This is a genomic window from Streptomyces sp. AV19 (genome assembly GCF_015999245.1).
Taxonomy (GTDB): Bacteria; Actinomycetota; Actinomycetes; order Streptomycetales; family Streptomycetaceae; genus Streptomyces.
The window spans coordinates 364,675-420,612 of the sequence record NZ_JAEAMR010000003.1; the positions used below are offsets into that span (position 1 = coordinate 364,675).

The window sequence follows — 55,938 nt, forward strand, 5'->3', positions numbered from 1 at the left end:
TCTATGTCGCCCAGAGTTTCCTGCCGTCCAACGCCGTCACCCTGCCCGGCCAGGACAGTGTGAAGAAGCCCGCGTCCGCCGTGGTGCCACAGGGCTGGGCCTTCTTCACCAAGTCCGCCAAGGACCCGACGTACGCCCCCTACCGGGAGGTCGACGGGCACTGGAAGAGCATCGCGCTGACCCCGCATTCCCGCCCCTCCAACCTCTTCGGATTCGACCGGGCGTCCCGCACCCAGGGCGTCGAAGTCGCCCTGATGCTGCGGCAGAAGGAAACCCGCTGGACGGACTGCGACAGCGCGGACTCTCCCACCGAATGTCTGGAACGAGTGAAAAGCCGGATGAAGACCACCAACCCCTCGCCCTCGCCCTCGCTCTGCGGACGCGCGGCGGTGGTCGAGATGAAGCCGATTCCGTGGGCCTGGCGTGACCTGTCCGAGGAGAAGGCGACCCCGACGCGGGTGGCGTCCTGGGAGGTGGAGTGCCGATGAGCGCCGCGCGAACGCACCGCTTCCCCTTCCCGTGGACCAACGTCTACGGCCTCGCCCGTACGCTCGTCGCGCTCGGGACGATCGGCACCCTGGCCGCGTCCTCCACGGACACCCTGTTCCGCCCGGTGGCCACCCTCGGCGACTACCCGCCCTGCAGGTCGACCGCCGCGGCCAGCGTCTTCTGCCTCGCCGATTCGTCGCACGCCGGCCTCACCTGGATCCGGTGGATCTGCGTCGCCGTCCTCCTGGTCGTCGCCTCCGGCTGGCGCCCGCGCCTGACCGCGCTGCCCCACCTCTACATCAACTACAGCGTGTTCGACGGCATTTCGATCGTCGACGGCGGTGACCAGATCGGCCTGGTGCTCTCCGTCCTGTTCGTCCTCCCGGCACTGGGCGACCCGCGCCGCTGGCACTGGCAGCCGCCCGTCCAGCTGGCGGAGGCCGGACGTGTCCGCAAGGTCTTCGCCCTCCTGGGACTGAGCAGCCTGGTGGTGCTGAAGGCGCAGATGTGCGTCCTGTACTTCCAGGCCGCGGTGGCCAAGCTGCCGCACTCGGAGTGGGCCGACGGAACGGCCATGTGGTACTGGGGCACCAACCCCGACTTCGGCCCCGCGTCGTGGCTGAGCCACCTGGTGACCCCGGTCCTCTCCACGTCCTGGGGCGTGGCCGGGATGACCTGGATCCCGCTGGCGATCGAACTCTCCCTCGCCGTCAGCCCGTTGGTGCGCGGCCGGGCGCGGTGGTACGTGATGGCGGCGGGCCTGCTCTTCCACCTGTCCATCGCGGTGATGATGGGCCTGTGGAGCTTCGCGCTGGGCATGGCGGGCGGAATCCTGGTCCTGTGCGCCCCGCTGGGCGCGGGGCTGACCCTCACGCGGACGTCCGAGGAACCCGCCGCGCCGCCGGTGGACGTGGAGAAAGCGTCTAGGACTCCAGTTCGCGCTTGAGCTTGCGGCGCTCCCAGGCGTTGGGGTGGCGTACGACGACGCCCCCCATGCCGGCGCTGCCGGTGACCCGGATCAGCGGCGTCCCGGGAGCCGGTTCACCGGCCGTGGTCCGGTTCCTGACGCCGCCCATGGAGGGATCCACCCGGTCCGTGTCCACGGCCCAGCCCTCCGGCACGATCATCTTGACCCCGCCCGTCTTGGCCTTCACCCGGATCTCGACCTCGGGCAGCCGGGTGGAGACCCGGGTGAAGTCGAGGACGGCCCCGCCCATGCCCGCGTTCACGGTGATGAGGGCCGGCACCTTCCACGCCCCGGTGCGGACGACGCCGTGCATCCCGCCCTTGAGGTCGAGCGGTTCGCCCGGACCGGCCCCGGCGGCCGGCGGGAGATCGGCGACGAGCAGGGACAACTCCCCCTGGTCCTTGGCGTTCAGCGCCTTCTCCAGCCGGACGTCCAGCTCGGCGAAGTCGAGCCGCCCCTCGGCGGCGGCGTCCTGGAGGCGCTCCACGACGGCCTCCCGTTCGGCGTGGGAGGCGCGGAACACGGGGGAGCCGGGGGCGGCGGGTTCGGGAAGCTCGGCGGTCATACCGTCATGGTAAGGAAGGCGGGCGGCCGTTCGGGTCACACGGCGGAACCCAGCAGCCTGCCCACCGCGTAGGTCACCGCCATCGCGAGCGCCCCGCCGGCCACGTTGCGCACCACCGCCGGGCGGACCGTGGCACCGCCGAGCCGGGCCCCGCTCCAGCCGGTGAGGACCAGCGCGACGAGCACGGAGGCGACGGTGACCGGCAGCCGCCAGCCGGCCGGCGGCAGCACCATCAGCAGCAGCGGCAGCAGGGCGCCCGCCGTGAAGGAGAGGAAGCTCGCCACGGCCGCGGCCCAGGGGTTGGTGAGCGCCTCGGGGTCGATGCCGAGCTCCACCCGGGCATGGGCCTTCAGGGCGTCCTTCCTGCTGAGCTGCCGGGCCGCCGCACGGGCCACACCACGGCTCAGCCCGCGCTGCCGCAGCTCCGCCGCCAGCGCGTTCAGCCCCTCCTCGGGGTGCTCGCGCAGCTCCCGCCGCTCCGTCTCCAGCGCGGCCCGCTGCGCGTCGCGCTGGGCGCAGACGGATACGTACTCCCCGGCCGCCATCGAGATCGAGCCGGCCAGCAGCCCCGCCAGGCCGGCCGTCAGCAGGGTGCCGCGGTGCTGCGTGGCACCGGCGACGCCGACGACGAGGCCGGCGGTGGACACCACTCCGTCGTTGGCGCCCAGGACCGAGGCGCGCAGCCAGTTCAGCCGTCCTTCGACGGCCCGGACGCGGCCTTCGTGGTGCGGGGGCCGCGGGGGCAGGTCGTCGCTCACCGGGCAAGAATCCCCTCGGCCCGGCCGGGGAGCGGGCAGGGCACGCCGACCGGCCGGTCACCTCACCCCGCCGCCGACCGGCCGGTCACCTCACCCGCGCCGCCCGCCCCCGCCCTTCACCGACGCCCGCAGGTACTCCCGGTTCAGCCGGCCTATCGCCGACAGCGGGATCCCCTTCGGGCAGGCCGTCGCGCACTCGCCGGTGTTGGTGCAGCCGCCGAAGCCCTGGTCGTCCATGGTCGTGACCATGTCCAGCACCCGCGACTCCCGCTCCGGCCCGCCCTGCGGCAGCACGTTCAGGTGGACGACCTTCGCCGAAGTGAAGAGCATCGCCGACCCGTTGGGGCAGGCCGCCACGCACGCGCCGCAGCCGATGCACTCCGCGTGCTCGAAGGCCAGGTCGGCGGCCTCCTTGGGTACGGGGGTGGCGTGCGCCTCGGGCGCGGCCCCGGTCGGGACGGAGACGTAGCCGCCCGCGCCGATGATCCGGTCGAAGGCGGACCGGTCCACGACCAGGTCCTTCACCACCGGGAAGGCCGCCGCCCGCCAGGGCTCGACGTCGATCGTGTCGCCGTCGCGGAAGTGCCGCATGTGGAGCTGGCAGGTCGTGGTCCGCTCCGGGCCGTGCGCCTGACCGTTGATGACCATGCCGCAGGCGCCGCAGATGCCCTCGCGGCAGTCGTGGTCGAAGGCCACCGGCTCGTCGCCGGCGAGGATCAGCTCCTCGTTGAGGTGGTCGAGCATCTCCAGGAACGACATGTCCTCGCTGATGCCGTCCACCTCGTAGGTGGTCATGGCGCCGGCCGTGTCCGCGTCGCGCTGGCGCCAGATGCGCAGGGTGAGCTTCACGCGTAACTCCGCTGTGTGGGGTGGACGTACTCGAAGTGCAGGTCTTCCTTGTGGAGCACGGGCGCCGCGCCCGTCCCCGCGAACTCCCAGGCCGCCGCGTACGCGAACTCCTCGTCCTTGCGCGCGGCCTCGCCCTCCGGCGTCCGGCTCTCCTCGCGGAAGTGCCCGCCGCAGGACTCGGTCCGGTGCAGCGCGTCGAGGCACATCAGCTCGGCGAGTTCGAGGTAGTCGACGATCCGGTTGGCCTTCTCCAGGGACTGGTTGAGCTCCTCGCCCGTGCCCGGCACCTTGATCCGGCGCCAGAACTCCTCGCGCAGCTCCGGGATCCGCCCCAGCGCCTTGCGCAGCCCGGCGTCCGTACGGGCCATCCCGCACTCGTCCCACAGGAGTTCGCCGAGCTCGCGGTGGAAGGAGTCGGGCGTGCGGTCGCCGTCCACGGCGAGCAGCCGCGCCAGCCGGTCCGTCACCTCGGCGACGGCGGACGTCACCGCCGGGTGGTCGGCCGGGACCTCGTCGTGCGGGTGCCGGGCCAGGTAGTCGTTGATGGTGGACGGGAGGACGAAGTAGCCGTCCGCCAGGCCCTGCATCAGCGCCGAGGCGCCGAGCCGGTTCGCCCCGTGGTCGGAGAAGTTGGCCTCGCCGATGGCGAACAGGCCCGGGACGGTGGTCTGGAGGTCGTAGTCGACCCACAGCCCGCCCATCGTGTAGTGGATCGCCGGATAGATCCGCATCGGCACCTCGTACGGGTCCTCGGCGGTGATCCGCTCGTACATCTCGAAGAGGTTGCCGTACTTGGCCTCGACGGCCTTGCGGCCCATCCGCCGGATCGCGTCGGCGAAGTCCAGGTAGACGCCCTGCCCGCCGGGGCCGACGCCGCGCCCCTCGTCGCAGACGTTCTTCGCCGCGCGCGAGGCGATGTCGCGGGGGACGAGGTTGCCGAAGGACGGGTAGATCCGCTCCAGGTAGTAGTCGCGCTCGTCCTCGGGGATCCGGGCCGCCGGGCGCGTGTCGCCCTTCGCCTTCGGCACCCAGATGCGGCCGTCGTTGCGCAGCGACTCGCTCATCAGCGTCAGCTTCGACTGGTGGTCGCCGGAGCGCGGGATGCAGGTGGGGTGGATCTGGGTGAAGCACGGGTTGGCGAAGTACGCGCCGCGCCGGTGGGCCCGCCAGACGGCCGTGGCGTTGGAGTTCTTGGCGTTGGTGGAGAGGTAGAAGACGTTGCCGTAGCCGCCGCTCGCGAGGACGACCGCGTCCGCGAAGTACGTGCCGATCTCGCCCGTGATCAGGTCGCGGGCGACGATCCCGCGCGCCCGCCCGTCGATGACGATCAGGTCGAGCATCTCGGTGCGCGGGTGCATCTCGACCGTGCCGGCCGCGATCTGCCGGGACAGCGCCTGGTACGCGCCGAGCAGCAGCTGCTGTCCCGTCTGGCCGCGGGCGTAGAACGTCCGCGAGACCTGCACGCCGCCGAACGACCGGGTGTCCAGCAGGCCGCCGTACTCCCGGGCGAACGGCACGCCCTGCGCCACGCACTGGTCGATGATCTCGACGGAGACCTGGGCGAGGCGGTGCACGTTGGACTCGCGGGCGCGGAAGTCGCCGCCCTTGACGGTGTCGTAGAAGAGCCGGTGGATGGAGTCGCCGTCGTTGCGGTAGTTCTTGGCGGCGTTGATGCCGCCCTGCGCGGCGATGGAGTGCGCGCGGCGCGGCGAGTCCTGGTAGCAGAACTGGACGACGTGGTAGCCCTGTTCGGCGAGCGTGGCCCCCGCCGAGCCGCCGGCCAGGCCCGTGCCGACCACGATGACCGTGTGCTTGCGGCGGTTGGCGGGGTTGACGAGCTTCGCCTCGAAGCGGCGGCGGTCCCAGCGTTCGGCTATCGGGCCGTCGGGCGCCTTGGTGTCGGCGACGGGCTCGCCGGTCCGGTAGTGGACGTAGTCGGACATGGGTCAGCTCACGATTCCTGTCATGACGCCGATCGGGACGGCGACGAAGCCGAGGGTCAGCAGTGCGGCGAGGCCGTTCGCCGTGGCCTTGAACACCCGGTCGCGGCGGGGGGAGTTGGCGCCCAGCGTCTGGGCGGCGCTCCAGAAGCCGTGCCGGATGTGCAGGCCCAGGGCGAGCATCGCGGCGATGTAGAGGGCGTTCACGTACCAGCGGTCGAACGAGGCCACGAGGTTCTCGTAGGGGTGGCCGTGCTCCGCGCGGGGGTTCACGGTGAGCGTGGTGAGGTCGAGGATGTGCCAGACGATGAACAGGCCGAGGATGATCCCGCCCCAGCGCATGGTGCGCGTGGCGTAGCTCGTACGGGCCCGCCGGCGCTCGTACTTCGCGGGGCGCGCGGCGAGGTCGCGGCGGCTGAGCTGGTACGCGGCGACGCCGTGCAGCACGACGGACACGACGAGCGCGACGCGCAGGATCCACAGGAACCACTCGTAGTGCAGGATCGGCTCGCCGATCGTGCGCAGCCAGTGCGCGTAGTGGTTGAACTCCCCGGCGCCGAAGAAGATCTTCAGGTTGCCCACCATGTGGGCGACCAGGTACGCCAGCATGATCAGACCGGTGGCCGCCATGACCGCCTTCTTGCCGACGGTCGAGTGCCACACGAAGCCGATGAGGGACCGGGGGCGGTCCGCCCGGGTCGTCGCCAGTGCCATGTCACCGACGCTAGGTCGGTAACCTTCGATGCGTCCAAGACATGGCGGAGCTGGTTTCCATAGGCTCTGCCTATCTACCCTTGTGGGAATGCAACTCCAGCAGCTCCGCTACTTCGCGACCGTCGCCGAGCTCCGGCACTTCACCCGCGCCGCCGAGGCGCTGCACGTCGCGCAGCCGTCGCTGTCCCAGCAGATCCGCGCCCTGGAACGGGAGCTGGGCGCGGACCTCTTCCACCGGGCGCGCGGCAACATCACGCTGACCGACGCGGGGGAGTCGCTGCTGCCGCTGGCGCGGCGGATCCTCGCCGACACGGACACCGCGCGGCGCGAGGTGCAGGAGGTGGCCCAGCTGCGGCGGGGACGGGTGCGGCTGGGGGCGCCGCCGAGTCTGTGCGCGAGCCTGGTGCCGGACGTGCTGCGCGCCTACCACGCCCGCTTCCCCGGGATCGAGCTCTTCATCGACGAGGGCGGGTCGCAGGACCTGGTGCGCAGCCTGGCGGCCGGGGGCCTGGACCTGGCCCTGATCATCACGCCGCTGGGCGTCGGCGGGCCCGCCCTGACGACGACGGAACTGCTCCGCGAGGACCTGGTCGTCGTCTCCTCCCCGTCCCTCCCCCCGCCCGTCCGCCGGGCCCGCATGCGCGTCGAGGACCTCCGCCGCCTGCCGATGGTGATGTTCCGCCGCGGCTACGACCTGCGCGAGATGACGATCGCCGCCTGCCGCTCGGCGGGCTTCGAGCCGTCGTTCACGGTGGAGGGCGGCGAGATGGACGCGGTGCTGGGCTTCGTCCGGGCGGGCCTGGGGGTGGCGGTGGTGCCGGGGATGGTGGCGGGGCGGTCGGGCCTGCGCGTGACTCCCTTCGCCGGCGACCGCATGCGCCGGACGGTAGCGGTGGCCCACCGCAAGGACGCGCCTCCGCCGCGGGCGGCGCGGGAGTTGTGGGGGGTGTTGCTGGAACACCTCGGGGGTGGTGCGGGGTAGGGGGTGCCCCCGGCCCGCCCTTTCACCGTTTCTCCCGGGGCTCCGCCCCTCGGCCCGGCACCGCGCTCCGCGCGGTGAGGCGGGGGCTGCGCCCCCTGCACCCCTGCCGGGGCTGCGCCCCGGACCCCATGTCGCGGCTTCGCCGCTCGTCCTCAAACGCCGGACGGGCTGAATCAGCCCGTCCGGCGTTTGAGGACAGCGCCCGAAGGGCGCTTCAGAAACGGTGAAAGGGCGGGCCGGGGCTAGAACAACACGCCGCCCAGCCACCCACCCCCGAACGCCGCCCCCACCCCCGCCCCCACACTCCCCACCACATTCAGCACCGCGAACCCCCGCCCCCCCTCCCGCACCAGCCGCAACGTCTCGTACGAAAACGTCGAATACGTCGTCAACGCCCCACAGAACCCCGTCCCCAGCAACAGCCGGACAGACCCGGGCACGGCCCCCGTCAGCACGCCGAGAACGAAACACCCCACCACATTCACCGTGAACGTCCCCCACGGGAACACCGAGTCGTGCCGCGCCTGCACCGCCCGGTCGGTCAGGTAACGCAGCGGCGCGCCGGCCATCGCGCCGGCGACGACGAGGAGCCAGTTCACCCGCGGTGGACCTCGGTCGCGTCGAGGGTCACCAGACCCCGGCCGTCGAGGAGTTCGTCCAGGACGGGCAGAAACCCCCGCACCCGCTCCTCCGCGTCCACGATCACCACCGCCACCGGCAACTCCTCGCTCAGCGACAGCAGCCGCGCCGTGTGCACCCGCGACGACGCCCCGAAGCCCTCGATCCCGCGGAAGACGCTCGCCCCCGCGAGCCCGGCCCGGTGCGCCCGGTGCACGATCTCGGAATAGAGCGGCCGGCCATGCGACGCCCCGGCCGTGTCGGACTCGCCGACGCAAACCGTCAGACGCAGCGCGGACGCGCTCACCGCACCCTCCCCACGAGAACCCGGCGCGTCGCACCCGCCGCCGCCCACACCGCCACCAGCGCGGCGAGCGGCGTCGCGACCAGGTACGCCAGCCCCGTCCCGGCCCGCCCGTCCGCGACGAAGCGCTGGAAGTCGACCGCGTAGGCGGAGAAGGTGGTGTAGCCGCCCAGCACGCCCGTGCCGAGGAACGGCCGGAGCAGCCGGTGCGGCGCGCCGAGGCCGTCGATCGCCGCCATCAGGACGCCGATCAGCGCACAGCCGGTCGCGTTGACGAGGAACGTGGTCCACGGGAAGGCCCCGGCCGCCGTCGGCCACAGCAGTCCCGCCCCGTAGCGGGCCGCCGCGCCGAGCCCGCCGCCGAGGGACACGGCGCAGACCACGGGCCCCTGCCCGTCACCGCGCCTCGTCCTCGTGGTCCTCGTGCCGCTCACCCGGCCACGCTATCCCAGGGCAGCGAGGTAGGCCTCCGCGCGGTCCGCGTCCAGCAGCCAGTCCCGGTACCCGGCCGGGTCGGGGAAGCCGTTGACGTAGCGGTGGGCGATGGCGGGGCGGTCGGCCGCGGCGGTCAGCACGGCCCGGACGTGCGGCGGCAGCGGCCGCAGCATGGTGTTGGTGAAGGCCACGGTGTGCCGGGCCCGCTCCCACCAGGGAGCGAACGCCTCGTGCATCCACGCCCGGTCGAACGGCCGGTCGCCGCGGGCGAGGACGGCCCGCAGATACTGGTCGGCGCAGTGCGCCGCGTTGTTGGAGCCCTGCCCCGTGAGCGGGTCGTTGAGGACGACCGCGTCCGCCATGCCCAGCACGTACGACTCCGGGGCCACCTCGGCGACCGGATGGCGCACGACGGGGACGAAGGCCCCGGTCAGCACGGCCCCGGCGTCCGTCGGCACGGCAGCCGCGCACCGTTCGTACTCCCAGGGCGCCCAGGCGCGCATCAGCTCCAGCGAGCGCTCCAGGGCCTCCGCCGGGCCCGGCCGGTCGCGCCAGCGGTCGAACGGGCCGTCCGGGACGGCCTCCCACAGCAGCATCGAGCACGGCCCGGACAGCGTCAGCCCGGGCAGGACCATCAGCTCGCCCACCCCCGGACAGCCGGTCATCCGCATGTGCGAAGGCCACCGCGGATGCGGCGCGACGCCGTGCACATAGAGGACGGCGAGGGCACGCTGCGGGGCGGTGAAGGGGCTGTGGCGCCCGTCGCGGCCGAAGATCCCGCCCAGGTCGCCGCGTCCGGAGGCCACCAGCGTCAGGTCGTGGGCCGCGGCCAGCGCCGGCAGGTCGTCCGCGGTCACCGAGCGGTACTCGGCCCGGCCGCCCTCCTCCTCGAACAGCTCCAGCCAGCGGGCCGTCTTCAGCCGCAGGTCCACCGACTGGGCCGGCGCCTCCAGGTCGGCGGCGATCGTCCGGGCGGCCACCCCCGGCGGGTCGGCGGTGGTCAGCCGCATGCCCTCGATCCAGGGGGTCTCCATGTCCCACAGGTTCAGCCCGGCCGCCCGCTCCAGGGCGCGGGCCGGGGCGAACATCTGCTGCGTGGACTGCACCCGGCCCGCGCGGATCTCCTCCGGCCCGCGGTCGGAGACCAGCAGCACGTCGTAGTCCCCGGGCGCGGCCCGGAGGAGTCCCAGAGCCAGGTGCAGTCCCGCCTGCCCCGCACCGACGATCGCGATCCTGCGCATCGTTGCCTCCCGCACCGATCGGTCCCACGTCCCTTGTAGCGGTGCGGCGCGGCGACTGTACAGACGACACCCGGGTGCCACCGGATCCGCGGTGACCGTGCTCCGTCACCCGTCCGCCTCATGCAATGAAACCTTTGCGGTCAACGGACGTTGATCCGGACTCCGGCCTTTTACGGCCGTGAGTTCGACCCTGTCAGACCGAACAAAGGTGTCACCCCCCATGTCACGAATCGCCAAGGCAGCCGTCCTCACCGCCACCGTGGGCGCCACTCTGGCCGGCGTCACTGGCACCGCTCTCGCCGACGCCGACGCGAAGGGGGCCGCCGTCGGCTCCCCGGGTGTCGTCTCCGGGAACGTGATCCAGATCCCGATCCACCTCCCGATCAACCTCTGCGGCAACACCATCGACATCGTCGGCCTGCTGAACGCGGCGAGCGGGAACGTCTGCGTCAGCAAGTGACCCGTTCGCTTCCACGGCCGGAAGCAACTGCGGGGCCGTCCCACCCGGGACGGCCCCGCAGTGCTGTCCGGGTCAGTGCGCGGGGCCGCCCGTGCCGCTCTTCAGCAGGCCCAGCTCCATCGCCCGCACCCCGGCCTGGAAGCGCGAGGTGACGCCCAGGACCCGGAGGATCTCGGCCGCGTGCCGGCGGTAGGTCCGTACGGAGATGGACAGTTCGCGGGCCGCGGCGGTGTCCGTGTCGCCCGTGCACATCTGCCGCAGGACGCGGTAGGCGCCCTCGGAGAGCTCGAAGGCCGGGCCCTGCCGGGGACCCTCCACGGGGACGGCCGTCCGCCACACCCCGGAGAACAGCGCCTGGAGCGTCCGGACCACGTCGGGGGCGTGCACCAGCGAGGCCCGCCGGGCCCCGGCCACGCCGCAACGCACCAGCGCCGCCCGGCCGTTGACGATGATGACCTCGGGGATCGGGGTGTCGGTCACCCGGATCCGCGCGGCGCAGTCGGGGTCGGGCACCAGGTCCCGCGCCGCCCCGCCCGCCGGTGGGGCGGTGGTGCGCAGCAGCCTCAACTCGGCGATCCGGTCCGTGCGCAGGAGCCGCAGCAGCGCCCCGCACATCTGCCGTGCCTCGGCCGGCCGTCCCGGCAGGACCGCGTCCACCGCCGCCCCCGATCCGGCGACGAGGCCGCCGAGCGAGGCGAGGAAGGCCGGGCCGTCCGGATCGATGCCGGTGAAACCGGCGTTGACCGCGGCCGCGGTCACGGCGGCCCCCTGTGCGGCGAAACCTTTCGCGCAGGATTCCGGCGCGCTCGTCAGGCTCGTCGTGTCCGTTACGCCCGTCCCGGCGGGACCTCGTGGGAAAGGCCGGGCCAATAACTCGTCACGTGTCCGAAGGTGAGACACGCAGCACCCCCCGTGCTTGTGAACTGCTCGAACCACAGTGCGGTTGCCCAGCTTAGGAGGGGGTGGCCGGATGACGGAACCGTTCGCGCCGATCGCGGCGAATCGTTCCGGCTCCGGGGTCGCCCCCGCCGTCGCCCCCGGCTCAGGCCCCTGACGGGCTGTGGGCGTACGCCTCCTCGCCCCGCTCCTCCTCCGGCGCGGGCCCGAGCGGCAGCGCTATCGCCGTCACCACCAGGCCGTTCCCCGCGGTCCAGCGGCCCGCGAAGCCGTCCTGCCGACGGCCCCCGACCACCGGGCCGGGTACCAGCAGCCGGGCCGCGAACGTCCCCGCGACCGGGTCCACGGTCAGCTCCGCCTCGTCGAAGTCCAGCTCCAGACCGGTCAGCGGGTACCACGTCTTGAAGACGCTCTCCTTGGCGCTGAACAGCAGCCGGTCCCAGTGCACGGCGGGGTGCGCGGCCGAGAGGGCGGCGATCCACTCCTTCTCGGAGGCCAGGGCGATGGTGTCCAGCACCCCGTCCGGCAGCGGCCCGTTGGGCTCGGCGTCTATGCCGACGGACGCGAGGTCGTCCGCGCGCGCCACGACGGCCGCCCGGTACCCCTGACAGTGCGTCATGGAGCCGACCACGCCGTCCGGCCACTGCGGCGCCCCGCGGCGGCTGGACAGCAGCGGGGCGGGCGCGTACCCGAGCCGGCCCAGTGCCCTGCGCGCGCACACCCGCACGGTGGCGTACTCGCGCTGCCGGCGCGGCACGGCGCGGGCGATGCGCTCCGCCTCCTCGGGGAAGAGGACGCTCGCGGGGTCGTCGGTGGCGTCGGTGAAGGTGTGCTCGGCGAAGGCCCCGGGGGGCAGCAGTTCCTCGATCATTCCTCGGTCATTTCCTTGATCACCACACGTCCCCGGGGCGGTCGACCGGCTGCGGGAGGATCTGGCGCAGCGGCTCGCGCGGCGGGCGCTTGCTCCACTCGCGCGGGTAGCCGACGGAGACCTCCTCGAAGCGGACCCCGTCGTGCCAGGAGACGCGGGGGATGTGCAGGTGGCCGTAGACCGCGGCCGCGGCCCGGAAGCGCACGTGCCAGTCGGCGGTGAGCGTGGTGCCGCACCACTGCGCGAAGTCCGGGTAGCGCAGGATCCGGGTGGGCTCGCGGAGCAGCGGCCAGTGGTTGATCAGCACGGGGCGCAGCGCCGGGTCGAGTCCGGCGAGGCGGCGCTCGGTGTACTCGACGCGGGCCCGGCACCAGTCCTCGCGGGTCGGGTACGGGTCGGGGTGCAGGAAGTGCTCGTCGGTGCAGACCACCCCGGACTCGTAGGCCCGGCGCAGGGACTCCTCCTTGGTGTCCGCCCCCGGCACCCGGAACGAGTAGTCGTAGAGGACGAACAGCGGGGCGACGGCCACCGGGCCGCCCTCGCCCTCCCAGACGGGGTAGGGGTCCTCGGGCGTCGCGACGCCCAGCTCCCGGCACAGCTCCACCAGGCGCAGGTAGCGCTTCTCGCCCCGCAGGTCGCAGGGGTCCTTGGGCGGGGTCCACAACTCGTGGTTCCCGGGCGCCCAGACGACCTTCGCGAACCGGTCCGCGAGCAGCCGCAGGGCCCACTCGACGTCGGCGTACTGCTCGGCGACGTCGCCGGCGACGATCAGCCAGTCGTCGTCCGAGCCGGGGCGCAGCTGCTCGGTGATGGTGCGGTTCTCGGCGTAGGCGATGTGCAGGTCGCTGACGGCGAGCAGTCGTCCCTGGGGCACTGGCGCAGGTCCTTTTCGGTCTCTCGTCCTTCTTCGCGCTTCTCGCGGAATCCAACCCGTACCGGTACGAGCCGAATTCAGGCCCGTGTGCCGCGCCCGGTTTCCCACGCTAATACGGCGATACGCTCCTGCGGAACCCCTGACCGGCCCTGGTGGCGCGTCAGGCGATGATTGGGGCATGACGAATGATGGGGGACGGGCCGGGGAGCCCACGAGCTACGGTCTGCGGCCGCCGGGTCCGGCGTGGCCGAATCCTTACGCCGGACCTGACGTGGGAACACTGAACGGGGCATCGGTCGGCGACGCCGAACCGCACCTCGTCGGCGGCCGCTACCGCCTCGTCTCCCGGCTGGGCCACGGCGGGATGGGCACGGTCTGGAAGGCGCACGACGAGGTCGTCGACCGCGAGGTCGCGGTCAAGGAGCCGCGCGTCCCCGACCACCTGCCGGAGTCCGCGCGGCTCAACGTGCACCAGCGCATGCGGCAGGAGGCCCGCGCGGCGGCCCGCGTCGCCCACCCGTCCGTCGTCGCCGTCCACGACGTGGTGATCGAGGACGGACGTCCGTGGATCGTCATGGAGCTGGTCCGCGGCGAGTCGCTGGCCGGCCGCCTCGACGGCGGGACCCTGGACGTCCGCGAGGCGGCCCGGATCGGCCTGGCCGTCCTGGGCGCGCTCACCGCGGCACACGCGGCGGGCGTGCTGCACCGGGACGTCAAACCGGACAACATCCTGCTCGGCGCGGAGGACCGCGTCGTCCTCACCGACTTCGGCATCGCCCGCATCGAGGGCGAGCAGGGCCTGACGGAGACGGGCGGCTTCGTCGGCTCCCCGGAATATGTGGCTCCGGAACGGGCGCTGGGCCAGCTCCCCGGGCCCGCCTCCGACCTGTGGTCGCTGGGCGTCGTGCTGTACGCGGCGGTGGAGGGCATGTCGCCGTTCCGCCGCACCAACGCCCAGGCGACGATGCAGGCGATCCTCTCCGCGGAACCGCCGCGCCCGACGCACGGCCCGGAGGCGTTCACCGGCCTGCTGACCCGCCTCCTGAGCAAGGACCCCGCGGCCCGCCCGGCCGCCGACGGGATCCGCGAGGTCCTGGAGTCCCTGACGCGCCCGGCCCCGCTGCCCGTCCCGTCCGCGCCCGGCAACCGCTGGGTCCCCCCGGTCCTCCACCGCAACCGCAAGCTCCAATGGAGCCTGGGTGCCGGCCTGTTCGTCGTCGGTGCGGCCGTCGCGCTGGTGGCGATCAATCCCTTCGGCTACGGTCCCGCGACCCCGCTGCACTGGAAGGTCCGCGACGAGCCGGAGATCGTACGGGCGTCGATCACCGTCCCCGAGGACTACGTCAAGAGCATCGACACCGACAAGCGGATCGTCTCCTTCAAGGACCCCGGCGGCGTCTACACCATCTCCCTGACCCGCAGGGAGGAGGACCCGAAGGACAAGGAGCAGCGGGTCGGCTCGGCCCGCGAGGAGGCGTCGAAGCTCAAGTCCCGCTTCGAGAAGGGAGAGGTGTCGTCGGTCAACGACGCCCGCTCGACGGTGTCGTCCGCCAAGCCCGTCCAGGGCCACGAGGCCGCCGACGTCACCACCGTCTACCGCAAGTCCTACGCCGACGCCGAGGACCCCAAGGGCTTCCGCCACACCCGCGTCATCGTCAACAAGGCGCGGAACGGCGCCTGGTCGGTGGAGGTGGCCATGCCGGAGAAGGGCAAGGCGCGGACGCAGGGGGAGAAGCTGTTCGACGAGGTGCTGCGGTATCTGAAGCTGCAGGGCTGAGGCCTGCCCGGCGGCTCCTGGACCGCCGCCGGGCAGGCCACCCCTGTCATGTGACACGACGGGGAGCACCCGCACCTGCGAGGCGGCGGCCTCAAGAGCTGTCGGACACGGCCCGGCGCTCAACTGCCCCGGAACACCTGCCGCGTGTGCCACACGATGTGCTCCCCGGCCACGGGAGCGCCGCCGGCCCGGGGCCCGAGGAGCGCCCGTCCGCCCAGTTCCAGCACCTGGACCCGCGCGGCCTCGCTCCGGCCGGTGAACCGTCGCGACACCGTGATCCGCCGCTCCTCGGTCAGCCCCAGCACTCCCCGGTCGAACAGCCGGTGGTGCAGGGAGCACAGGCACAGCCCGTTGCTCACCACGTCCGGCCCCGCGAACGCCCACCAGCGCACGTGCGCCGCCTCCAGCCCGACCGGAACGCTCCCGCCGAGCGCCCCGTCGAAGCCGCAGAAGGCGCACCGGTTCTCGTACGCGTCGAGCACCAGCGCCCGCATCTCCGCGTCGCGGCGCCGCACTTCGGCCCGCCCGTGCGGGACCGGGCCGCCCGCCTCCAGGACGAGCCCGACGCCGTCGGCCAGGTCGGCGTGCAGCGAGGGCGCGAAGTGCCGGTCCAGCAGGACCCGTGCCAACTGCCCGAGCAGCCCGGGCTCGTGCCGCAGGGCCTCCCGCAGCCCGGGCGCGAGCCGCCCGGCCGCCCGGCCGGCGCGCAGCGCCCCGACGAGCGCCCCCGGACTGCCCGGCCCCGCGTCGGTCCGCACCTCCCACACCCCGTCGCCGACGAGGTGGTGGAACGGATAGGCGGGCGAGGTCCGCCGGTTCGGCCCGAAGTCCGCCAACAACCGCTTGAGATCCGCCTCGACCTCGGAGTACCGCAGCTCCAGGCCCCCGTCCCGCTGGAACCGCCCCAGCGCGTACAGCAACAACAACGGCTTGTGCGGCGCCCGTTCCCCACCCTGCGCCCACTGCCGCAGCGCCCCCACCCGCGCCGGCCAGTCCGTCCGCTGCTGCGGAAGGGCGGACGCGGATATCCGGGGGCCGTCGGGCATGGCCGAGATCCTAACGGGCCCCACCAGTAAAAACGCCCCTCCTGAACAGGAGATGCGCAGAACGTTGGGGCGAGCACCCCCGGCAACGTGTCCTTGGGGGCCGGCCGGCGCCGAGTGGTTCCGGCGGGCGAGGTGCGACGTCTCCTTTCGGGGCTCGCCCGGGCGGCTATTCCGTAGTGCCGCGGCAGAGGCCCTCGACGCGGAACCACAGGCCGGGGGCGTAGACCGCATGGATGACGGCTTCCTCCCCCTTTATGACCCGCAGGATTCTCAGGGTCCCGCCGGGAAGTACGTCGTATTGGTAAGTGATCTCGGAATTGTCCTCGACGGTGTCGTCGTAGGAGATATCCGCCGTGCGATCGTTCGCGTATTCCTTCGGCGGACGATTCTCGACCAGCTTGATGAAGACGCTCATGGGCGTACGGTCCTTTCGTGAGCTTCGCCCTCCGGGGCGAGGGGAGGCCGCGGCGTCCGCCGGGGGGCTCTGCTCCTGTTCACGGCAGCCCGGCCGGAGCTTCCTCCACACGGAGTCGACGCCGGTCAAGCCGAGGCGGCCTCGTCGTCCTGCGGGCGGTCGGCCGCCGAATCCCGGCTGGTCACCAGCCAGGACCGCGCGGGCTCGGCGGGATGCGTGGTGTCGACGGTGAGGTGGAGCCGGGTACCGCCTTCGCGGCCGGCCGGGTAGCTGCGTTGCTCGGTGGAATCGAAGCAGTGCCGGAGGACTTCCGCGACACGGCGGGCGGTCTCGGGGGACGCGGTGACGATGCGGATGTCGGCGCGCCCCGCCGGCGGCACCGGCTCCGCCGGCGCGGGGGAGGGCGTGGCGCGTGCGGACGTCATGTTCACCGCTCCCGGCGGGAGAAGAACGGGAGCCGCTTGCGGTCCCCGTGCGGCTGCTCGCGGCGGTTACGGGCGAGGAGGGGGCCGGCCGGGTCGATGGCCGACCGTGGGCGGTTCCGGCTCCTGCTGTCGCGCCACGGCAGGACACCGCTGTAGTGGAAGCCGGCGATCCTTTCGTCGTGCTGGGCGTTGCCCCGGTGGATCAGGAGGGCTCCCACAGCGATCATGATGAGGATCACGGCCAGGGTGACGGCGGTCTCCACGGTTCTCACATCCCTTGGGCGGAGCGGGAAGGCCCGGCAGGGTTCCCGGCCGGTGGCGGCGCGGTCCCGCCCTCGGTCTCCCATTCCTCTTCGCGGTTCCGTGAATCCGCCGCGTCGTCGGCCGTTCGCTCGTCCTCCATCAGCCTGCTCGCGGTGAGGAGGCTTCCGGGGGTGGTCGCGGCGGACATCAGCCGGGCGGCCGCGGCCGGGTCGGTCTCCGGCGGGATGATCAGCAGGTCCAGGCGGTCCGCGGTGCGGGAGAACAGGAGGAGCTTGTGCGGGTCCTGCTCATCGGTGAACCACCCCACGTGCACCGTGTGTCCGGTGACGGAGACCTTGCGGGGGATCACGGGCCAGAAGGCGGGATTCACCGTGACGCGGGTGACCCGTCCCCAGGAGTGGTCCAGCCTCTCCGCCAGTGCGGGGAGCTCGCGGGAGAGGTCGCGCGAGCGGGGCCACCAGGCGCCGTCCAGGAGCCCCGGCGCCGTCCCCGGCGTGAGGGACAGGCGAGCGGGCGGCGAAGGGGCATGCTCATCGGTGGTCGTACGGTCGGTGGTGACAGCCATGACGCGAACCTGCCCCCGGGCTCGTCGTCGACTGCCCGGCATTGTGACTCGCCGGAAACGACACCCGCATGGAGGCCGGTGTACGAAGTGTTCCCGGTCTCTCCACCCTACTCCGGCGGACGGTCCGCAGACCCTGCGCGACCAGGCAATCTCCGGGAGCACGGGCGTGCGACGGTCCTGGCGGGCCCGCCGCCGGCCCGCGGAGTTACGGTGGGGTTACCGCGAGCGCCTCGCCCGGGGTGTCTTCGACGCACCCCTGACGACGAGCGGAGGCGCCGAGTTCCCGGAGACTGGGCGAACAAGCCATGGCCGATTCCGACACCCCACGCCTTCCCGGGCTTCTGCCGGACGCGATCCACCACGCCGTGAGACCCGGGACGGCCCTTCTGCGGCTGGAGACGACGCAGGAGCGCGGGGGAGTCCTGGACGGCGCCTGGTGGCCCCGCTCCCGCGACATCGGCGCCGAGCTTCCTGGGCTGATCATGGCCCTGACCGGGCACCTCGGCCCCATCACGCGTGTGGGCCTGGACGCGAGCGCCTGGGAAGAGCTCCCGACCCGGCTGATCGTCGACGACCGGGTGGTCCACCTCGACTCCTTCCCGGTCGGTGACGACACGGTCCTCATCACCCGGGGCGAGAACGACCACTTCGCTCTGCTGGTGGTCCCGCCCGACGCGACGCCCGACGCGGCACGCGCCGCGATGGCCAGAGCCGTACGGGCCGACAACGTCACCCGGGCCGAACAGATCCTCATCGACACCGGCAGCGCCCCGCAGACCTGAGACGTCCGGGCAGCGCGGCCTCCGGTCAGCCGAGGAAGGACATCCGGACCCGGCGGTCGGGGACGTCCCGGCCGGTGGTCACCAGCACGACGGACTGCGAGGCCCCCAGCTCCAGCCCGCCGCCGACCACGGGCAGCGTGGCGTGCGGCGGGACCAGGGCCGGGAGCATGTGATCGCGGCCGGGGCCCGCACCGCCGTGGCGGTCCCGCCAGCGGTCGTCCACGGGAAGAACCTCACGGAGGGCCGCCAACAGGTCGTCGTCACTGCCCGCGCCGGTCTCGATGACAGCCAGACCGGACGCCGCGTGCGGGGTGAAGACGTTCAGCAGCCCGTCCCGCCCGTGGGCGACCTCCCGGAGGAACACGGAACATGCGTTCGTCAGATCGTGCATGGTTTCGGCGGGGCCGGTTGTAACGTCGACAGTACGGGTGCTGAAGGTGCCGGTCATGGTCCACCGGTACCCGCCGCACGGGAGAAGCGCTGACGGCTGGACGGGTTGTTCCGCCGGGACTCCGGCCGCCACAACTGCCCCCGTCTCCCGAACGCACCTCAAGTGCCGTTCTGTTCAGCCCTGTTCACGGCGTACGGGCAAGGCTAGGCTGCGCGGTGAGGCCCCAGTCCTCGGCAGCATCGAGGTGTGATCCGCTCCGAGGAGGCACGTGGTGCCCGTAGAGCGCACAACCGTCCCCGTCCCCGCGGGAACTCCCCGAAGGGGAGGCCGGCGAGTGTCCGCGTCGCGCTGTCACTCCCCGCCCTCCGGCGGCCCACGGGACCACGTACTCGTGGTCCGCGGAAGGCTGGACCTCTTCGGGGTTCCAAGACTGCGCGAGCGCCTTCTGCGCGTATCCCACAGCCCTGAAAGCCGGCTGATCCTCGACCTGTCCGCAGTCACCTCCTGCGATGCCCTGGGCCTCGGGCTGCTCGTCGCCGCCGCCCGCCGCGCCCGGTACTCCGGCGGCGACCTCTGCCTCCTCGCACCGTGTCCCGCTGTCGCCCAGGCACTGAAAGCCAGCGGGCTGAGCAGGATCCTCCCGGTCTTTCCCGGCTTTGACGAGCAGTCCGGTGCCGGGACGGGCGGCAGCCCTGACCCGCGCCCGGGCGATCACGGACAGGAGGACGGCCGCATCGGCGGCCGCGTCAAATCCCCCGGAAGCGTCCGGGAAGAACACCCCCCGGAAGCCGCCTGAGACCGGCCCTGGCCGGACTCCAGCACTCCGGAACCGGCCCGGGCGCCGGCGCGCACACCACAGCAAAAACGCCTCTCCCCGACGGGGAGAGGCGTGCGGCATAAACGGAGCGCCCCCGGCAGGACTCGAACCTGCGGCCAAGCGCTTAGAAGGCGCCTGCTCTATCCACTGAGCTACGGGGGCCGGATGGTGCGGCGGTCGCGGACGGCTGAAGCCCCGGGCTCGGTGGTGCCGTGACCTTGCCGGGGACAAGGATAGGGCTCCGCGTACCTCGTCCCGGTTGCTTCACCTCCGTGACACGATGTGGAGGTTCGGTGAAGCGGTCCTGATAATCGCAGGCGAGTGCGAATCGTGCACCGTTTTTGACGCCTCACGCGACGGGTGTTGTGTACTCGTTATGCCGGGGCCTCCCTAGGCCTCATTCGCCACGCCTCGCGCGCCAAGGGTTATACGCTTCAAAAACACATCAGAATTGGGCATTCTGCACACGTGGCGACCTTGGACGTACGGCCCCGACTGCTCGACGCGTTGTCCGCACTGCGTGATCGCGTCGACGCCGCACGATTCCCTCTCCCCCTTCCCGGCGCCGCCCGCGCCCGTCGCAACCGGGTCGAACTGCTGGCGCAGCTCGACGACTACTTGGTGCCCCGGCTGTGCGCCCCCGAAGCGCCGTTGCTGGCGGTGGTCGGGGGGTCCACCGGGGCGGGCAAGTCCACTCTGGTGAACTCGCTGGTGGGGCGGCGGGTCACCGAGGCGGGGGTGCTGCGGCCCACCACGCACACCCCTGTCCTCGTCTGTCACCCCGATGATCACCACTGGTTCGCCGGGCCCCGGGTGCTGCCGGCGCTGCGGAGGGTCTGGGTGCCCTCGCAGGACGGGGCGCCCGCGGAGCCGCCCGTGCCCGAGGGGGCCGAGGACGACGAGCGGCCCGGGCTGCGGATCGAGACCGACCGCAGGCTGCCGCGCGGGCTGGCGCTGCTCGACGCCCCCGACATCGACTCGCTCGTGGCCCGCAACCGCGAGCTCGCCGCCGAGCTGATCTGCGCAGCCGACATCTGGGTCCTGGTCACCACCGCCACCCGCTACGCCGACGCCGTCCCCTGGCACCTGCTGCGCGCCGCCAAGGAGTACGACGTCACGCTCGTCACGGTGGTGGACCGGGTGCCGCACCAAGTCACCGGGGAGGTGGCCCGGCAGTTCGGGGCGCTGCTGGAGGCCGCCGGGCTGGGGGACGTCCCCCGGTTCACCATCCCCGAACTGCCCGAGTCCGTCGCCGGCGGCAGCGGGCTGCTGCCCGTGACGGCCGTCGCGGGGCTGCGGTCCTGGCTGATCCAGCGGGCCCAGGACCCCGCCTCGCGGACCGTGGCCCGGGCCCGTACCGCCAACGGCGTCCTCGCCTCGCTCGGCACCCGGCTGCCGGGGCTCGCCGGGGCCGCGGCCATCCAGCACTCCACCGCCGTCCGGCTGCTCCAGCGGGCCGAGGACGCCTACGGCCGGGCCGCCGAGCGGGTGCGGCGCGACGCCGCGGCGGGCGAGGCGCTCGCCGGGGACGCGCTGACGCACTGGCGCGGCTATCCGCGCGACAGCACACCCGAGGAACTGCTGACCGCGCTGACCAACGCCTTCACCGCCCTTCTGGGCTGCGCCGTCGACGCCGCGGACGAGGAGATCGCCGTCCCCGGCGACCCCGCCGCGGGCGCGGTGCTCGCCCCGCGCGACGCGGAGGGCGCCGCGGCCCGGATCGGGGTGGCCGTGCGGCACTGGCGGCGCTGCCTGGAGGAGATCGCGGAGGAGGAGGTGCGGGCTGTCGAGCGCGGCGCCCCCGCCGACGCGGACCGGGTGACCGCCCTGCTCGCCGCGGCGCTGCTGGGCGGCCGGCGGGCCCACGCCGCCGGGGAGGGCCTGGCCGAGGTCCTGGGCGCGCAGCGCGCCCAGCGGCTGCGCGACCGCGGCGGCGTCCTGCTCGACGAGTGCATGGAGCGGGTCCTGGACGCGGAGCGGGACCGCCGGACCGCCCCCCTCGACGCCCTCGATGTGACGCCGGATCATCAGGTCGAGCTCATCGCGGCGTTGTCCGTACTGCAGAAGGAAAGGTGACCGCGGTGCACTCCGCCGACAGCCGCTGCGGGCAACAACCGCCGCCCGCCCCCGACACCGACGGACGCTCCTGGGACGACGGGGTGATCGCGCGCCGCGCGTGCCCCGAGCGGCCGGAGCACGAGAGGGCCGACCCGGAGGAGCCCGCCGCGCGGCCCGCGCCCCGGGCCACGACCGCGCTCGGGGGCACGCTCCTGTCCCGGCTCGACGCCCTGCGCGAGCTGGTGGGCCTGTCCCGGGCGCGGCTGGACGGCGCCATGCTCGCCGAGGCGGGCCGGGTGCTGGAGGAGGCCGCCGTGCGGCAGCGGCACTCGCTCGACCTCACCGTGGTGGCGATCGCCGGATCGACGGGCAGCGGCAAGTCCACGCTGTTCAACGCCCTCGCCCGGGCCCAGCTCTCCGAGGCCGGGGTGCGCCGGCCCACCACCGCCGCGCCTGTGGCCTGCGCCTTCGCCGATCGCGCCGACGGAATGCTGGACCGCCTCGGGGTCCCGGCCCGCTCGCGCCGGCAGCCGCCGCGCCCCTACGACCCGCAGCTCGCCGGCGTCGTCCTGCTCGACCTGCCCGACCACGACTCCGCCGCGGCCGGCCACCGGGAGCAGGTCGACCGGCTGCTCGGGCTGGTGGACGCGGTGATCTGGGTGGTGGACCCGGAGAAGTACGCGGACGCGGTGCTCCACGAGCAGTACCTGCGGCCGCTGGCCGGGTACGCGGAGGTGACCTTCGTCGTCCTCAACCAGCTGGACCGGCTCTCGGTGGACGCCGTGGACCAGGTGCTGGACGACCTGCGCCGGCTGCTGGACGAGGACGGGCTCGCGCTCGGCGAGCACGGCGAGCCGGGGGCGACGGTGCTGGCCCTGTCGGCGCTCACCGGTGAGGGGGTCGGCGAACTGCGCGAGGCGCTCGGCCAGTTCGCGGCCCGCCGGTGCGCGGCCGAGCTGCGGCTGACCGCCGACGTGGACGGCGCCTCGCGGCGGCTGCGCCCGGCCTACGTGGCCGACGGGCGGCCGGGGCTGACCGACGGGATGCGGCTGGACTTCGAGGACCGGCTCGCGGAGGCGGTCGGAGCCCGCGCCTCCGGGCTGCGCGCCGAGCGGACCTGGCTGCGGGGCGCCGAGCGGGCGTGCGGGACAGTGTGGGGCCGGGCGTGGCGGTTGTGGCTGAGGTGGTGCGACCGGACGGGCGTGCCGGGGGCGGAGGGCGAGGACGAGGCGCCGCAGCAGCGCCGCACGGCGTCGCGGCCGCTGGTGGAACAGGCGGTGCGGACGCTGGTGCACGAGGCGTCCGCCGGGCTGCCGGGACCCTGGGCCCTGGCCGTGCGCGAGGCGGCGGTGCGCGGCGCGGTGGGGCTGGCGGAGGCCCTGGACGAGGCGGGCGCCGCGGCCCCCGTGCCGGCGGCGCGCCGCGAGGGCGACACGGGCGGGTGGAACGCGGGCGGCCGGTGGGGCTGGGCGGCGCGCAGCGGGGGGTGGCGGACCGCGGGATGGCCCACGGGGGCGTGGCGTACGGGCGGTTGGCGTACGGGTGGATGGCGGACCGCGGGGCGGCGCACGGGGGCCGGGCGGACGCGGGGTGCGGAGGCGCCGAGGCTGGTGCGGCCCCGCTGGTGGGCGGTGGCCCTGGGGACGCAGGCGACGTTCGTGCTGCTGCAACTGCTCGGGGTGGCGGGGCTGGTGGCCGAGGTGTGCGGCGCGCTGGATCTGGAGTGGTGGATTCCGGGGGTCGTGGCGGCGGGGAGCGGGGCGGGTGCGCCGGCCCTGGCGTGGGGCTGCCGGATGGCGGCGCGGGGACCGGCCCGGGGGTACGGGCTGGAGACGGAGCGCAGGCTGCGCGGTGCGGCCGCGTCGTTGGGGCGGGAGCGGGTGCTGGAGCCGGTGGCGGCCGAGCTGCTGCGGTACCGGGAGGTCCGGGCCCAGTTCGTGGTGGCCGCCGGGGAGCTGTGACGGGGGATCAGTGAGCGTGTGGGGATTGGGGATCCGGGGGCGGTCGCGGCTCCTGTGGGTGATGCGGTTGTCCACAATCCGCGCCTTGTCCACAGGGGTCAGCGGGCTTGCGTGAGCCCGTGCACCATGGGGCCAGGACCCGGTCGCGGGGAGCGAACGGGCCGGTCGACGGGGGAGGCATGGGATGAACGAGACGCTGGTGACGGTCGTGGGCAATGTGGCGACCCAGCCGGACTTCCGGCAGACGGCGAACGGGTCGGCGGTCGCACACTTCCGGCTGGCGGCGACGGTGCGCCGCTGGGACCGGGGGCGCGAGGAGTGGGCGGATGCCCATACGAGCTTCTACTCGGTGTGGGCGTGGCGGACCCTGGCGTCCAACGTGGTGGCGTCCGTGACGATCGGTGAACCACTGATCGTGCGCGGGAAGTTGAGGATCACCTCGCAGGAACGGGACGGGAAACGCTGGGTGTCGGCGGACATCGACGCGCTCTCCCTCGGCCATGACCTCGCCCGGGGCACCTCGGCGTTCCGCCGGGTGTCGCAGGCCCGGCCGCTGCCGGTCGAGCCGGTGCGGATGGCGGGGGTGGCGGCGCGGGCGGTCGCGGACGCGGAGGCGGCGGCCGATGTGGCCGCCCGGTGAGGGGCCGCAGGTGGACCGCTGGGCAACTGCCCTGTGAAATGGGTGGTTTGTCCTCGGGGATTTGTCGATAATGCCGAGCTGAACACCTGATTCCGATAACGATTCCGATTCGGATCGGCCGTCCGAAAGGCCGGTGTGTTCAGCGGGTTGTACGCGCTCCCTAGGATCCCGTTGGTAGCAACGGGGGCTGCTGCTTCGTGGGTTGCCTGGCGAGGCCTGTGATGAGTTGCCACGGCCGGCCGCGCCCATCCGAAAGGAAAGTCATGAGCTCTGTGTTGAGGCGCGGTTCCGCGCGCCTCGCGACGGCCGTTCTGGCGACGGCTCTGGCCGTGGCCGGTGCGGTGGGCACGGCCGGCGCGGCCGTGGTGGAGGAGGGGCCGCAGGACGCGGGCGGCGTCACCGCGACGCTCGGCGGCGAGATGCCGGCCAAGGCGTGGGCGCACGTCAAGGGCGGCAGCAGACCCGGGAACGTCATGGCGGGCCTGTTCGAGATGAAGGTCGAGGGCGGCGGCACCCTCCAGACCTACTGCGTGGACATCGACACCGGCACCGTCAACGGCGCCGCGTACAAGGAGGCCGGCTGGAGCGAGTCGTCGCTGCAGAACAACCCCCGGGCGGGGAGGATCCGCTGGATCCTCCAGAACTCCTACCCCCGGGTCGACGACCTCGCCGCGCTGGCCCGGAAGTCCGGGGCCGGCACCCTCGACGCCGACCGGGCCGCCGCCGGCACCCAGGTCGCCATCTGGCGCTACTCGGACGGCGCGAACGTCGAGGCGAACGACCCCGCGGCCGAGAAGCTCGCCGACTACCTCTACGAGAAGGCCGAGGACCTGAAGGAGCCCGCGGCCTCCCTCTCGCTCGACCCCCTCGCCGTCTCCGGCAGACCCGGCGGCCGGATCGGCCCGGTGACCGTCCGCACCAACGCGGACAGCGTCACCATCACTCCCTCCGGTGACGCCGGTCCCCGGAATGTGAAGATCGTTGACAAGGCGGGCAAGCCCGTCACCACCACGGCCGACGGCGGCCGGCTCTACTTCGACGTCCCGGCCGGCACCCCGGACGGCGGCACCTCGTTCACGGCCGCGGTCAACACCGAGGTCCCCGTGGGCCGGGCGTTCATAGGCGACCGGATCCGGACCCAGACGATGATTCTGGCCGGCTCCAGCCGGAGCGCCGCGACGGCGGTCGCCACCGCCCACTGGGCGAAGAAGGGTGCCGTCCCGGCGGTGTCCGCCCGGAAGAAGTGCGCCGAGGGCGGGCTGGAGATCACCGCGGGCAACCGCGGCGACAGGCCGTACACCGTCGTGATCGACGGCAGAAGGCACCGGGTGGAGCCGGGGCGCTCGCGGACCGTGCTGGTGAAGGCCGCCGAGGACCGGCCGTACCGGATCGCGGTCGGCGGGCCGGGCGGCTTCTCACGGACCTTCTCCGGGGTCCTGGACTGCCGGACGGGCGCCTCGGACGTCACCACCACCGCCACCGCCGTGGGCGACACGACCGGCGGGGCCGGGCCGTCCCCGTCCGGTTCTCCGGCGCCCGCTCCGGCGGACGGTGCGGACGGTTCCCCGGGGCGGTCCGGCCTGCCGTCCCCGGACGCCGACAGTGACCTCGCCGTCACCGGCGGCAGCGGCGCGACCCCCGCCACCGTGGGCATCGCGGCGGCGCTGGTCGTCGTCGGCGGCGCGGCGGTCTTCCTCCTCCGCAGGAAGAAGGCACCGGCCACGGACGAGTGAGCCCCGGCTGCGGGCGGCCGGGAACGGCACGGCCGGGCGCCCGCCGCGGGGAATCGCGTTTTCGTCCGGGGCCGCCGGTACGGCAAGATGGGATACGTCTGCCCTCATGCGGGCGGAGCCGCACATTGGCCCTTCTCCACTGCCGGACGGTTTCTCTTGGCTGAGTACATCTACACCATGCGCAAGACGCGCAAGGCGCACGGCGACAAGGTCATCCTCGATGACGTGACGCTGAGCTTCCTGCCCGGTGCGAAGATCGGTGTGGTCGGCCCGAACGGCGCCGGTAAGTCCACCGTCCTCAAGATCATGGCCGGTCTGGAGCAGCCCTCCAACGGTGACGCCTTCCTGTCGCCGGGCTACAGCGTCGGCATCCTGATGCAGGAGCCGGAGCTCGACGAGTCCAAGACCGTCCTGGAGAACGTCCAGGACGGCGTCGCCGCGACCAAGGGCAAGCTCGACCGGTTCAACGAGATCGCCGAGCTGATGGCGACCGACTACTCGGACGCCCTGCTGGAGGAGATGGGCAAGCTCCAGGAGGATCTCGACCACGCCAACGCCTGGGACCTGGACGCCCAGCTGGAGCAGGCCATGGACGCGCTGGGCTGCCCGCCCGCCGACTGGCCGGTCATCAACCTCTCCGGTGGCGAGAAGCGCCGCGTGGCGCTCTGCAAGCTGCTGCTGGAGGCCCCCGACCTGCTGCTCCTCGACGAGCCCACCAACCACCTCGACGCCGAGTCGGTGAACTGGCTGGAGCAGCACCTCGCCAAGTACGCCGGCACCGTCGTGGCGATCACCCACGACCGGTACTTCCTCGACAACGTCGCCGAGTGGATCCTCGAGCTCGACCGCGGCCGCGCCCACCCCTACGAGGGCAACTACTCCACCTACCTGGAGAACAAGGCCGCCCGTCTCAAGGTCGAGGGCCAGAAGGACGCCAAGCGCCAGAAGCGCCTCAAGGAAGAGCTGGAGTGGGTCCGCTCCAACGCCAAGGGCCGCCAGGCCAAGTCCAAGGCGCGCCTCGCCCGTTACGAGGAGATGGCCGCCGAGGCCGACAAGATGCGGAAGCTGGACTTCGAGGAGATCCAGATCCCGCCGGGCCCGCGTCTGGGCAGCATCGTCGTCGAGGTGACCAACCTCTCCAAGGCGTTCGGTGACAAGGTCCTCATCGACGACCTGTCGTTCACCCTGCCGCGCAACGGCATCGTGGGCGTCATCGGCCCCAACGGCGCCGGCAAGACCACCCTGTTCAAGATGATCCAGGGCCTGGAGAAGCCGGACTCCGGCGAGATCAAGGTCGGCGAGACCGTCAAGATCTCCTACGTCGACCAGAGCCGCGCCAACATCGACCCCAAGAAGACGCTGTGGGCCGTCGTCTCCGACGAGCTGGACTACATCAACGTCGGCCAGGTCGAGATGCCCTCGCGGGCGTACGTCTCGGCGTTCGGCTTCAAGGGTCCGGACCAGCAGAAGCCGGCCGGCGTCCTGTCCGGCGGTGAGCGCAACCGCCTCAACCTGGCGCTGACCCTCAAGCAGGGCGGCAACCTGCTGCTCCTCGACGAGCCGACCAACGACCTCGACGTCGAGACCCTCTCCTCGCTGGAGAACGCGCTGCTGGACTTCCCCGGTGCCGCTGTGGTCGTCTCCCACGACCGCTGGTTCCTCGACCGCGTCGCCACGCACATCCTGGCGTACGAGGGCGACTCCAAGTGGTTCTGGTTCGAGGGCAACTTCGAGTCCTACGAGAAGAACAAGATCGAGCGCCTCGGCCCGGACGCGGCCCGTCCGCACCGCGCCAGCTACAAGAAGCTCACCCGGGGCTGAGCGTGGCGCGCCACATCTACTCCTGCCCCCTGCGCTGGTCGGACATGGACGCCTTCGGCCATGTCAACAACGCCGTCTTCCTGAGCTATCTCGAAGAGGCGCGGATCGACTTCATGTTCCGGCTGGCGCCGGCCGACGGGCCGTCCTTCAAGGGCGGTTCCGTCGTGGCCCGGCACGAGATCGACTACCTGCGTCCGCTGGTGCACCGGTACGAGCCGGTGACGATCGAGACCTGGGTGACGAGGGTCGGTACCGCGTCGACGACCGTGTCCTACGAGGTCAAGGACGCGGACGCGACGTATGTGCGGGCCAGCACGGTCGTCGTGCCGATCGACCTGGAGACGGGCCGGCCGCGGCGGCTCACCGCCGAGGAGAGGGAACTGCTGGAGCAGTACCGGGACGAGGCGCCGGAGTCGTCGGAGCCGTCCGAGGGGGCCGTCGCCGCATGAGCGGGGAGGGGGAGCGGCTGAGGTTCGCCGACGCCGGGGAGGCGGCCGATCTGGCCGCCTTCCTCGCCCGGTTGATCCGCTACGACCGGGCCGCGGTCGTGCGGCTCCAGGCGGGCGGGGGAGTGCTGGCCGTCTTCGGCCGGCCGCCGTCCTTCGAGGTGCTGGCCATCCGGACGGCCCGGCTGCTGGACCAGGGTGTGGTCGATGTGACCGTGTCGGCGGGGCAGCTCGCGGACGCGGTCGACGCGGGCTCGTCGTCGGAGGGCGGGCTCGTCGTCCCGGTGCCCCCGGGGGTCACCGGGCCGCCGTGGACGGGCGTGCTGCCGCCGCGCGGCGGCTGGCAGCGGGTTTCCGGCATGCCGGACGTCGCCGCGGTGCGCGGCGCGGTCGGCGCGGCGGTCGCGGAGTTCCGCTCGCGCGACGAGGCGCTGCCGGAGCAGCGGCGTACGCGGGCGGAGCGGGACCGCATCGGGCGGGAGATCTGGTCGCGGACGTTGGGGGAGACGGGGCTGCCGTTGCGGGCGGCGCATGCGGCGCAGGCGTTGGGGTTTTTGGCGGCGGGTGCGCCGGAGGCGCCGGCGCTGTTCGCTGCTGGGGGCTGGTTGCGGTTGCGGACGCCGTACGGGTCGATTGTGGTGCGGACGGGTGGGTTTACGGGGTTGACTGTCACGCCCGCGTGAGGGGTTTGCCCCCGGCCCTCCCCCAGAGGGGGCACCCCCATTTCACCGTTTCTTCCGGGGCTCCGCCCCTCGGCCCGGCACCGCGCTCCGCGCGGTGGTGCGGGGGCTTCGCCCCCTGCGCCCCCACCGGGGCTTCGCCCCTGGACCCCGCTTCGGGGCTCCGCCCCGGACCCCGTATCGCGGCTTCGCCGCTCGTCCTCAAACGCCGGACGGGCTACGGGTCACCCCGGACTGTTGATCATCGACGCCGCCGCATACGTCAGGTACTTCCACAGCTGCTGCTCGTGCTCGGGGGACAGCCCCAGGTCGTCCACCGCCGCGCGCATGTGGGTCAGCCAGGCGTCGTGGGCGGCGCGGTCCACCGTGAAGGGGGCGTGGCGCATGCGGAGCCTGGGGTGGCCGCGGTTCTCGCTGTAGGTGCGGGGGCCGCCCCAGTACTGCATGAGGAACGTGGCCATGCGGTCCTCGGCCGGGCCGAGGTCCTCCTCCGGGTACATCGGCCGCAGCAGCGGGTCCGCGGCCACCCCCTCGTAGAAACGGCGGGCCAGACGCCGGAAGGTCGCCTCGCCGCCGACCTGCTCGTAGAAGGTCTGCCCAGGAAGCGTGCCGCGCGGAATCTCGTTCACCTCTCCATGGTCGCAGACCGGTGGAGGAGGACTCCCGGCGTAGGTCCGCAGGGCCCGTCAGCCCCGGTGGACGGTGATCGTCGTCCAGGCGCCGACGTGCACCCGGTCGCCCTCCTGGAGCGGGACGGGGACGTAGGGCTGGATCGGGTCCTCGGAGCCGTTGATCGTCGTGCCGTTGGTGGAGTCCTGGTCGACCACGGCCCAGCTGCCGTCGGGCTGCTCGACGAGCACGGCGTGCTGGTGCGAGACGCCCGGATCCTCCGGCGGGCGGGAGAGGTCGATGTCGGGCGACTCCCCGGTGCTGTGGCGGCGGCGGCCGATGGTGACCTGGGGGCCGGTGAGCCGGCACTGCTGCTCGGGCGAGTACGCGGGCAGGTTCAGGCCCGCCGCCTCCGGGCCGCTGCGGTTCATCATCGACCGGAAGTAGTCCCGGTCGGGGGCTATCACCGCGATCCAGCCGGCCGGAGGGGCCGCCGGGGCGCTCGGCGGCGGCAGGATCCAGTCGCCGTCCTCCGGGCCCGGGACCGGGGGCTGCGGGGCGAGCGGCTCGGCCGGGCGGTTGATCCGGGACGGCCGGGACCCGTGGTACTCAAAGGTGTGCGGGGCCTGGGGGTGCGCCGGCGGAGGCGGCGCCGACTCGAACCCCTGGGGCTGCGGGGGCGCCACATACGGGGAGGGCGACTGCAGCATGAAGTTGTACGCGCACTCCTCGCAGAACGGGGCCTGTGCCTCGCGGGGCGTACGGCACTGCGGGCACAGTTCGGCCTGCATGGTCGCCTCGGCGGCGGGACCGGGGTAGGCGGGCGGGCCGGGCGGAGGCGGCGGGGCCACGGGCCCCGTGGCCGCGGGTGTCCCGGACATCCGGTGCCCGCACACCTCGCACCAGTCGTCGGCCACCGACTGGTGGCCGTTCGGGCAGGTCGGCATGTCGGTCGTGTCCCCCTCTTGCGCCGTGTCCAACTGTCCAACTGGTCTGCCAGCACTGCTACTTCTTCACGCGGACCGTTTTCGTGGACCGCGTCTCCAGTGTCTTCTCCGCCTCGGCGGAGACCTTCGCCTTCAGCCGCACAGTACCGTTGACCGCGTCCACCACGTCCACCACCTTCGCCAGCAGTTTGGCGGTGTCCTCGTTCCCCGAGCGGTTGGCCAGCTGAACGGCCCGGCCCAGCTTGGCGGTTGCCCCGTCCAGATCGCCCGACTTGCGCAGATCCAGGCCCTGTTGGATGGCCCGGGCCAGCTCGGCCTGGCCGGTGTAGTGCGCGACCTGCGGATTGATGGTGGTCGAGGCCGCCAGGTCGTCCGTCCACACCGCCCGGACCAGGCCCTGCGCCAGCACCTCCGGCGCCGAGCCGTCGGGGACGGGGCGGACGAGCGAGGCGCGGGCGGCCAGCATCTCCCGGCCCACTCCGGCGGCGGGCACGCGGACGCAGACGTGGTAGTCGCGGGACTCGTCGCCCCAGGAGCCCGTGGGGTAGTCGGCCGAGCGGGGGCCCGCCTCGACGCGACGGTCCGTCAACTCCTGGACGGCCGGGGCGACCTGCTTGACGAAGAGCACCTCGGCGCCCTGCGGGGTCCACAGCCGCAGGGAGACGTCGGCGAGCTCCTTGCCCATCGCGTTCTCCATCATCCCGGTGAAGTCCGAGGCCAGTCCGGCGGGATCGGCGACGATGTCGGCGCTGCCGAGCAGGGCCGAGGCGATGCCCGTGACCTCCTTCACCTCCCAGTCCGTCCCCACGCCCCGGGCGTCACAGGTGAACCCGCCCGCGCAGGCGTCCAGGGTGGCGCGCAGCGCGTCCGGCTCCTCGTGCTCGTTGCGGCCGTCGGTCAGCAGGATGCCGTGGCGTATGGAGGCGCCGGACGAGGCCAGCAGCCGGCCGGCCAGGCGCAGCCAGGTGCCGATGGCCGTGCCGCCGCCCGGACTGAGCTTGCGCAGCGCCTCCTTGGCCTGGGCGCGGGTGGCGGCGTCGGCGGCCGCGAGCCGCCCGGCCCCGGGATAGACCTCCTTGGCCTGATGGGTGCCGGCCACCACCGCGAAGGAGACGCCGTCGCGCAGGACGTCGACGGCGGCGGCCGTGGCCTCCCGGGCGTTGCGCATCTTGGTGGGCGGGTAGTCCATGGAACCCGAGCAGTCCACCATGATCACCACCGCGGTGCCGGGGGCGGCGGCGCGGGAGGCGCCGGCGGCCGCGCCGCCCCCGGTGGAGGTGACGGTGACGATCGCGTTGACCTCGCGGCCGTCCTCGGGCAGGAACTCGTTCTGGTAGACGTCGACGGAGAACCGGGGCGCGCCCGGCTTGGAGAACTGGGACATCCGTTCCGCTCCTTCGTACTCACCCGATCGTGGTGGCAGGGCGGACGGGCGCACCCGGTGCCCCCCGGCACCGGTGCGCTGATCCCCCCGTGACGCCGTTCCGGCGTCAGGCCGTTCCCGCCCCTTCCGTCCGGGCGGGGAACGGCAGTACCGCAACGGTTACGTTGTCGTGGCCCCCGCCGTCAAGGGCGTAGCCGACGAGATGGCGCGCGGTCTCCAGCGGCCGGTCGCGGGCGTCGGCCGGGATGACGGCGGCCATCTGCTCGGCCGTCTCGGCGTAGTTCCACAGGCCGTCGGTGCAGACGATCACGACGCCGGGCCGGTCCGGGTGGAACGCGGCGGTGTGCGGCTCCACCTCGTAGGCGTCGGCGCCGAGCCAGCCGGTGATGGCGTGGGCGCGCTCGTCCGCGTACGCCTCGGCCTCCGACAGCAGCCCGGCGGCCACCATCTGGGCGGCCCAGGAGTCGTCCTCGGTGAGCCGGGCCGGCTGGGTGGCGCGGTCGTCGGGCACCCAGTAGGCGCGGCTGTCGCCGACCCAGCCGATCGTCAGCAGCTCGCCCGTGATCACCGCGCTGACGATGGTGCAGGCCGGGGCGTTCTCCTGCTGGTAGCGCTGGTGCTCGCGGGGCCGGTGGTCGCTCGCGGCCAGCGCGCTGACGCGCTCGGCGGCCTCCAGGATCGCCCGGTGGGTGGCCTCGCGCGCCGGGACGCCGGCGGTGAGGGCGCTCTCCAGGGCGGCGAGGGCGCCCGAACTGGCCGCGGCCGACGCCTCGTCCGAACGCGCCGCGGACGACACGCCGTCGCAGACGACGGCGAGGACGGCGGGGCCGCCGTCCGGCAGGGCCGTGGTGGCCACGGCGTAGGCGTCCTCGTTGCGGTGGTGGCGCAGACCGCGGTCGCTGACCGCGGCGACGCCTGCCGTCTCGTGCTCCATGTGATCCCGTTCGCGCGGCTGTGCATGCCCGCAGTGTTCGCAGTACCCGTCGTCGTCGATCATGCCGGACCGGCAGGCGGCGCAGGCGCGCCGGCCGGCCGCGCCGCTCGCGTCGTGGGCCGTCTGCACCGGGACGCCGGGCGGCGCCGGCCGCCGGCCGTCCGCCTCGCGCAGCCGGACGGCGCTCCGCGCCCGGGAGTCACCGGCCGCGGCGGACGCGGGGGCCGCCGAGAGGTCCACGCCGCACCCGCCGCAGTAGTTGTCGGCCGGCTCCAGCGGCTCCTGGCAGACGGGACAGGCCGTCCGCTGGGCGGCTTGCGGCAGTTGCGACATCGATCACACCCATGTCCTGGGGCGGAAACGGTTGGCCCGCTCCACCAGTTCGATCCGTTCCTCGCCGTGCCGGGCGAGGCGTGCGAGCACACGGTACGAGCGCTCCAGCCCGAAGCGCAGGCTCCGCTCGTCCACCCCGCCGCCGAGCAGGGTGAGCGGGGGGCCGGAGCCGGGCGCGCCCGTGCTGCCCGAGAGCACCCAGTCCAGCGCGGTGCCCAGCACCTCCGTGGCGAGGCGCTCGCGGCGCACCGGGTCCAGGCCGAAGCCGTCCAGCCGCTCCACCTGGCCGGCGGCGGCGCTCAGGTCGTCGAACAGCCGCTCCTGGGGGGAGCGCTGCCGCAGCCGGGCGCGGACCGCCGCGACGCGGGCCGCCGTGAAGTGGATGGACGCCTCGGGCACGGACTCCAGTGTCTCCACCGCGCCCGCGCGGTCCCCGGCGGCCAGCCGCACGCGGGCCAGCCCGAAGGCGGCGCCGACGAAGCTGGGGTCGGTGGCCCACACCAGCCGGTAGTACTCCGCGGCGTTGTCCAGCTGGCCGAGCACCTCCGCGCACACCCCCAGCGCCAGCTTGGGGGCGGGCTCGCCGGGGAACGCGTCGTAGACGGCGTCGAAGGAGACCGCGGCGGTCTCCCTGTCGCCGGTGACCAGCGAGTGGAGCCCGCGGTACCAGATGATCCGCCAGTCGTCGGGGTGCTCGGTCTCCAGGGCGTCCATCGCCCGCCCGGCGTCGGTGAGTTCGTCCAGCTCCAGCTGGGCGCGCAGGCGGCGCAGGCGCAGCTCCGGCGAGGTGACGGGCGCGGCCCGGAGCGCCGCGTAGAGCTCGGCGGGCTGGGAGGAGAGCAGGCCGGCGAGGAAGCCGGCGTTCGGGTCGGCCGGGTCGGCCATGGGGACCGGCAGCGCGAGGGCGGCGGCCCGGACGTCGAGCGGGGCGACGGCGGGTGCCGCGGAGGCGGCGGCCGGCGCGGGAAGCGCGGCCCGCCGGCCTCTCGGGGCCCGGCCGCCCAGCGCCGACGGGTCCTCGGTCCGCTCGGGGAACAGGACGGTGTCCACCACCCGCGGCTCCGGGCCGAACAGGTGCGACAGCGCGGGCCGCGGCCGGCCCGTCCTGAGCGCCACGACCTCCCGCAGCACGCCCGTCAGCTGCTCCGCCATCTCGGCCGCCGAGGAGAACCGGCGCGCCGGGTCGGGGTCGGTGGCGCGCACCAGGAGCCGGTAGAAGGACTCGTAGCGGCGGAAGACCTCGATGTGGTCCGGGTCGGGCAGGCTGTCCGCGAAGACGTTGGTGTAGCCCTGGAAGTCGAAGGTCAGCACGGCCAGGGTGCGGGCGACGGTGTAGAGGTCGGAGGCGACCGACGGGCCGGCCTCGGCGACCTCGGGGGCCTGGTAGCCCACCGTGCCGTAGATGGCGCTCTCGTCGTCGTCCATCCGCCGGACCGCGCCCATGTCGATCAGCTTGAGCTGGTCCTGCTGCTGGATGGCGTTGTCCACCTTGAAGTCGCAGTACAGCAGGTTGCGGCTGTGCAGGTGGCCGAGCGCCTCCAGCGCCTCGATGCCGTAGGCGCACGCCTGCTCCACCGGCAGCGGGTCGCGCCGGCCGTCCGGCAGCCGCCGCTCGTTGGCGATGTCCTTGAGGGACTTGCCGCCGACATACTCCATGACGATGTAGCCGTCGAGGCTGCCGGTCCGCTGGTCGAGGTGCTCGACGAAGTTGTAGATGCGGACGATGTTCGAGTGCTCGATCTCGGCCAGGAAGCGCCGCTCGGACAGGGCGACCGCGAGCGCGTCCTCGTCGCCCGTGTCGAGCAGGCCCTTGAGGACGACCCAGCGGTCGGAGACGGCGCGGTCTATCGCCAGGTAGATCCAGCCCAGGCCGCCGTGCGCCAGGCAGCCGGCCACCTCGTACTGGCCGTGCACCACATCGCCGGTACGGAGCTTGGGGACGAACGAGTACGGATGGCCGCACTTGGTGCAGAAGCCCTCGGTGCGCCCGGGGCGGTCGCCGCGCGAACGGCCCACCGGCTCCCCGCAGTCGCTCCGGGAGCAGAACCGCTTGCGCTCGGGGACCTCCGGGTTCGCCAGCACCGCCGAGCGCGGGTCGGGGCGCGGCACGCCCGGCACGCTGACCAGGCCCGCGCCGAGCTTGTCGCGGCCGGAGGCGGCGGTGTTCGACTGCGAGCCGCGCACCGACACCGAACGGGAGCCGCCCTCGCCCGTGCCGGCCGTCGACCGGGAGAGCCGGCCCGGGACGGAGCGGCGGGAGGAGCGGGAGGAAGCCGAGCGCGCCGAGGTGCGGGAGCTGGGCACGCTGCGCGGGGCGCCGTTGGTGATGCCGGTGAGGGGCGAGGACAGCGTGCCGTCCGGCGCGACGACCGGCGCGAGGCCGCAGGTGTCGCAGTACGTTTCGCCGCCGCCCACGTCCTCGTAGGCGCCCGTGCAGCCGGGCCGCTGGCAGGCGGTGCCCATGGTGTCGCCCGCTGTGCCGCCTGTGGTCGTGCCGCTCATGAATCCCCCCTGCGATCGATGACACCCGGGCCGAAGCCTCCGGTTCCACCCGCGGGCGGGGCGAGGGCCTCGGCCATGGCGTGCTGGTAGCGCAGCACGGCCTGCTCGGCGGCCAGCAGGTCGCAGGGCGCGCTCCACAGCATGCGGCGGGCCGCGTCGTACCGCTCGCCCAGGACGCCGTCCTCCGCGAGGCCGTGCCGGGCCGCCTTCGCCCTGTACGCGTCCAGCCGGCCGCGCAGTTCGGCCCGGACGGCCAGCGGCGCGGTGACCGCCGTCAGCGACTCCCGGGCCCGCGTCAGCTCCTCGTCCGCGCGCTGCTCCAGCCTCTCCAGCAGGGGGGACAGCCGGTGCCACCGGGCCCGTCTGCGGTGCTCGGCGGCGGTCGAGAGCTGCTCGTAGAGCGCGGTCGGCGGGCCGGAGACGGCGGGCACCTCGGACGCGGCGATCTTCGACAGCACCTCGACGCGGGCCTGGCGGGCCTCGATCAGCGTGCGGTCGGCCCGGGAGAGCACGTCGCGCACCCGCATCAGGCGCTGCTCGGCGTCCTGCCGGACGGTCAGCACGGCCTCGATCTCGCGGCGGACGTCCTCCAGGGCGCGGGCGGCCCGGTCGTAGCGGTCGGTGTCGGGGCGGCCGCCGCCCGGGGCGGAGCTCGGCGAGGCGCCGGTCCAGAAGGAGACCGGGTCCCCCAGCACCGCGGCCCGCAGGGCGGCCAGCTCCCGGGTGATGTCCTCCAGGTCGTCGCCGGCGGGGTGCTCGCCGGGGCGCACGCCGACCGAGTGGGCCAGGGAACGGGTGCGCCGGAGCTCGGCGGCGAGCAGGTCGATCCGGGCCGGGAGCGCGGACCAGACGGCGTCGGCGATGACGACGACGTCCAGCGCCCGGGCGTACCAGCCGTTCATCCGGTCGACGAGCTCCTGGAGGGTCAGCTGCTCGCTGAGCTTGGCGGCCGTGCCCAGGGCGGTGACCGTGGCGGCCGGGTCGCCGCCGGGGAGGGTGACCCGGGCGCCGGTCAGCAGGTCGGTGAGCTCGCCCAGTTCGGCCTGGGTGGGCCAGCGGCGGCGGGAGCGGAGCTCGCGGGCCGCGGTGAGGGCGTCGGTGTAGGCGTCGAAGCACACCCACAGCCGGTTGATGAGCTGCTCGGCGACCGCCCACCGGCCGCGGGTGGCGCCGCTGAGCTCCGCGCCCTCCAGCAGCCGGCGGCCGGCGTGGTCCTGCAGGGCGAGCAGCGAGGATTCGACAGCCTCGTGTTCCGCGCCGAGCCGCGCCAGCGCGCGGTCCACCTCCTCGCGGCTCAAGACCGGCCCGGTGGGCCCCGCGACCGCCATCGGTCCCCTCTCCTGTCCGCGGCGCGCGCCGCCTCGTACCGGTGCTGTGCTGAGAATGTGCTGACGGCGTGTCGGCCGTCCCGCCGGTCTCCCTCCCCGTGCTCCCCGGGCGCGTACCCGCCCCGGCCCGTTCCCTTTCCTCAGTGTGCGGCAGGCCCTGTCAGTCCCTGTACTTGGGCTCCGGCGGTGCCGTGATCCCGAGGTTCGCCCGGGCCAGCCACGTGCGGTAGGACACCATCCAGGGGCTGTCCGCGCCGCCCCTGCGGTAGTCGTCCAGTACCGCGTTGACCCGGCGTACCAGGTCTTCGGAGCCCCGGTTCATCGCCACGCCGTAGTACTCGGTGGTGAACGGTTTGCCGACCAGTCCCACGGACGGGTCCTGGGCCGCCTGTCCGGCGGCCAGGGCGCTGTCGGTGAGCACTGCATCGACCTGGCCGAGCTGGAGGCGGACCAGGCAGTCCAGCTGGTTGGGGACGGTCGTCACCCGGACCGGACGGCCCTTCTTCGACAGCGCCGTCTCGGCCGTGGAGCCCGAGGCCGCGCAGACCGTCCGCCCGGACAGGCTGCCGTCGTCGAAGCCGGTGACGGGCGAGCCCTTGGGGGCGAGCAGCTGCTGGCCCGCCTCGAAGTAGGCGGTGGAGAAGGCGACTTCCTTGATCCGGGCGCAGTTGATGGTCATCGTACGGGCGACGATATCCACCTTGCCCGACTTCAGTGCGGGAATGCGCTGATTGGTGGGGATCGCCAGGAAGATCACCTTCTCCGGGTCGCCCAGGACGGACTTGGCGATCGCCCGGACGAGGTCGATGTCGAAGCCGTTGAGCTTTCCGGAGGCCGGGTCGCGGTAGCCCCAGCGGTAGCTGTTCTGGTCGACGCCCGCGATCAGCCGGCCGCGCTGCTTGATCCGGCGCACGGCCGGGCCGTCCGCGGTGGACGGGCGCAGGCTCGCCTCCGGATCGACGCACCCGTCGGGCGGGGCGGGGGCCGCGGCCGCGGCGGGCCGGGTCCCGTGCCGGGTTCCGTGCGGGGCTTGTGGGGCGCCCCTCGCCCCCGTCCCGGGCAGGACGAACGCGGCCACCGCCGCCGCCGTGGCCCAGACCGTCGCCTTCCGTCCGCGCATGCCCCCGCCTTCCCTGGTCACCGGTACTCCGAGAGCCGGCGGCCGATGCCGAGCACCGCTCCGGCCGCGCCCAGCAGCGCGAGCACCGCGGCGCCCACCGCCAGGCCGGTCAGGGCGCTCCGCCCGTCGTCGGCCGCGCTGCGGAAGTCGTCCTGCTCGTGGTCCAGCGCCCGGCGCAGCGCGGTGTCCACCTGGTCGAACGCCTCGCCCGTGCTGCCCTTCTCGCCAGTCACCCGCGCCAGCGCCCCCTCGTAGTCGCCGGCGTCGTCGGCCGCGCGGGCGGCGGCGTGCCGCCGCTGCCACTCCTTCACCTCGGCCACCGCCTTCGCCACCGGGTCGCGGCCCAAGGCGCCGTCCGCCAGGGACCGGGCCCGGTCCAGCAGGCTCCCCGGCCGGGCGTCGGCGGTGCCGTCGCCGAACAGGTCGCGCATGTTCGCCCCGTAGCGCTCCTCGTAGGCGTCCTTGCCCTGGTCGGTGAGCACGTCGTGGCGGGAGACCATCGTCAGGGTCTCCGCGCCCCGGGCCTGGAGGGAGCTGATGCGGGCGGTGTTGAGCACCTGGAGCGATCTGGCGCCGTGCTCGTACGAGTCGTCCAGGTTCGCCCGGGCGATGCCGTGGCCCACCGCCAGCCACAGCAGCACCACGCCGGAGGCCGCGGTGGCGGCCAGCAGGCCGTGGTTGAACACCCGGTTGGTGCGCAGATACGTACGGCGCTGGGCCCAGCCGAGGGCGCCCAGCGTCAGCAGGCCGATCGTGAGCGCGGCCCACGGCCAGGACTTCGCGCCGCGGTAGTCCGAACCGAGCCGGTCCGTCTCGGCGTCGTACAGCGCCCGGGCGGTGGGCAGCAGCTCCTTCTCCATCCGCTCGCTGGCGTGGCGGAGGTAGGCGCCGCCGAGGGGGAGGCCCTGGCGGTTGTTGGCGCGGGCCTGCTCCACGAGGCCGGTGTAGACGGGGAGTTGCTTGTTGAGCGCGGCGATCCGGGTGTGCTCCTGCTGGGAGGTCCCGGTGCTCGCCGCGGCCTCGGCCAGCAGTGCCGAGGCGGTCGCGATGTCCTTCTCGTACCGCAGCCGGATCGAGCGCGGCTCCTTGCCGCCGGGCAGGAACCCGCGGGCGGCGGTGGTGTCGGCGTCCGCGAGGGAGCGGTAGAGGTCCGCGGCGGCGGCGCTCAGCGGCTGGCTGCGGTCCACGACGGCGTCGGCGGCGGTGGCCCGGTCGGTGACCTGCCAGGCGGTGACGGCGCCGAAGAGGACGAGGGCGGCGGCGAGGGCGGCACCGAGGGTGCGGAGGCGGCCGGGTTCGGTGGTGGCGGCCGCGCGGAGGCGGGTCAGGGCTTCGCGCCAGGCGGGTTGTCCGGGGGTGTGTCCGCTCGTTCCCGTGCCGGGAGTTGGGCCGGCACCCGGGCCGTGTGCCGGTCTCACGCCCGGAGTCGGGGCCGCGCCCGGGCTTCGGCCCGTGCCTGTGCCCGGGCTTGGGCCCGCGCCCGGGCTCGGGCCCGGGGCCGTGGATGGGTGCTGCGGATGTGGCACGAGACCCCCCCTTGGTCGTCGGTGGTAGCAGTATGGCGGGAGGGGGTGACAAACACACCGGGGTGGTGGGTGTCCGGGGCGAGTTCAGAACCGACCCCGCAGCCGCGCGCAAGCCTCCGCCCCCGCCCCCATCCCGTCCAGCGCCAGCAGCCCCGCCCCCAGTACCGGCCGCGCCGTCACCACCACCGGCTCCGCCCGCGGCGCGCGTTCCGCCAGGCCCGACAGCACCGCCTCGTGCAGCAGCGGGTGGCGGGCCGACAGCACGCCGCCGCCCAGTACCACCCGCACTCCTGCCGCGCCCGTCAACTCAAGGTTTTCCAGGGCCACTCGGGCCATCGTCACCACCTCCTCCGCCTGCCGGGCCACCAGGGACCGGGCCACCGGGTCGCCGGACGCGGCCACCGCGAAGAGGACGGGGGCCAGTTCGTGGCGCCGGGCGGTCGGGAGTGTGCCCAGGTGGAGGGCCTCGATCAGGGCCGGCATGGACGGGAGGCCGAAGTGGGCGGGGAGCGCGGCCGCCAGGGCCGTCGGCCCGCCGCGGCCGTCGTCCGCGCGGGCCGCCCACCACAGGGCCTCCCGCCCGAGACCGGCCCCGCCGCCCCAGTCGCCGGACAGCGGCCCGAGCGAGGGCAGGCGGTAGGCGCGGCCACCCGGCGCCAGGCCCGCGCAGTTGGTGCCGGCGCCGCAGACCACCGCCACCCCGCAGGGCTCCGCTCCGTCCCGCAGTCCGGCCCGCAGCAGCGCGAACGTGTCGTTCGCGACGGTCACGGTACGTCCCCATCCCGAGAGCTCCGCGGCCAGCCGCTCCTCCTCGGCCGGCAGGTCCGCGCCCGCCAGGCAGGCCCGGACGTGCTCGACGGGCAGCCCGTCCGGGTTCGCCTCCGCGACCAGCCGGGCCAGCCCGGCCACCGCCTCCCGCACGCCCGTCGTCTGCGGCCGGAAGCCGCCGCCGCGCGCCGAGCCGAGCACCGCTCCGGTGCTGTCCAGCAGGACGACGTCCGTCTTGCTGTTGCCCGCGTCGATCGCCAGCGCGTGCCTCATGCCCACGGCAGGTGCTCCCGGTTGTGCGCGATCAGCGCGTCGGCCAGCCGGTCCGCGTGCGCGGTCTGGCCGATGAGGGGGTGGGCCAGCAGGGCGTCGAAGACGCGGTCCCGGCCGCCCTCCAGGGCCGCCCGCAGCGCCAGCTGCTCGTAGGCGGTGACGCCCGCCACCAGTCCCGCGAAGAGCGGCTCCAACGGGCGTACGGGCAACGGGCGGGCGCCGTTCGCGTCCACCGCCGCCGGCACCTCGATCACCGCGTCGTCCGGCAGGAACGGCAGCGTGCCGTGGTTGAAGGCGTTGACCACCTGGACGTCGCCCGTGTCTCCGAGCAGGGACGCCGTCAGCGCGACCGCCGCCTCCGAGTAGTACGCGCCGCCCCGCTTCGCCAGCAGCGCCGGCTTCTCGTCCAGCCCCGGGTCGGCGTACATCGCCAGCAACTCGCGCTCCATGGCCGCCACTTCGGCGGCCCGGGAGGGCTTCTCCCGCAGCTCGCGCACCACTTCGTCGTGCTGGTAGAAGTAGCGCAGGTAGTAGGAGGGGACGACGCCCAGCCGGTCCAGCAGCGCACGGGGCATGCGCAGGTCGGCGGCGACGGCCTCGCCGTGCTCGGCCAGCAGCTTCGGCAGGACGTCCGTGCCGCCGACGCGTACCTCCCGTTCCCAGGTGAGGTGGTTGAGGCCCGCGTGGCCCAGGGAGACGTCCTCCGGCGCGACCCCGAGCAGCGCGGCGAACTTGCGCTGGAAGCCGATGGCCACGTTGCACAGGCCCACCGCCCGGTGGCCCGCCGTCAGCAGGGCGCGGGTGACGATCCCGACCGGGTTGGTGAAGTCCACGATCCAGGCGCGCGGGCTGCGCAGCCGGATCCGCTCCGCGATGTCCAGCACGACCGGGACCGTGCGCAGCGCCTTGGCCAGGCCGCCCGCGCCGGTGGTCTCCTGGCCGACGCAGCCGCACTCCAGCGGCCAGGTCTCGTCCTGCGCGCGGGCCGCCTGGCCGCCCACCCGCAGCTGCAGCAGCACCGCGTCCGCGCCGTCCGCGCCCGCGTCGAGGTCGCCGGTCCAGGAGATCCGGCCGGGGTGGCCCTGCCGGGCGAAGATCCGCCGGGCCAGCGGGCCGACCCGCGCCAGCCGGTCCCCGTCCGGGTCGACCAGGACCAGCTCGTCCAGCGGGAGCGTCCCGCGCAGGCGGGCGAAGCCGTCGATGAGCTCGGGCGTGTAGGTGGAGCCGCCGCCGACCACTGCGAGCTTCACCCGATTTCTCCCAGGAAGTCCCGGGCTTCAGCCCGGGGAGGAATGGGCCCTTGGCGCGGAGTCGCGCAGTGGCGGAGTTCTCTGCGTAGCTGATCTGGCGTCAACCTGTCCTCCAGAGACCATCTCTACTAGGGTTTTCTGCGTGAAAATCGTTGCGCAGGTGAAATTGTTGCCTGCGTCCGCGTATGACGCGGATGCGCTGGCGGCGACCCTGCGTGCCTGCAACCGGGCCGCGAACGCTGCTTCTGAGGTGGCGTTCGCCAAGGACCTCAAGCGTCGGAATGTGTTGCAGGATGCCGTGTACCACCGGATCAAGGCCGACTTTGATCTGGGGGCGCAGGCGGCGGTGCGCACGGTCAAGAAGGTGTGCGACGCCTACGCCACGTTGAAGGGGAACACCAAGGCCGGGAACCTCGGCCCCGAGGGGTCGAAGCGCCGCCCGCGGGCCGAGTCCAAATCGATCGTGTTCCGTGAGGACGCGGCCCAGCCGTACGACGACCGGATTCTGACCTGGAACCTGGACCAGCGGACCGTGTCCATCTGGACGGTGGCCGGCCGGTTGAAGAACGTCCCGTTCGTCTGCTCGCCCGAGGCGTTGAAGCTCCTGACCTCCCGCAAGGGGGAGTCGGATCTGGTGATGCGGGACGGGATGTTCTTCCTGATCGCCACCATTGACCTGCCCGAGCCCGAGGTATCCGAGCCGGTCGGGTTCCTCGGTGTGGATCTCGGGATCGCCAACATCGCTACCACCTCGGACGGCGAAATCATGGCCGGACGCCGCCTCAACCGGTACCGGCAGCGCCACCGTGACCTGCGACGCAAGTTGCAGGCCAAACGCACCAAGTCCGCCAAGCGGGCCTTGAAGCGCGTCCGGCGCCGGGAGTCCCGGCACGCCGCGAACACCAACCACATCATCGCCAATCGAATCGTTGCCACCGCTGAACGCACCTCGCGAGGTGTCGCCCTGGAAGACCTGGGCGGTATCCGGCAGAGGGTTACGGCCAGGAAAGACCAGCGGGCACGACTGCACTCCTGGGCGTTCGCCCAGCTTGGCAACTTTGTCGAGTACAAAGCGCGACGGGCAGGTGTCGCGGTGGTCCATGTGGATCCGCGCAACACCTCCCGTCAGTGCTCCGAGTGCTGGCACACCCACCGGACGAACAGGGTGGATCAAGCACGGTTCGTATGCCGGTCCTGCGGGATCGTCCTGCACGCGGACTGCAACGGCTCCCGCAACATCGCCCATCGCGGCGAGGCTGCGTGGCAGCGGGGCGCGGTCAATCGCCCCAGTACAGCCTGACGCTGTACCGGACGCAGGGGGCCAACGCGGCAGCCAGTCGCGCTCCACTTGCAATCAGAGCTCCAGAGGATCGGGTGACAAACTCGGTCCTTTTAGGGCCGAGAAGTTGACGGGAACCAGTCCTCCCAAAATTCGCATGACGTCACTTCAGGCACACTGTTAGCTTCTCGCCTCATGGAACCACTGAATGAGGACGCGATACGAGCCTCTTTCATCAACTGCTCGAAGGGCGAGGCGCGCAGGATCAGCCTGCCCCGGGGGCTCGCCGAACTCCCCTGGGCCGACCTCGACTTCCTGGGCTGGCGGGATCCGGGCGCGCCGGACCGCGGCTATCTCGTGGCGGTGCGGGACGGAAAGGCCCTGGGCGTCACGCTGCGCGTGCCGCAGGGCGGGCCGCGCAGCGCCGCCAAGACCACGATCTGCTCGCTGTGCCTGACCGGGCACCCGGGCTCGGGGGTCTCGCTGCTCGCGGCCCGGCGCGTGGGCGCGGCCGGGCGGGAGGGGAACACGGTGGGCGCCTATATGTGCGCCGACCTGGCGTGTTCGCTGTATGTGCGGGGGAAGAAGGTGCCGGAGTTCTCCGGGCCCCGCTACAAGGAGTCGCTCACCGAGGAGGAGCGGGTCGCCAGGATGCTGGCGAACCTGGAGGAGTTCCTGGGCCGGGTCGGCGCCCGGTCCCGGTAACTCCTCCGGCGCCTCACTTGCCCAGCGTCGCCCCCGGCGGTATCGGGGCCGTGGCCAGCGACTGCGGCGAGGCGGGGTTGCCCAGCGCCGACGGGGCCGCCACGGCCGCCGCGGGGTCGGCCGCGGCCTGCTCCTCGTCGGCGGCGGACGGCGGGGGGCCCATGCGGATGTCCGCCGCGTCCAGCGCCCGCTTGATCCGCCAGCGCAGCTCGCGGGCGACGGCGCCGGCCTCGCCGGGCGCGGACTTGGCCTGGACGCGGACGACGACGGAGTCCAGGGAGACCGAGTCCAGGCCCATGACCTCGACGGGCTCCCAGAGCTTCTCGTCCCACGGCGCGGTCTTGGACATCTCCTCGCCCACCGCCGTCATCACGTCGCGGGCGCGGTCCAGGTCCTCGTCGTAGCGGAGGGTGACATCCACCTCGGCCATGGCCCAGCCCTGGCTGAGGTTCCCGATGCGCTTCACCTCGCCGTTGCGCACGTACCAGATCGCGCCGTTGGCCCCGCGGAGCTTGGTGACGCGCAGGCCGACCTCGACGACCGTGCCCTGGGCCACGCCCGCGTCGATCTCGTCGCCCACGCCGTACTGGTCCTCCAGGATCATGAAGACGCCGGAGAGGAAGTCCGTGACGAGGTTCCGCGCGCCGAAACCGATCGCCACGCCCGCCACACCGGCGCTCGCCAGCAGCGGCGCCAGGTCGATCTTGAGGGTGGACAGCACGCTCAGCGCCGCCGTTCCCATGATCAGGAACGAGGTGACGCTGCGCAGCACGGAGCCGATCGCCTCGGAGCGCTGACGGCGGCGCTCGGCGTTGACCAGGAGGCCGCCGAGGCCGCCCTCCATGGCCTGGGCGGTGCGGTTCATCCGGGCGATGAGCTTGGTGATCGCCCGGCGGATCAGGGACCGCAGGACGACGGCTATCACGACGATGAGGATGATCCGCAGCCCGTTGCTGAGCCAGGTGGACCAGTTCTCCTCTATCCAGCCGGCGGCGTGGTCGGCCGTCTGCTGGGCCTCGTCGAGCGACGAGGGACGGGGCGTCGAGTCTGCGGCGGCCGGAGCGGCGGACCAGAACACAGCAGGAACCCTTCGTAATGGACATGACCGCGCCGAGCGGCGGCACGGGCAGCCCCTTCACACTAGCGGGGCACAACGGGTGACCCGTTGTTGTGTTCGAGATGGGGCAGGTCCTGCACGGGGTTGACCGAGGTGTGGTCCAAAACACCTGTGACCCGTTACCCGCCGATGGTGGCGCTCCGGCCACGGGCCAGGGGACACTGACAGGAGATCGTCCCGGCGCGAGCCACGCGCCGCCGGCGTACAAGGAGGCACCCGTGCCGCACGTCCTGGTCCTCAACGCGTCGTACGAGCCGCTCGGCGTCGTACCGCTCCGCCGCGCGCTCATACTCGTCCTCAATGAGAAGGCCGTCAGCCTCGAGGACACGGGCGCCTACCTGCACAGCGCCAGCTGCACCATCCCCGCGCCCAGCGTCGTCCGTCTGAAGCGCTTCGTGCGGGTCCCCTTTCGGGGGCCCGTTCCGCTCACCCGCCGCGCCCTGTTCGCCCGCGACGGCGGGCGCTGCGCCTACTGCGGTGGCGTCGCAACCAGCGTCGACCACGTCGTGCCGCGCAGCCGGGGCGGCCGGCACGCCTGGGACAACGTGGTGGCCGCGTGCCGTCGCTGCAACCACGTCAAGGCCGACCGGCACGTCGCCGAGCTGGGCTGGCGGCTGCGCCACCAGCCGGCTCCGCCGACCGGCCTGGCGTGGCGCATCATCGGCACGGGCCATAGGGACCCGCGCTGGCTGCCTTACCTCCAGGCATACGGCGCGGAGGACGCGATGGCCCGGATCGACGGCATTTCCGCCTGAGAGGCCGGGCCATCGTCGTACGGATGTCCGTACGGCGCCGGCCCGGCCGTCCGGCAGGTCCTACGCCGCGTACACAGATAGGGGGAGCCTGCCGCACATGCCGGTGCCAACGGTCCAACTTGGGCGCATCATCGCGGACATGAGCCAGATGACGGGTCACGAGAGGTTTCCCCGCACGATGTGCGAAGGGGTGCGGTGCACCCGGTGCATGGACCGCACCATGGTGCGCGAGATCCAGATGGGACACGACGGAACGATCTCGCGCTACGACGACTGGGTCTGCAACTGCGGCTACCGCAGGCCGAGCCGGGAGGCGGTCAAGCGCGGCAGCCCACGGGCGGGCTAGCCGCCAGTCCTCGCCGCCTTCTCCCGCACCGCGTACGCCGCGACCTCGAACAGCGAGTACCCGAACTCCGTGGCCCGCTTCTCGCCCTGCAGCCGGACGAACCGCGTGCCCGGCGCGTCGAAGCGCAGCGTCTCCGTCCCGCCCTTGCCGTCGGTCACCGACGCCGCGTCCCGCCAGGTGCGGCCGTCGGGGGAGACCTGGACGCGGTAGCGGGTGGCGTAGGCGTCCTGCCAGCGCAGGACGAGGCGGCCGAGGCGGGCGGGGCGCGGGAGTTCCAGCTGCCACCAGGCGTCGTCGGCGGGCTGGGAGGACCAGCGGGTCCTGACGTCGCCGTCGATGGCCGCGAAGGGCGGGAAGTCGGACGCCTCGTCGCCGGAGGAGGTGGCCCTGGCCCCCCGGGCCAGGTCCGGCCCGCCGGCGGACGGGTAGGCGCGGACGGTCACCGTGCGCTGCTGACCGCCCAGCCGGACGGTGGCGGTGAAGGTGCTGGGGGCGTCCGCGGGGACGGAGAGCTCGATGCGGGCCGTCGTCACGCCGCCGCGGACGGCGGTGAGGTGCTCGGGGGCCTTGACGGTGACGCCCTTGGGGGCGTCGACGGTGAGCTTCTCGTCGACCGTCCGCGGCTGCTGGTTGATCATCCGGGCCTCGACCACCGCCGGTGCGCCGCCCGCCTCCGCGGTGGCCTCGCCGTGGGTGAGCTCGAAGCTCGCCGGGGAGGTGTCGGCGAACCAGGGGGTGATCTCGTGGACGGCGGCCGGCCGGGCCGCGCCCGTCCAGACCAGGCGCAGGGCGTCGGCCCGTACGCCCTTGCCGGGCAGCTGCGTCCAGCCGCTGTCCGAGAGCGCGCCGAGCGGCTGCCAGCCCTTGTCGGGGGTGTGGGCCTCCACGGTGCCGCGGGCCCCGGGCGCGGCCGAGGTCAGGACGGTGACCGCCGTCATCGGTCGCGGCTCGCGCAGCCGGACGGTCAGCGGGCCGTCCCCCGGGGCCGGCACGGACGTCGCCGGGTCGCCGTCGGTGGCGGCGCCCGCCGTGCGCAGCGGACGGTCCACGCCCAGCCAGCCGTTGGCGCGGGCCAGGGCCTGCTGGAGGAACGGGGTGAGGACGCCGTTGCCGACGGTGACCTTCTCGGCGGTGATCCGGTCCCGCAGTCGCAGCACGTCCAGCTCCGCGCGCCAGGCGCCCGCGCCGTCGCCGCGCGCCTGGGCGGTGAGCATGTCGACGGCGCGCACGCCGGCCTGACCGTGCCGGGAGAGCTGCTCCAGCCAGGGGCGGACCTCGGCGCCGAAGGTGTTCTCCAGGCGGCCGGAGGCGCCGGCCATGGTCCGGAAGGCGTCCCGCAGCTTGTCCGCCGCGGCCTTCAGCCGGTCCGCGTCGGTGCCGGAGAGCGCGGCCCAGAACTCGTCCATGAGCGGCCGCAGATACGCCGACTCCTCGCCGCCGAGCACGGACGACGCGTCGTTGCCGGCCAGCGCCCGCAGCGCCTCGCGGGCCCGCGGGTCCTCGCCCGCGAGGTCGTCCACGGCGGCCTTCCAGGACTCCTCCGAGCGGTAACCCCGGGGATTCCAGGCGTAGTCGGCCGTGGTGAACAGCGGGATGCGCGACGCGGTGGGCTGCGCCGAGGCGTTGGCCAGCACCGCGGCGGAGCCGACGGCGACGGCCGGCTCCCGCCCGGTGTAGGGGCCGAGGAAGATACGGTCCTGCGCGAAGTCGTTGACCGGGTAGTTGTCCATCGTGACCAGCGGATGCCCCAACGCGGCCCGGGCGTCCTTCAGTTCGGCCCCGGTGATGGTCCGCGGCACCACGCCGACGCCGGTCCACGCCACCTCCACGCGCGGGTCCAGCCGCTTCGCCAGCGCCCGCCGGAAGGCCGTCCGCCCGTCCTGGTAGTACTCGGTGGGCAGCAGCGACAGCGGGGCCGCCTCGCGCCCCTTGCGGGACAGGTGCTCGGCGAGCGCCCCGGCCACCTTCGCCTGCGCCTCGGCCGCCGCCCGCGGGCCCGAGCCGAACGCGTCCGCGTCCGCCCCGCAGTGCCACTCGCTGTAGCTCACGTCCTGGAACTGGAGCTGGAAGGCCCGCACGCCCAGCGCCCACATCGCGTCCACCTTGCGCTTGAGCGCGCGCACGTCGTCGTCGGACGAGAAGCACATCGCCTGCCCCGGCGCGACCGCCCAGCCCAGCGTCACGTGGTTGCGGCGGGCCCGGGAGGCCAGCGTGCGGAACTCCTCGCGCCGGCCGGCCGGGTACGGGTCGCGCCACCTGGCCCGGCGGTACGGGTCGTCGCCGGGCGCGTAGAGATAGCGGTTGAGCTTCGTGCGGCCCATGAAGTCCAGCTGCGCCAGCCGTTGCGGCACCGACCACGGCGTGCCGTAGAAGCCCTCGGTGATCCCGCGCACGGCCGTCACCGGCCAGTCCCGGACCAGCGCCCCCGCGAAGGCGCGGCCACCGTCCCTGGTCACGGCCAGCTGCCGCAGCGTCTGCGCCGCGTGGAAGAGCCCGTCCTCGCCGACTCCGGACAGCGCCACCGTCGGGCGGCCCGCCGGCCGGCCGACGGCCAGCCGGTAGCCGCCCCGGGGCAGGTCGCCGGTGGGGGCGGCGCCGAGGGAGCGCAGCGCCTCCTCGGCGCCCCGCCCGCCGGCGTGGACGATCAGGCCGCGCGGCGGCGGGGTGCCGCCCGGCGAGGCGTCCACGACGGTGCGCGCGCCCAGCCCCTGCAGGATCTCGCGCAGCGCCGACAGCGCGTACGGGTCGGTGCCCGGCTCGGCCATCAGGGTGACCTCGGTGCCCACGGGGGCGTACGCGCCCAGCGCGCGCGCCTGCTGCGGGCGCGGCCACATGGACGGCAGGCCGCCGTCGCCCGTGGGGTCGCCGGCCTCGGGGCCGCCGGCCGCGGCGGCCGCCGGGTCGCCGGGGGCGGCGACCGCCCCGGGCCCGTTGCCGAGCAGCCCGCCGAGCAGCGCCGCGGCCAGCACGGTGGTCACCCCGGCGCGGCGGGGGCGGACGGCGAACGGGCCGGCGAACCGCCCGATGCCGACGGCCCGGCCCGCGGGCCGGGTGCCCTGAACGTCGTACGAGGGGTCGTCGCCCTGGAACCGCACCGCCTTCTCCTCGCCCCTCTTGTCGTGAGTGAGCGACGAGCCCATCACCAGGGGCGGAGCGTGTCAACGCAGGTGACCGAACTGCCGGTATTGCCCGGCACGCCGGTCGGCCGACGGGTGCCGACCAGGCCAAAGGCCCGTCAGACCGCCCGCCCCGAAAGTAAGGTGACGGGGAAGTGGCTCCCGGCTCCCCCGCTCCCGTTTCCCCGCTCTTGATCTCCCCGCTCTTGTTTCCCTGCCGCCGGATCACCGCCGGGGCAGGCGTGACTCCGCTCCCCCGCCCGAAGGAAGGGGGGGCTTCCGGCCCGAAGGCCGTGGTCCGGCCCGAACCGGCCCCTCGCGGGGCGCGTGGAAGCCACCACAAGTCAGGGAAGCAGCTCGCCCCTTGGCCGAGGCCGGGGGCCTCTCGCCAGGAGAGCCGATGGACCGAGCGCACCTCGCCGCCCTGCACGGCGTCGCCACCTCCTACGAACCCGCGCCCGGGCAGAGCGTCCCCGTGCCCGAGGAGACCGTGGTCGCCGTCCTCGCCGCACTCGGCGTGGACGCCTCCACCCCCCGGGCCGTCCGCGACGCGCTCGACGCGCACGCCCGCGCCGGACAGGGCCGCCTGCTGCCCCCGGCCGTGGTGCTGCGCGAGGACGGCCCCCGGGACGTGCCGGGCCTGCCCGAGGGCACGGCGCTGCGCGCCGAGACGGCGGAGGGCTGCACCCTGGCCTGGGACGCCTCGGACGAACTGCCCGTCGGCACCCACCTGCTGCGCGCCCGGACCCCCGACGGACGCACCGCCACCGCCCCGCTCGTCGTCGCCCCCCGGCTGCTGCCCCAGCCGCCCGCCCGCTGCCACGGCTTCCTCGTCCAGCTCTACTCCCTGCTGTCCGCCCGCTCCTGGGGCATGGGCGACCTCGGCGACCTGGCCGAGCTCGCCGCCTGGTCCGGGCGGTCCTTCGGTGCCGACTTCGTCCAGGTCAACCCGCTGCACGCGGCCGTCCCCGCCGCCCCGGGGCGGCCCGCCGACCCCTCTCCGTACCGGCCGTCGTCCCGCCGCTTCCCCGACCCCGTCCACCTGCGCGTCGAGGAGGTCACCGAGTTCGGCTACCTCGCGGGGGAGGACCGCGCGGAGGCCCGGCGGCTGCTGGACCGCGCGGCACGGCTGCGCGAGGCCGTGCTGCGCGGCGGCGAGCCCATCGACCACGACGCCGTCCGGGCGCTCAAGCTGCGCGCCCTGGAGCTGGTGCGGCACGTCCCGCCGAGCCCCGGCCGCCGCGCCGCGTACTGCGACTTCCTCGCCGAGCAGGGCCAGGCCCTCGACGACCACGCCACCTGGTGCGCCCTCGCCGAGGTGCACGGCCCTGACTGGCACCGCTGGCCCGGCGGCCTCAAGGACCCCCGCTCCGCCCGCACCGCGCGCGCCCGCGGCGAGCTGCTGGACCGCGTCGACTTCCACTGCTGGCTCGTCTGGCTCACCGACCGGCAGCTCGCCGCCGCCCAGCGCGCCGCCCGCGACGCGGGGATGCGCGTCGGCCTCGTCCACGACCTGGCCGTCGGCGTCCACCCCGGCGGCTCCGACGCGTGGGCGCAGCAGGACGCGCTCGCCGCCGGGATGTCGGTGGGCGCGCCCCCCGACGCGTTCACCTCACGGGGCCAGGACTGGGGCCTTCCCCCGTGGCGCCCGGACGCCCTGCGGGCCACCGGCTACACCCCCTACCGCGAGCTGCTGCGCGGCCTGCTGCGGCACGCGGGGGCGCTGCGGATCGACCACGTGATGGGGCTGTTCCGGCTGTGGTGGGTGCCCGAGGGGCGCGAGCCCGGGCAGGGGACGTACGTCCACTACGACGCCGAGGCCATGCTCGGCGTGCTCGCCGTCGAGGCGCACCGGGCGGGGGCCGTCGTCATAGGCGAGGACCTGGGGACGGTCGGGCCGGGTGTGCGGGAGGCGCTGGCCGAGCGGGGTGTGCTCGGCACCTCCGTGCTCTGGTTCGAGCGCGACTGGGCCGGGGGCGGGCGGCGCGCGCAGCCGCTGGCCCCCGAGCGCTGGCGCGAGGCGTGCGTGGCCACGGCCACGACGCACGACCTGCCGAGCACCGCCGCCCGGCTCACCGGCGACCACGTCGCCCTGCGCCACCGGCTCGGCCTGCTGGGCCGGCCGCTCGCCGTGGAGCAGCGCGAGGACGCCAAGGCCGTCGCCGAGTGGCTGGCCCTCTTCGGCCGGCTGGGGCTGCTCCCGGAGGGGCCGCACGACGAGGAGGCGGCCGTCCGGGCCGTCCACCGCTTCCTGCTGCGCACCCCGGCCCGGATGATCGGGATCTGGCTCCCGGACGCGGTCGGCGACCGCCGCCCGCAGAACCTGCCCGGCACGTGCGACGAGTACCCGAACTGGCGGCTGCCCGTCGCGGACGCCACCGGCCGGCCCGTCTCCCTGGAGGAGCTGGCCGCCTCGCCCCGCCTGCACGCCCTGATGGACGAGGTCCGCCGCCATGGGGCGACCCCGGGCGCGCGGCCGTCGCGGAGGTCCGATACTTTGAGCCCGTGAGCAATAAGAAGATGAACGCCAAGCGCGCCGGGGTTGTGTCCGCCGGCACGCTCCTGATGCTGCTGATGTCGTCCCCCGCGTTCGCGCTCACCCGCGACGACGGTGACGACCCGGGCCCGGGCCTGAGCGTGCTCAACACGCTGGGGCTGTACGTGGCCGCGCCGATCGTGCTCTTCCTGGTCATCACCGGCCTGACGATGGTGCTGTCGCGGCACTCGGACAACCCGCACACGCACGACACGCATTACGCGAAGGCGGCTCGCTAGGCGGGACCGCTGTCGCGCGGGGCGGGTGCCGGGGTTTTTTGCCCCGGCCCCGCCCTTTCACCGTTTCTCGCGCGCTTCCGCGCGGGGCGACGCGGCTACGCCGCGTTCGTCCTCAAACGCCGGGCGGGCTGAATCGGCGCGCCAATCCAGCCCGTCCGGCGTTTGAGGACTTCGCCCGAAGGGCGGATGGGGTCCGGGGTCTCCCCGGAAGAAACGGTGAAAGTGGGGGTGCCCCCTCTGGGGGAGGGTCCGGGGCAAAAAACCCCGGCACCCGCCCACAGCCGCTACGCGGCAGCCGCCGCGTCCGCCGCCTGCGCCCGCAGCGCCCGCTCCACACCCGCCCGGGACTCAAGAACCAGCCGCCGCAGCGCCGCACTCGGCTGCGCCGAAGCCAGCCACGCGTCCGTCGCGTCCAGCGTCTCCCGCGAGATCTGCAGGCTCGGGTAGAGCCCGACGGCGATCTGCTGCGCCACCTCATGGCTCCGCGTCTCCCAGACGCCCTTCACCGCCGCGAAGTACTTCTCCGCGTACGGCGCCAGCAGCTCCCGCTGGTCGGTCTGGAGGAAGCCCCCGATGACGGCCTCCTGCATCGCGTTGGTGAGCTTGTCCGACTCGACGACGGACGCCCACGCCTCGGCCTTCGCCCCGGCGGTCGGCCGCGCGGCCCGCGCCGACGCGGCGTGCTGCTCGCCCGTGGACGTGCGGTCGCGCTCCAGCTCCTTGGCGATCGCCTCCTCGCCGGCCCGGCCCGTCGCGGCCAGCCGCTCCAGGAACGTCCAGCGCAGGTCCGTGTCGACGGCCAGGCCGGCGATCAGCTCCGTGCCGTGCAGCAGGCCCTCCAGCAGGGTGAGCTGCTCCTCGGTGCGGGCCGTCGCGGCGTACGCCCGGGCCCAGGCGAGCTGGTGGTCGCTGCCCGGCTCGGCGGCCCGCAGGTGCGCGAGCGTCGCCTCGGTCCACTTCGCCAGGCCGGCCTCGCGCCAGTCCGGCGCCGCGTACAGGTCGAGGGCGAGCTTGACCTGGCGCTGGAGGGACTGGACGACGCCGATGTCCGACTCCTTGCCGATGCCGGACAGCACCAGCTCCAGGTAGTCACGGGTGGCCAGTTCGCCGTCGCGCGTCATGTCCCAGGCGGAGGCCCAGCACAGGGCGCGCGGCAGGGACTCGGTGAAGTCGCCGAGGTGCGCGGTGACGACGCGCAGGGACTCCTCGTCGAGCCGGACCTTGGCGTACGACAGGTCGTCGTCGTTGAGCAGGAAGACGGCCGGGCGGCGCTTGCCGACCAGCTCGGGGACGGCGGTGAGCTCGCCGTCCACGTCCAGCTCGACCCGCTGGGTGCGGACCAGCCTGCCGTCCCGCAGCTCGTAGGCGCCGACGGCGATCCGGTGCGGCCGCAGCGTCGGGGAGCCCTTGGCGCCCTCGGGCAGCGGGGTGGCCTCCTGGCGGACGGCGAAGGCGGTGACCACACCGTCGGCGTCGGTGGTGACCTCCGGGCGCAGCACGTTGATGCCGGCCGTCTCCAGCCACGCCTTCGACCAGGTCTTCAGGTCGCGGCCGCTCATCAGCTCCAGCGCGCTCAGCAGGTCGGAGAGCCGGGTGTTGGCGTACGCGAAGGTCTTGAAGTACGCCTGCACGCCCCGGAAGAACTTGTCCTCGCCGACGTACGCCACGAGCTGCTTGAGCACCGAGGCGCCCTTGGCGTAGGTGATGCCGTCGAAGTTGACGAGGACGTCGTCCAGGTCGCGGATCTCCGCCATGATCGGGTGGGTGGAGGGCAGTTGGTCCTGCCGGTAGGCCCAGGTCTTCATGGAGTTGGCGAAGGTCGTCCAGGAGTGGGGCCACTTCGAACCCGGGGCCGCGGCCTGGCAGGCGATGGAGGTGTAGGTGGCGAACGACTCGTTCAGCCAGAGGTCGTTCCACCACTTCATCGTCACCAGGTCGCCGAACCACATGTGGGCCAGCTCGTGGAGGATGGTCTCGGCCCGCGTCTCGTACGCCGCGTCCGTCACCTTGGAGCGGAAGACGTACTGGTCGCGGATGGTGACCGCGCCCGCGTTCTCCATGGCGCCGGCGTTGAACTCCGGCACGAAGAGCTGGTCGTACTTGGCGAACGGGTAGGCGTAGTCGAACTTCTCCTGGAACCAGTCGAAGCCCTGGCGCGTGACCTCGAAGATCGCGTCCGCGTCTAGGTACTCGGCGAGCGACGGGCGGCAGTAGATGCCCAGCGGGACCGTCCGGCCGTCCTTCTCGTACGTGCTGTGCACGCTGTGGTAGGGGCCGGCGATCAGCGCGGTGATGTACGTGGAGATGCGCGGGGTCGGCTCGAAGCGCCAGACGTTGTCCGAAGGAGCCTTGGGCGTCGGCGAGTTGGAGATCACGGTCCAGCCCGCGGGGGCCTTCACGGTGAACCGGAACGCCGCCTTCAGGTCCGGCTGCTCGAACGACGCGAAGACGCGGCGCGCGTCCGGCACCTCGAACTGGGTGTACAGGTACGCCTGGTCGTCGACCGGATCGACGAACCGGTGCAGCCCCTCACCGGTGTTGGTGTACGCGCAGTCGGCGACCACGCGCAGCTCGTTGACCCCGCCGCGCAGCCCCGGCAGGGCGATCCGGCTGTCCGCGAAGACGGCCGCCGGGTCGAGGGACTCCCCGTTGAGCACGACCTCGTGGACCGCCGGGGCCACCAGGTCGATGAACGTCTCCGCGCCCGCCTCGGCGGAGTCGAACCGCACGACGGTCTCGGAGCGGAACGTGCCGCCCTCCTGAGCGCCGGAGAGGTCGAGGTCGATCTCGTACGAGTCCACGGTGAGCAGCAGGGCCCGCCGCTCGGCCTCTTCGCGGGTCAGATTCGTGCCTGGCACCTGTGCATCTCCTTCGCATCACGCGTATCAAACGTTCATGGCCATCCTTCCACGCCGGGGGCGGCGGACGCCCGCGCAAAAGGGAAGGGCCGGGCCACCGTGCGGTGACCCGGCCCTCCGGCGGCGTCCGTGCGTCAGCCGCGCAGCTCCGCCGCGACCAGCTCGGCGATCTGGACCGCGTTGAGGGCCGCGCCCTTGCGCAGGTTGTCGCCCGAGACGAAGAGCGCCAGGCCGTTCTCCACGGTCTCGTCCTCGCGGACGCGGCCGACGTAGGAGACGTCCCGGCCCGCGGCCTGGAGCGGGGTGGGGATCTCGGAGAGCTCGACGCCCGGGGCGTCCTTCAGCAGCTCGTGGGCGCGCCCGACGCCCAGCGGGCGCTCGAAGCGGGCGTTGAGCTGGAGCGAGTGGCCGGTGAAGACCGGGACGCGCACGCAGGTGCCGGAGACCTTGAGCTCCGGGATCTCCAGGATCTTGCGGGACTCGTGGCGGAGCTTCTGTTCCTCGTCGGTCTCGAAGCTGCCGTCGTCGACGACCGAGCCGGCCATCGGCAGCACGTTGAAGGCGATGGGGCGCTTGTAGACGCCGGGCTCGGGGAACGCGACGGCCGCGCCGTCGTGGGTGAGCTCCGTCGCCTTGCCGGCGACCTCGCGCACCTGCCCGTCGAGCTCGGCCACGCCGGCCAGGCCGGAGCCGGAGACGGCCTGGTAGGTGGTGGCGACCAGGGCGGTGAGCCCGGCCTCGCGGTGCAGCGGCTTGAGCACCGGCATCGCGGCCATCGTGGTGCAGTTCGGGTTGGCGATGATGCCCTTGGGGCGGTTCGCGATCGCGTGCGGGTTGACCTCGGAGACGACCAGCGGGACCTCGGGGTCGCGCCGCCAGGCGGAGGAGTTGTCGATCACGACGGCGCCCTGCGCGGCGACCTTCTCGGCGAGCGCCCGGGAGGTGGCGCCGCCGGCCGAGAAGAGCACGATGTCCAGGCCCGAGTAGTCCGCGGTGGCGGCGTCCTCGACGGTGATCTCCGTGCCCTGCCAGGGGAGCGTGGAGCCGGCGGAGCGCGCCGAGGCGAACAGCCGCAGCTGCGTCACGGGGAACTCGCGCTCGGCCAGGATCCTGCGCATGACCCCGCCGACCTGACCGGTGGCTCCGACGATTCCGACCCGCATGAGGGCTCCTGTCCGTGCTGTCTGTGTCGATCACATGTGCCACTGACGGGGACGGAGTGCCCCGG

At 73.6% G+C, this 55,938-nt stretch carries 52 protein-coding genes and 1 tRNA gene (1 of these 53 only partly in view); 20 read left to right on the plus strand and 33 right to left on the minus strand.

Annotation, left to right across the window (positions count from 1 at the left end):
- Both I5Q34_RS01705 and I5Q34_RS01710 read left to right on the plus strand, forming a co-directional pair.
- Positions 1-488: the 3' portion of an SdpA family antimicrobial peptide system protein gene (locus I5Q34_RS01705; protein ID WP_199890262.1), read on the plus strand. It extends 106 nt beyond the left edge of the window; the window shows 488 of its 594 coding nt (coding positions 107-594); its start codon lies beyond the left edge, outside the window; it ends in the stop codon at positions 486-488.
- Entirely contained in the window at positions 485-1,435 is a 951-nt protein-coding gene (locus tag I5Q34_RS01710) for a sporulation-delaying protein SdpB family protein (protein ID WP_199890263.1), read from the plus strand. Before I5Q34_RS01705 ends, I5Q34_RS01710 begins: the two co-directional genes overlap by 4 nt.
- Here I5Q34_RS01710 and I5Q34_RS01715 read toward each other — a convergent pair.
- The 5 genes from I5Q34_RS01715 to I5Q34_RS01735 form a co-directional block, all read right to left on the minus strand.
- A complete protein-coding gene (locus I5Q34_RS01715) occupies positions 1,413-2,021 on the minus strand; it encodes a DUF1707 domain-containing protein (protein ID WP_199890264.1) in 609 nt (202 codons plus the stop codon). The genes I5Q34_RS01710 and I5Q34_RS01715 overlap by 23 nt on opposite strands.
- Before the next feature lie 35 nt (positions 2,022-2,056).
- The gene (locus I5Q34_RS01720) at positions 2,057-2,779 is read right to left on the minus strand and encodes a VIT family protein (protein ID WP_374192955.1); all 723 of its coding nucleotides are present in this window, start codon (positions 2,777-2,779) and stop codon (positions 2,057-2,059) included.
- Positions 2,780-2,869: 90 nt separating this feature from the next.
- Positions 2,870-3,628, minus strand: coding sequence for a succinate dehydrogenase/fumarate reductase iron-sulfur subunit (locus I5Q34_RS01725; protein ID WP_199890265.1), 759 nt, complete (start codon positions 3,626-3,628; stop codon positions 2,870-2,872).
- Entirely contained in the window at positions 3,625-5,571 is a 1,947-nt protein-coding gene (locus tag I5Q34_RS01730) for a fumarate reductase/succinate dehydrogenase flavoprotein subunit (protein WP_199890266.1), read from the minus strand. Before I5Q34_RS01730 ends, I5Q34_RS01725 begins: the two co-directional genes overlap by 4 nt.
- A 3-nt stretch (positions 5,572-5,574) precedes the next feature.
- Entirely contained in the window at positions 5,575-6,282 is a 708-nt protein-coding gene (locus I5Q34_RS01735) for a succinate dehydrogenase cytochrome b subunit (RefSeq protein ID WP_199890267.1), read from the minus strand.
- Positions 6,283-6,370: 88 nt separating this feature from the next.
- Between I5Q34_RS01735 and I5Q34_RS01740 the strand changes: the two genes are divergently transcribed.
- The gene (locus I5Q34_RS01740) at positions 6,371-7,264 is read left to right on the plus strand and encodes a LysR family transcriptional regulator (RefSeq protein ID WP_199890268.1); all 894 of its coding nucleotides are present in this window, start codon (positions 6,371-6,373) and stop codon (positions 7,262-7,264) included.
- A gap of 242 nt (positions 7,265-7,506) precedes the next feature.
- On the opposite strand, the gene crcB is transcribed toward I5Q34_RS01740, so the two are convergent.
- Genes crcB through I5Q34_RS01760 form a run of 4 tightly spaced genes read right to left on the minus strand, consistent with a single transcriptional unit; the run spans position 7,507 to position 9,862 of the window.
- Positions 7,507-7,863 carry a fluoride efflux transporter CrcB gene (gene crcB, locus I5Q34_RS01745; RefSeq protein ID WP_199890269.1) on the minus strand — a complete coding sequence of 119 codons (357 nt, stop codon included), beginning with the start codon at positions 7,861-7,863 and terminating at the stop codon, positions 7,507-7,509.
- Positions 7,860-8,189, minus strand: a complete 330-nt coding sequence (locus I5Q34_RS01750; protein ID WP_199890270.1) for a DUF190 domain-containing protein — start codon at positions 8,187-8,189, stop codon at positions 7,860-7,862. Before I5Q34_RS01750 ends, crcB begins: the two co-directional genes overlap by 4 nt.
- The gene (locus tag I5Q34_RS01755) at positions 8,186-8,620 is read right to left on the minus strand and encodes a CrcB family protein (RefSeq protein ID WP_199890271.1); all 435 of its coding nucleotides are present in this window, start codon (positions 8,618-8,620) and stop codon (positions 8,186-8,188) included. Before I5Q34_RS01755 ends, I5Q34_RS01750 begins: the two co-directional genes overlap by 4 nt.
- Before the next feature lie 9 nt (positions 8,621-8,629).
- Entirely contained in the window at positions 8,630-9,862 is a 1,233-nt protein-coding gene (locus tag I5Q34_RS01760) for a styrene monooxygenase/indole monooxygenase family protein (RefSeq protein ID WP_199890272.1), read from the minus strand.
- 220 nt (positions 9,863-10,082) lie between these two features.
- Here I5Q34_RS01760 and I5Q34_RS01765 point away from each other — a divergent pair, with 220 nt between their 5' ends.
- The gene (locus tag I5Q34_RS01765; protein ID WP_199890273.1) at positions 10,083-10,322 is read left to right on the plus strand and encodes a chaplin; all 240 of its coding nucleotides are present in this window, start codon (positions 10,083-10,085) and stop codon (positions 10,320-10,322) included.
- 72 nt (positions 10,323-10,394) lie between these two features.
- On the opposite strand, the gene I5Q34_RS01770 is transcribed toward I5Q34_RS01765, so the two are convergent.
- The 3 genes from I5Q34_RS01770 to I5Q34_RS01780 form a co-directional block, all read right to left on the minus strand.
- The gene (locus tag I5Q34_RS01770) at positions 10,395-11,081 is read right to left on the minus strand and encodes a response regulator transcription factor (protein WP_199890274.1); all 687 of its coding nucleotides are present in this window, start codon (positions 11,079-11,081) and stop codon (positions 10,395-10,397) included.
- Between the two features lie 283 nt (positions 11,082-11,364).
- On the minus strand, positions 11,365-12,090 hold the full coding sequence (locus I5Q34_RS01775; protein ID WP_199890275.1) for a 4'-phosphopantetheinyl transferase: 726 nt from the start codon (positions 12,088-12,090) through the stop codon (positions 11,365-11,367).
- A gap of 19 nt (positions 12,091-12,109) precedes the next feature.
- Complete coding sequence (locus tag I5Q34_RS01780; protein WP_199890276.1) at positions 12,110-12,964, minus strand: metallophosphoesterase; 855 nt, start codon at positions 12,962-12,964, stop codon at positions 12,110-12,112.
- A gap of 178 nt (positions 12,965-13,142) precedes the next feature.
- Between I5Q34_RS01780 and I5Q34_RS01785 the strand changes: the two genes are divergently transcribed.
- Positions 13,143-14,741 (plus strand): serine/threonine-protein kinase, encoded by a 1,599-nt coding sequence (locus tag I5Q34_RS01785; protein ID WP_199890277.1) that lies wholly within the window; start codon positions 13,143-13,145, stop codon positions 14,739-14,741.
- A gap of 119 nt (positions 14,742-14,860) precedes the next feature.
- On the opposite strand, the gene I5Q34_RS01790 is transcribed toward I5Q34_RS01785, so the two are convergent.
- The 5 genes from I5Q34_RS01790 to I5Q34_RS01810 form a co-directional block, all read right to left on the minus strand.
- On the minus strand, positions 14,861-15,787 hold the full coding sequence (locus I5Q34_RS01790; RefSeq protein ID WP_199890278.1) for a phosphorothioated DNA-binding restriction endonuclease: 927 nt from the start codon (positions 15,785-15,787) through the stop codon (positions 14,861-14,863).
- 166 nt (positions 15,788-15,953) lie between these two features.
- Positions 15,954-16,202 (minus strand): hypothetical protein, encoded by a 249-nt coding sequence (locus tag I5Q34_RS01795; RefSeq protein WP_199890279.1) that lies wholly within the window; start codon positions 16,200-16,202, stop codon positions 15,954-15,956.
- Positions 16,203-16,327: 125 nt separating this feature from the next.
- Entirely contained in the window at positions 16,328-16,627 is a 300-nt protein-coding gene (locus I5Q34_RS01800; protein WP_199890280.1) for a hypothetical protein, read from the minus strand.
- 2 nt (positions 16,628-16,629) lie between these two features.
- Positions 16,630-16,890, minus strand: coding sequence for a hypothetical protein (locus I5Q34_RS01805; protein WP_199890281.1), 261 nt, complete (start codon positions 16,888-16,890; stop codon positions 16,630-16,632).
- Positions 16,891-16,895: 5 nt separating this feature from the next.
- The gene (locus I5Q34_RS01810) at positions 16,896-17,456 is read right to left on the minus strand and encodes a DUF5994 family protein (RefSeq protein WP_199890282.1); all 561 of its coding nucleotides are present in this window, start codon (positions 17,454-17,456) and stop codon (positions 16,896-16,898) included.
- A gap of 305 nt (positions 17,457-17,761) precedes the next feature.
- Between I5Q34_RS01810 and I5Q34_RS01815 the strand changes: the two genes are divergently transcribed.
- A complete protein-coding gene (locus I5Q34_RS01815; protein WP_199890283.1) occupies positions 17,762-18,238 on the plus strand; it encodes a DUF5994 family protein in 477 nt (158 codons plus the stop codon).
- A 25-nt stretch (positions 18,239-18,263) separates the two neighbouring features.
- Here the strand turns inward: I5Q34_RS01815 and I5Q34_RS01820 are convergent, their stop codons facing one another.
- Positions 18,264-18,686: a YjbQ family protein gene (locus tag I5Q34_RS01820; RefSeq protein ID WP_199890284.1), complete on the minus strand. Its 423-nt coding sequence runs from the start codon at positions 18,684-18,686 to the stop codon at positions 18,264-18,266.
- A gap of 334 nt (positions 18,687-19,020) precedes the next feature.
- Between I5Q34_RS01820 and I5Q34_RS01825 the strand changes: the two genes are divergently transcribed.
- Complete coding sequence (locus I5Q34_RS01825) at positions 19,021-19,425, plus strand: STAS domain-containing protein (protein WP_199890285.1); 405 nt, start codon at positions 19,021-19,023, stop codon at positions 19,423-19,425.
- A 110-nt stretch (positions 19,426-19,535) separates the two neighbouring features.
- Here the strand turns inward: I5Q34_RS01825 and I5Q34_RS01830 are convergent.
- Positions 19,536-19,608 (minus strand) — tRNA-Arg (locus I5Q34_RS01830).
- A gap of 315 nt (positions 19,609-19,923) precedes the next feature.
- On the opposite strand from I5Q34_RS01830, the gene I5Q34_RS01835 reads away from it, so the two are divergent.
- From I5Q34_RS01835 to I5Q34_RS01865, 7 genes are all read left to right on the plus strand, one after another.
- Positions 19,924-21,522 carry a GTPase domain-containing protein gene (locus I5Q34_RS01835; RefSeq protein WP_199890807.1) on the plus strand — a complete coding sequence of 533 codons (1,599 nt, stop codon included), beginning with the start codon at positions 19,924-19,926 and terminating at the stop codon, positions 21,520-21,522.
- Positions 21,519-23,465, plus strand: a complete 1,947-nt coding sequence (locus I5Q34_RS01840) for a GTPase (RefSeq protein WP_277965311.1) — start codon at positions 21,519-21,521, stop codon at positions 23,463-23,465. The genes I5Q34_RS01835 and I5Q34_RS01840 overlap by 4 nt, the downstream gene beginning before the upstream one ends.
- Before the next feature lie 184 nt (positions 23,466-23,649).
- A complete protein-coding gene (locus I5Q34_RS35430) occupies positions 23,650-24,105 on the plus strand; it encodes a single-stranded DNA-binding protein (protein WP_199890286.1) in 456 nt (151 codons plus the stop codon).
- Between the two features lie 263 nt (positions 24,106-24,368).
- Complete coding sequence (locus I5Q34_RS01850) at positions 24,369-25,838, plus strand: Cys-Gln thioester bond-forming surface protein (protein WP_199890287.1); 1,470 nt, start codon at positions 24,369-24,371, stop codon at positions 25,836-25,838.
- A gap of 156 nt (positions 25,839-25,994) precedes the next feature.
- Positions 25,995-27,659, plus strand: a complete 1,665-nt coding sequence (gene ettA / locus I5Q34_RS01855) for an energy-dependent translational throttle protein EttA (protein WP_199890288.1) — start codon at positions 25,995-25,997, stop codon at positions 27,657-27,659.
- Positions 27,660-27,661: 2 nt separating this feature from the next.
- On the plus strand, positions 27,662-28,108 hold the full coding sequence (locus I5Q34_RS01860) for a thioesterase family protein (protein WP_199890289.1): 447 nt from the start codon (positions 27,662-27,664) through the stop codon (positions 28,106-28,108).
- Entirely contained in the window at positions 28,105-28,788 is a 684-nt protein-coding gene (locus tag I5Q34_RS01865; RefSeq protein ID WP_199890290.1) for a hypothetical protein, read from the plus strand. The genes I5Q34_RS01860 and I5Q34_RS01865 overlap by 4 nt, the downstream gene beginning before the upstream one ends.
- Before the next feature lie 221 nt (positions 28,789-29,009).
- Here the strand turns inward: I5Q34_RS01865 and I5Q34_RS01870 are convergent, their stop codons facing one another.
- The 10 genes from I5Q34_RS01870 to I5Q34_RS01915 all read right to left on the minus strand — a co-directional run bounded on the left by I5Q34_RS01870 (position 29,010) and on the right by I5Q34_RS01915 (position 41,759).
- Positions 29,010-29,414 carry a globin gene (locus I5Q34_RS01870; RefSeq protein ID WP_199890291.1) on the minus strand — a complete coding sequence of 135 codons (405 nt, stop codon included), beginning with the start codon at positions 29,412-29,414 and terminating at the stop codon, positions 29,010-29,012.
- A 57-nt stretch (positions 29,415-29,471) separates the two neighbouring features.
- Positions 29,472-30,341, minus strand: a complete 870-nt coding sequence (locus I5Q34_RS01875) for an FHA domain-containing protein (RefSeq protein ID WP_199890292.1) — start codon at positions 30,339-30,341, stop codon at positions 29,472-29,474.
- Positions 30,342-30,399: 58 nt separating this feature from the next.
- Positions 30,400-31,725: a VWA domain-containing protein gene (locus I5Q34_RS01880; RefSeq protein WP_199890293.1), complete on the minus strand. Its 1,326-nt coding sequence runs from the start codon at positions 31,723-31,725 to the stop codon at positions 30,400-30,402.
- Between the two features lie 106 nt (positions 31,726-31,831).
- Positions 31,832-32,992 carry a PP2C family serine/threonine-protein phosphatase gene (locus I5Q34_RS01885; protein ID WP_199890294.1) on the minus strand — a complete coding sequence of 387 codons (1,161 nt, stop codon included), beginning with the start codon at positions 32,990-32,992 and terminating at the stop codon, positions 31,832-31,834.
- A 3-nt stretch (positions 32,993-32,995) separates the two neighbouring features.
- Positions 32,996-35,494 carry a serine/threonine-protein kinase gene (locus I5Q34_RS01890; RefSeq protein ID WP_234428236.1) on the minus strand — a complete coding sequence of 833 codons (2,499 nt, stop codon included), beginning with the start codon at positions 35,492-35,494 and terminating at the stop codon, positions 32,996-32,998.
- The gene (locus I5Q34_RS01895) at positions 35,491-36,822 is read right to left on the minus strand and encodes a hypothetical protein (RefSeq protein ID WP_199890295.1); all 1,332 of its coding nucleotides are present in this window, start codon (positions 36,820-36,822) and stop codon (positions 35,491-35,493) included. Before I5Q34_RS01895 ends, I5Q34_RS01890 begins: the two co-directional genes overlap by 4 nt.
- Positions 36,823-36,982: 160 nt before the next feature.
- Complete coding sequence (locus I5Q34_RS01900; protein ID WP_199890296.1) at positions 36,983-37,942, minus strand: glutamate ABC transporter substrate-binding protein; 960 nt, start codon at positions 37,940-37,942, stop codon at positions 36,983-36,985.
- Between the two features lie 17 nt (positions 37,943-37,959).
- Positions 37,960-39,360 (minus strand): hypothetical protein, encoded by a 1,401-nt coding sequence (locus I5Q34_RS01905; RefSeq protein ID WP_374192957.1) that lies wholly within the window; start codon positions 39,358-39,360, stop codon positions 37,960-37,962.
- A gap of 192 nt (positions 39,361-39,552) precedes the next feature.
- Positions 39,553-40,509: an N-acetylglucosamine kinase gene (locus I5Q34_RS01910; protein WP_199890810.1), complete on the minus strand. Its 957-nt coding sequence runs from the start codon at positions 40,507-40,509 to the stop codon at positions 39,553-39,555.
- Complete coding sequence (locus I5Q34_RS01915) at positions 40,506-41,759, minus strand: 6-phospho-beta-glucosidase (protein WP_199890297.1); 1,254 nt, start codon at positions 41,757-41,759, stop codon at positions 40,506-40,508. The genes I5Q34_RS01910 and I5Q34_RS01915 overlap by 4 nt, the downstream gene beginning before the upstream one ends.
- A 142-nt stretch (positions 41,760-41,901) precedes the next feature.
- Here I5Q34_RS01915 and I5Q34_RS01920 point away from each other — a divergent pair, with 142 nt between their 5' ends.
- The gene (locus I5Q34_RS01920) at positions 41,902-43,059 is read left to right on the plus strand and encodes an RNA-guided endonuclease TnpB family protein (protein WP_199890298.1); all 1,158 of its coding nucleotides are present in this window, start codon (positions 41,902-41,904) and stop codon (positions 43,057-43,059) included.
- 174 nt (positions 43,060-43,233) lie between these two features.
- Positions 43,234-43,743, plus strand: coding sequence for an FBP domain-containing protein (locus I5Q34_RS01925; RefSeq protein ID WP_199890299.1), 510 nt, complete (start codon positions 43,234-43,236; stop codon positions 43,741-43,743).
- A gap of 13 nt (positions 43,744-43,756) precedes the next feature.
- On the opposite strand, the gene I5Q34_RS01930 is transcribed toward I5Q34_RS01925, so the two are convergent.
- On the minus strand, positions 43,757-44,821 hold the full coding sequence (locus tag I5Q34_RS01930; RefSeq protein WP_199890300.1) for a mechanosensitive ion channel family protein: 1,065 nt from the start codon (positions 44,819-44,821) through the stop codon (positions 43,757-43,759).
- 257 nt (positions 44,822-45,078) lie between these two features.
- On the opposite strand from I5Q34_RS01930, the gene I5Q34_RS01935 reads away from it, so the two are divergent.
- Both I5Q34_RS01935 and I5Q34_RS01940 read left to right on the plus strand, forming a co-directional pair.
- Positions 45,079-45,615, plus strand: coding sequence for an HNH endonuclease (locus I5Q34_RS01935; protein ID WP_199890301.1), 537 nt, complete (start codon positions 45,079-45,081; stop codon positions 45,613-45,615).
- A gap of 139 nt (positions 45,616-45,754) precedes the next feature.
- Positions 45,755-45,961: a hypothetical protein gene (locus tag I5Q34_RS01940; protein WP_199890302.1), complete on the plus strand. Its 207-nt coding sequence runs from the start codon at positions 45,755-45,757 to the stop codon at positions 45,959-45,961.
- Here the strand turns inward: I5Q34_RS01940 and I5Q34_RS01945 are convergent.
- Complete coding sequence (locus I5Q34_RS01945; RefSeq protein WP_199890811.1) at positions 45,958-49,101, minus strand: beta-N-acetylglucosaminidase domain-containing protein; 3,144 nt, start codon at positions 49,099-49,101, stop codon at positions 45,958-45,960. The two genes, I5Q34_RS01940 and I5Q34_RS01945, sit on opposite strands and share 4 nt — an antisense overlap.
- 376 nt (positions 49,102-49,477) lie before the next feature.
- Here I5Q34_RS01945 and malQ point away from each other — a divergent pair, with 376 nt between their 5' ends.
- On the plus strand, positions 49,478-51,586 hold the full coding sequence (malQ, locus tag I5Q34_RS01950) for a 4-alpha-glucanotransferase (RefSeq protein WP_199890303.1): 2,109 nt from the start codon (positions 49,478-49,480) through the stop codon (positions 51,584-51,586).
- Positions 51,583-51,852, plus strand: a complete 270-nt coding sequence (locus I5Q34_RS01955) for a hypothetical protein (RefSeq protein WP_277965312.1) — start codon at positions 51,583-51,585, stop codon at positions 51,850-51,852. Before malQ ends, I5Q34_RS01955 begins: the two co-directional genes overlap by 4 nt.
- A 284-nt stretch (positions 51,853-52,136) precedes the next feature.
- Here I5Q34_RS01955 and pepN read toward each other — a convergent pair whose 3' ends face one another.
- A complete protein-coding gene (pepN, locus tag I5Q34_RS01960; RefSeq protein WP_199890304.1) occupies positions 52,137-54,710 on the minus strand; it encodes an aminopeptidase N in 2,574 nt (857 codons plus the stop codon).
- 134 nt (positions 54,711-54,844) lie between these two features.
- Positions 54,845-55,873, minus strand: a complete 1,029-nt coding sequence (locus I5Q34_RS01965) for an aspartate-semialdehyde dehydrogenase (protein ID WP_199890305.1) — start codon at positions 55,871-55,873, stop codon at positions 54,845-54,847.
- Positions 55,874-55,938: the final 65 nt, after the last annotated feature.

What these genes read in the sequence shown, in the direction of transcription:
- I5Q34_RS01710 (WP_199890263.1), top strand. Translation starts at nt 485, where the DNA reads ATGAGCGCCGCGCGAACGCACCGCTTCCCCTTCCCGTGGACCAACGTC.
- I5Q34_RS01940 (WP_199890302.1), top strand. Translation starts at nt 45,755, where the DNA reads ATGAGCCAGATGACGGGTCACGAGAGGTTTCCCCGCACGATGTGCGAA.
- I5Q34_RS01875 (WP_199890292.1), bottom strand. Translation starts at nt 30,341, where the DNA reads ATGCCGACCTGCCCGAACGGCCACCAGTCGGTGGCCGACGACTGGTGC.
- malQ (WP_199890303.1), top strand. Translation starts at nt 49,478, where the DNA reads ATGGACCGAGCGCACCTCGCCGCCCTGCACGGCGTCGCCACCTCCTAC.
- I5Q34_RS01790 (WP_199890278.1), bottom strand. Translation starts at nt 15,787, where the DNA reads ATGCCCGACGGCCCCCGGATATCCGCGTCCGCCCTTCCGCAGCAGCGG.
- I5Q34_RS01775 (WP_199890275.1), bottom strand. Translation starts at nt 12,090, where the DNA reads ATGATCGAGGAACTGCTGCCCCCCGGGGCCTTCGCCGAGCACACCTTC.
- I5Q34_RS01740 (WP_199890268.1), top strand. Translation starts at nt 6,371, where the DNA reads ATGCAACTCCAGCAGCTCCGCTACTTCGCGACCGTCGCCGAGCTCCGG.
- I5Q34_RS01765 (WP_199890273.1), top strand. Translation starts at nt 10,083, where the DNA reads ATGTCACGAATCGCCAAGGCAGCCGTCCTCACCGCCACCGTGGGCGCC.
- I5Q34_RS01890 (WP_234428236.1), bottom strand. Translation starts at nt 35,494, where the DNA reads ATGAGCGGCACGACCACAGGCGGCACAGCGGGCGACACCATGGGCACC.
- I5Q34_RS01880 (WP_199890293.1), bottom strand. Translation starts at nt 31,725, where the DNA reads ATGTCCCAGTTCTCCAAGCCGGGCGCGCCCCGGTTCTCCGTCGACGTC.
- I5Q34_RS01810 (WP_199890282.1), bottom strand. Translation starts at nt 17,456, where the DNA reads ATGGCTGTCACCACCGACCGTACGACCACCGATGAGCATGCCCCTTCG.
- I5Q34_RS01760 (WP_199890272.1), bottom strand. Translation starts at nt 9,862, where the DNA reads ATGCGCAGGATCGCGATCGTCGGTGCGGGGCAGGCGGGACTGCACCTG.
- I5Q34_RS01730 (WP_199890266.1), bottom strand. Translation starts at nt 5,571, where the DNA reads ATGTCCGACTACGTCCACTACCGGACCGGCGAGCCCGTCGCCGACACC.
- I5Q34_RS01795 (WP_199890279.1), bottom strand. Translation starts at nt 16,202, where the DNA reads ATGAGCGTCTTCATCAAGCTGGTCGAGAATCGTCCGCCGAAGGAATAC.
- I5Q34_RS01900 (WP_199890296.1), bottom strand. Translation starts at nt 37,942, where the DNA reads ATGCGCGGACGGAAGGCGACGGTCTGGGCCACGGCGGCGGCGGTGGCC.
- I5Q34_RS01820 (WP_199890284.1), bottom strand. Translation starts at nt 18,686, where the DNA reads ATGACCGGCACCTTCAGCACCCGTACTGTCGACGTTACAACCGGCCCC.
- I5Q34_RS01945 (WP_199890811.1), bottom strand. Translation starts at nt 49,101, where the DNA reads ATGGGCTCGTCGCTCACTCACGACAAGAGGGGCGAGGAGAAGGCGGTG.
- I5Q34_RS01715 (WP_199890264.1), bottom strand. Translation starts at nt 2,021, where the DNA reads ATGACCGCCGAGCTTCCCGAACCCGCCGCCCCCGGCTCCCCCGTGTTC.
- I5Q34_RS01735 (WP_199890267.1), bottom strand. Translation starts at nt 6,282, where the DNA reads ATGGCACTGGCGACGACCCGGGCGGACCGCCCCCGGTCCCTCATCGGC.
- I5Q34_RS01885 (WP_199890294.1), bottom strand. Translation starts at nt 32,992, where the DNA reads ATGTCGCAACTGCCGCAAGCCGCCCAGCGGACGGCCTGTCCCGTCTGC.
- I5Q34_RS01800 (WP_199890280.1), bottom strand. Translation starts at nt 16,627, where the DNA reads ATGACGTCCGCACGCGCCACGCCCTCCCCCGCGCCGGCGGAGCCGGTG.
- I5Q34_RS01850 (WP_199890287.1), top strand. Translation starts at nt 24,369, where the DNA reads ATGAGCTCTGTGTTGAGGCGCGGTTCCGCGCGCCTCGCGACGGCCGTT.
- I5Q34_RS35430 (WP_199890286.1), top strand. Translation starts at nt 23,650, where the DNA reads ATGAACGAGACGCTGGTGACGGTCGTGGGCAATGTGGCGACCCAGCCG.
- I5Q34_RS01865 (WP_199890290.1), top strand. Translation starts at nt 28,105, where the DNA reads ATGAGCGGGGAGGGGGAGCGGCTGAGGTTCGCCGACGCCGGGGAGGCG.
- I5Q34_RS01815 (WP_199890283.1), top strand. Translation starts at nt 17,762, where the DNA reads ATGGCCGATTCCGACACCCCACGCCTTCCCGGGCTTCTGCCGGACGCG.
- I5Q34_RS01895 (WP_199890295.1), bottom strand. Translation starts at nt 36,822, where the DNA reads ATGGCGGTCGCGGGGCCCACCGGGCCGGTCTTGAGCCGCGAGGAGGTG.
- I5Q34_RS01910 (WP_199890810.1), bottom strand. Translation starts at nt 40,509, where the DNA reads ATGAGGCACGCGCTGGCGATCGACGCGGGCAACAGCAAGACGGACGTC.
- I5Q34_RS01785 (WP_199890277.1), top strand. Translation starts at nt 13,143, where the DNA reads ATGACGAATGATGGGGGACGGGCCGGGGAGCCCACGAGCTACGGTCTG.
- I5Q34_RS01965 (WP_199890305.1), bottom strand. Translation starts at nt 55,873, where the DNA reads ATGCGGGTCGGAATCGTCGGAGCCACCGGTCAGGTCGGCGGGGTCATG.
- I5Q34_RS01925 (WP_199890299.1), top strand. Translation starts at nt 43,234, where the DNA reads ATGGAACCACTGAATGAGGACGCGATACGAGCCTCTTTCATCAACTGC.